This window comes from Pseudonocardia sp. OZ21 (assembly GCF_059359135.1).
In genome coordinates this window covers 1-56,343 of sequence record NZ_JCADBN010000018.1, presented here as the reverse complement: position 1 = coordinate 56,343, position 56,343 = coordinate 1, and the positions used below count along the sequence as shown (strand labels likewise).

The following is a 56,343-nucleotide window of genomic DNA, read 5'->3' as shown; positions in this document are numbered from 1 at the left end:
GTCCCAGCCCAGCCGGACGATGTCGGCGCCCCGGATCCGCACGCCGGCGTCGAACGCCCGCCGCTGGGGCAGGTAGCCGATCGCGGCGTTGCGGCGTCCGGGCCGGGAGCCCAGCACGGTCATCTCTCCCGAGCTGACCGGAACCAGCCCGAGCAGGGCCTTGACCAGCGTGGACTTACCCGCTCCGTTCGGTCCGAGCATCGCAACGAACTCACCTGCTCGTACCTGCAGGGTCACCCCCGACCAGAGGGTGCGCCCACCCACGGAGCAACCCGCCCGCCGCAGCGACACCACGGCCGGCGCGGCAGCGACCGCGCTCAGAACCGGGGCCGGGCCGACCTGGCTCGACGGGCGGATCATGTGCCGGCGCTCTGTGCGAGCGCGGTCTGGAGGGACTGGAGCTGCGCCGTCTGCCAGTCCTCGAAGGTCGCGTTCGCAGGCGAGAGGGTCTCGGTCACCTGGACGACCGGGATGCCGGCCTTCTTGGCCTCGTCGACCTGCGCGGTGACGTCCGGCGTGGAGTTCTGCGTGTTGTAGACGTACACCTTGATCTTCTTGCCGGCGATCTGCGCGTCGATGGTCGACTTGTCGGCGGCTGACGGGTCGGTGCCGTCGTTGATGTCGTTGAGGAACGCCGGGGGAGTGATCAGGTCGAGGCCCAGACCCTGCGCGAGTGGGGCGAAGATGCTCTCGCTGGCGCCGACCGGGGCGCCGGGGTACGTCGCCCTGATGTCGTTGATCAGCTGGTGGTACGTCGCCAGGCCGGTGTTCTCGAACGTCTGCCGCTGCGTGTCGTAGTAGGCGCTGTCGGCGGGGTCGAGCTCCTTCAGGTCCGCGGTGATGGCGTCGGCGACCTTCTCCACGTCGGGAGGGGAGTACCAGCGGTGCGGGTTGCCGCCATCGGGGATCCCGACGACCTGCCCGACGTCGAGGACGACGCGGCCGGGGTCCGGGTTCGCCGCCACGGACTGCTGCGCCCACGAGTCGTAACCGATGCCGTTCTCCACGAACAGCTTCGAGCCGGCGATGACCCGACTGTCGGCCGGCGTCGGCTCGTAGTCGTGCGGATCGGTGTTCGGGTTGCTGATCAGCGACGTTTCCTTCACGTGGGTGCCGCCGAGCTGCTCCAGGATCGAGCCCCACGCGTTGATGCTCGAGGCCACCGGGATCACCTCGCCGCTGCCGGCCGCGGACGGCGTCGCCGCTGCCGACGTGGATGCCGTGGGAGGAGAGGCGCACCCCGCGAGGCCCACTGCGAGCGCCACTGCGGTGAGGGGGACGACCAGGGAACAACGAGACGACATGCAGGCTCCAGCCGATCGGGACTCGGATTGACGGCCTGGCTCCCCAGTGGGCCGGGCGACATCGGCCACCCAACGGGAGATGAAAACGGTTGTCAATTGCAACAGTGGCGACATTTCTCGCGCAGCGCGAGAGATCGTGAGGTTCCGGACGCGGGCGTATCCCGGGCGTGTCCGCGCTCGCGAACGGGCTGAGCGGCGTCGGCGGTCTTGGATGGAGGAGAACATCCCCTCCTCGCGCGACCGGCGTTACCGTCGGGTCATGCCGATCGCCACGTACAGCCTCACCGCGCTCGACTGCCCGGACCCACTCGCGCTCGCCGGGTTCTACAGCCGGATCACCGGTTGGCCGATCGCACCGCAGAAGTACGCCGACTGGGCCCAGCTGGACGCGGGAGGCGCGGGCGCCACGCTCGCGTTCCAGAGGATCGCGGAGGGCGGGTACCGCCCGCCGGAGTGGCCCGGCCAGGATCACCCGCAGCGCGCCCATTTCGACTTCGACGTCCCCGACCTCGACGCCGGGGAGCGCGCCGTGCTGGAGATCGGCGCCCGCAAGCACGACGGGCAGCCGAAGCGGGACTCGTTCCGCGTGTTCCTGGACCCGGTCGGTCATCCGTTCTGCCTGGTCAAGGCCTGACGACAACGGGGAGTGCGCGGCACTCGCGGGCAGTGCAGCACACTCGACCCCCGCCGCTGCCCCGAACCGGGCACCTCGAGCGGCACATCCACCTGACCCGTTCACGATCGGGACGACCGAATTCCAACGACAACGGTTCTCATTATCTACGCGCATCGCCCCGCTGGGGCCTCAGGTCTCCTGCCGTCACGAACCCCGTTTCGGCGGTCGTCCGCAGCGGAGCGCCGAGGTCGGGAGGGGACCCAGGGGTGCCGCGGCTCTGCTCCACGGGCGGCGTCTACGGTTAACCGACAATGATTGTCAATGCAGATATGCGCGCTTGATGATGAGAAGGAGCGGAAGCCATGCCGTTGCTCGGGCTGAGACGCGGTGCCGCGTTCGCCGGCGCCGCCGCCATCGCTGTTGCCGTGGCTGGTTGCGGATCCGCCACCGACGCGTCGCCACCGGCGACGCCAGGTGGCGACACAGCGGCCACCGCGATTCCGGTGGTCGCCTCGACGAACGTCTACGGCAGTGTTGCCCGGGCCGTCGGCGGCGACAGGGTCGACGTCACATCCATCATCGACAGTCCGGACTCGGACCCGCACGAGTACGAGACCACACCTGCTGATGCGGTCAAGGTCGGCCAGGCCAAGGTCGTGATCATGAACGGCGGCGGCTACGACGACTTCGCGTCGAGGCTTGTCGACGCATCGGGCGCCAAGCCGGCTGTGATCAATGCAGTCGACGTGTCGGGGCTCCAGGCTCAGGTGCCTGCTGGCGAGGAGTTCAACGAGCACGTCTGGTACCACCTTCCGACGATCAAGAAGGTGGCCGACCAACTGGCGACGAACCTTGCGGCGGTCGACTCGACCGACGCGCCGACCTTCACGGCGAACGCTGCGGCGTTCAGTGCCAAGATCGATGAGCTGATCGCGAAGCTGGATGCGGTCAAGGCTCAGCACGCGGGGACGAAGGTTGCCATCACCGAGCCGGTGCCGCTGTACATGACCGAGGCTGCCGGCCTGCTGAACGCCACCCCGGAAGACTTCTCCGAGGCCATCGAGGAGGGCACCGACCCGTCTGCCGCCGTGCTGAACGAGACGCTCGGGCTGTTCACCGGTAAGACCGTGAAGGTGCTGCTGGCCAATTCGCAGACCGAGAGCCCGGCCACGCAGCAGGTCGAGCAGGCTGCCACCACGGCGGGGATTCCGGTCGAGGGGGTCACCGAGACGCTGCCGGTGGGTGTCGACGACTACGTGGCCTGGCAGTCGCAACAGATCGATGGGCTCGCCAAGGACCTGGGCGGCGCCTGAGACCAGGCTGTCACCGGGTCGTGGCTGCGTCGCCCTCGCGACTGCGGGTGACGACGGCGACGGCGAGCGCGGTGGTGAGGGGAACCGACGCGACGAGCCCGATGCTGCCCACCAGGGTGCGGACCACCTCCGTGGCGATCACCTGGGTCGTCAGCGTGTCGGTGAGTCCACGTTCAGCGACGCTGAACAGCAGCAGGAGGGGGAGCGCGGCCCCGGCGTAGGCGAGTACGAGGGTGTTCACCGCGGATGCGACGTGGTCACGACCGATGCGCATGGCAGCGCCGAAGAGTGCGATCGGGCGTAGGTGTGGGTCGGCGCGGCGTAGTTCCCAGACGGCGCTGGTCTGGGTGACGGTGACGTCGTCCAGCGCGCCGAGGGCGCCGATCATGAGGCCGGCGAGTACGAGACCGCGTCCGTCGAGGTCGCTACCGAGGGCGTTCGCGAGATTGGCGGTGTCCTCGTCTGCGCCGGTCAGTGACGTCGCGGCGGCGAACGCCGCTCCGAGCAGGCCGATGAGCAGGAGACTGAGCAGCGTCCCGAGCGCGGCGGTCGACGTGCGCGCGGAGAACCCGTGGGCGAGGTACAGGACGCCGAACATGATGGCGCAGCATCCGACAACGGCGACGGCGAGTGGATCGCGGCCGGCGAGGATCGCGGGAAGCATGAACGCGAGCAGCACCACGCCGGTCAGCCCCAGGCCGACGAGCGCCGCGAGGCCGCGCCAGCGTCCGAGCGCCAGCACTGCTGCGGCGAAGACGAGTGCGAGAACCAGCAGTGGCTGGTCGCGTTGGAAGTCGACGATCTGGAACGACTCGGGGTCGGCGGGGTTCTCGCCGGACCACAGCATGATCACGTCGTCGCCGACGCCGAACGCGGCCTCGCCCCGCACGATCGACACCAGGGTGACGATGCTCTGACCGGGCCGTGGCCCGTCGAACATCTCGGTGGTGAGCGCGAGGCAGCCCCGGCCGCCCGGTCTCCCGTCGGCACAGTCCACCTCGGCCGCGGCGGTGACGTGCGCGGACAGCCGTGTGGACTGATCGTTCGCCGAGTGCTGGCGGCCCTCGAAGGGGTAGAGCACGATCAGACCGACCAGAGTGGCGAGGAGGGCCGGCACCAGCAACGCTGTGATCGCGATCCGGACGCGTCGGCCCGCGGGTGCGGCAGGCCCGTGCCCGTGCCCGTGCCCGTGCTCCATCTCGGTCCCGGCGGGCCGGCGCCGGTGCCGGGCGCCTACATACTGCGGGGACGGATCCTCTAGATGCACCGGCCGATCCTCCCGTGCCGGAGCGCAGCCGACGACCATCCGAGGTCGACTGCTCCCGAAAGTGGCTACGGCAGCGGAACCGACGTCCCCAAACGTCCGCTGCTCACCGTTCTGCCCCGGTGGCGACGACGAGGCCGTCGTCAGTTCCGGCGATGATCATCCCGGCGGCGCTCAGCTCGGCAACAAGGATGGACGCCGGCACGATCCACCAGTCGTACTCGGCGGTGGCCTCGTTGAGCGGGGTGTCGCCGTCGAGGGTGCGGTAGGTCATGGTCCATCGGATCTGCTGCGGTCCCGTGGGGACCGCTCGCCCGGTTCCCTCGTAGCGAAGCGTCCCGATCTCGACGGAGAACGGTGGGAACTGCGGGACCTCGACGGCGGTGTCGGGCGGCTGGACGGTGAACGCGACCGGCGCCCCGGGTGCGAGTCGCGCGGCCAACGCCCGGAACAGTGCGGACCGCTCGGCGGGGCTCACGTGTCCGATCATGTGCATGCCGGAGACCGCGGCGATCCGGTCGGGCAGGGGCACCTCGGATGCCCCGCCCGGATACACGGTGACCCGGTCGCGGTCGTTCCTGTCGGCGAGGCGCGCGAGTAGTGCCGCTCGCAGCTGTGGCGACGGTTCGGCGAGGAGAACCGGGGCCCGCGGGATCGTGTCCAGGATGACGTCGGTGCCCAGGCCGGTGCCCGCACCCAGTTCCAGCACGGTTCCGGCGTCGGGATCGGTGCGGGCGAGCACGTCGGCGAGGCGGGTGCGTAGCCCGGTCCACGTCGGTTCGCTGAGGAGGTGCAGGTACTCCGCAGCCGCGTCGTACTCGTACCGGGTAGTCATGGTCACATTATTGCACTTGATATTCATTGTCGATTAGCGGTCGTGGTCGGCTCCGGATGCGGATACGGAATGTGATTCAGACCGGCCGCGACCAGAGTCGGGAGGCGAGGTCCGGTACAAGCAAACCGTCATCGTGACCGAGAGCGCGCTGTGCGACACAAGGAAAGGCCCTCCGAGCCGGTCTAGCAGCTCAGAGGGCCTATTCCTTGATCATTGTCAGTCCAGGTAGTCGCGCAGCACCTGCGACCGCGACGGGTGACGCAGCTTCGACATCGTCTTCGACTCGATCTGCCGGATCCGCTCGCGCGTGACCCCGTAGACCTGCCCGATCTCGTCGAGCGTGCGGGGCTGGCCGTCGGTGAGGCCGAAGCGCAGCCGCACGACACCCGCCTCGCGCTCGGAGAGCGTGGCGAGCACGGACTGGAGCTGGTCCTGCAGGAGCGTGAAACTCACCGCGTCGACCGCGACGACCGCCTCGGAGTCCTCGATGAAGTCGCCGAGCTGGCTGTCGCCCTCGTCGCCGATGGTCTGGTCGAGCGAGATGGGCTCCCGGGCGTACTGCTGGATCTCCAGCACCTTCTCCGGGGTGATGTCCATTTCCTTCGCCAGCTCCTCCGGGGTGGGCTCACGGCCCAGGTCCTGGAGCAGCTCGCGCTGGATGCGACCCAGCTTGTTGATGACCTCGACCATGTGCACCGGGATACGAATGGTGCGGGCCTGGTCGGCCATGGCCCTGGTGATGGCCTGGCGGATCCACCACGTGGCATAGGTGGAGAACTTGTAGCCCTTGGTGTAGTCGAACTTCTCGACCGCGCGGATCAGGCCGAGGTTGCCTTCCTGGATGAGGTCCAGGAATGCCATGCCGCGGCCGGTGTAGCGCTTTGCCAGGGACACCACGAGACGGAGGTTGGCCTCCAGCAGGTGGTTCTTGGCACGTTCGCCATCACGGACGATCCAGCGTAGATCACGGCGGAGCTGGGGGGAGACCTTCTCGCCGGCGTCGATCGACCGGCGCATCCGCTCGGCGGCGTAGAGGCCGGCCTCGATGCGCTTGGCGAGCTCGACCTCCTCCTCCGCGTTGAGCAGCGCGACCTTGCCGATCTGCTTCAGGTAGGCGCGGACCGAGTCGGCCGAGGCGGTGAGCTCGGCGTCCTTGCGGGCCTGCCGCAGTGCCTCCGACTCCTCCTCGTCCCACACGAAGTCGCCGGACTTCTGAGGTGTGGAGGAGCGCTCCCGCTGGGCCGGGCTACGACGGTTGGCACCGGTGTTGGCTACCTCGTCGTCGTCCTCCTCCTCGTCGTCCTCGTCGACGGCGACCTCCGTGCCCTCGGGCGCGTCGGTGACGAGATCGGCGTCGAGCTCGACGTCCACCTCCTCGAGATCCGTGGGCTCGCCATCGAGCTCGACGTCTGCGCCGTCGAGATCGGTGGGCTCACCATCGCCCGCAGGGGTGCCCCCTTTACGGGTGGAACCCCCGCTCTTCTTCGCCGGCGCACCCGTGCGCGACCGCGGCGACTTCGTCGCGGTCTTGGCGGACGCGCCCGTCCGTGAACGGGCACGTGCGGGTGCGGGACTCGTCGTCGTTTCGACGGTCGAGTCGATGCGGGTTGCGGAGTCTGCGGCTGCCACTAGGCCCTCTCGCTACGGTGCGCTCTGCGGTGCGCCGGGACGCGTATGAGATCCGGCTGCAGGTCGAGATGTTGTCGGATACCGCGCCGGATCGCCGTCCTGGTGCTCTCTGGAGGCCATCCCGCATCGGGGTACCGCGTCATTGTAACTGCGTGTGCTCCAGACGTCCGCGCCTCGCCACGGGAAGCGTGGACGATCTGTGTTCAGCCGGGTACACGGACGTCACTCTGTGGGGGTCATATGGTCGGATGATGTCCGTGGACGAGGCCCGTTCGACCGTACCGACCGATACCGGCACAGCATCCGCCGACGACCCGGAAGGGTTGCGGCGCATCGCGGAGCGCCTCGTCACGGAGGCGGCCGAGCACCTTCGGGGGCTCCCCCGTCCGTGGGACGACGACGCCGCAGGCGGGTCGCCCGAGAGCGTCTCCACGAAGAGCACACCCACCGATGTGGTCACCGCGTCCGACCAGGCGCTGGAGAACCTGATCAGGGAGCGGCTCGCGCAGCTGAGGCCCGGCGACGCCGTCGTGGGGGAGGAGTACGGGGGCACCGCCGAGGGCTCGCGCACGCTGTGGGTCGTCGACCCGATCGACGGCACCGTCAACTTCCTCTACGGACTGCCCTGGTACGCGGTGTCGGTGGCGGCCGTGCGCGACGGGGTGTCCGTGGCGGGCGCCGTGATCGAGCCGGCGTCGGGGCGGCTGTGGAGCGCGTCAGCCGGTGGCGGAGCCACCTGCGACGGCAGGCCCCTGCGGGTCTCGGCGGAGTCCGACGTGTCGCTGTCGTTGCTCGCCACGGGCTTCTCGTACCGCGCGGAGCGCAGGGTGCGGCAGGTGGCGATGGTCAGCGGTCTGCTGCCCCTCGTGCGCGACGTCCGGCGCACCGGCTCTGCGGCGCTGGACCTCTGCGCGGTGGCGGCGGGCTGGGCGGACGCCTACCTGGAGCACGGGTGCAGCTGGTGGGACTGGGCCGCGGGTGCGCTCATCGCCACCGAGGCGGGTGCCGTGGTGCGCACCCCCGGCCCCACCGGCAGCACCCCGCCCGACGACGGTCTCGGTGCCGACGCTCTGTTCGCCGCCACTCCCGGCATCGCCCACGAGCTCGCCGCGCTGGCGCGGGAGCACGGGGCCGCCTCGGTGTGACCCCGGCGGAGCGGGCCACCTCCTAGCAGCTCGCGGAGCGGGCCTCCTCCAGCAGCGACGGATCCACCGTCGGCGGGGCGGGGGCCGCATCGGCCGCGTTCGGGTCGGCGTTGGCGGAGCCGTCCGTGCCCCCGCTCGGGCCCTTCGACAGCTGGTCGAGCACGTCCTGGGCCGCCCGCTGGGGGTTGAGGTCGCCGAACGCGGTGCCCACCGCCACGTCCACCGTGTTCTCGGTACGCGCGTCACGCACCAGTTCGGCGCAGGGGATCACCAGCGCCACCGTGCTCGCCGCGGCCTCCCCGGCCGGGCCGAAGCGGACCTGGCCGATGCACTCCAGGTTCTCGTCCGGGTAGAAGGGGTCGTTGTCCGGGGGCGCCGCCTCGCCGAAGCCGAGGTCACCCAGCTGCGCGGCCACCAGGTTGGCCTGCCCGCGTTGCCCGCCCGCGTTCAGCACCCGCACCTGGACCGACGACGGCGCGACCGGCGGCACCGCGTTGATGACGTCGGCCGGCACCGGCTGGCCGGGGGGCGGCCCCGCGACCGGCGGCGGGCACTGTGCGGTGCCCGCCGGTCCGGAGGCGTTCACCAGCACCGTCGCCCACGTCGCCACCGCGGCCACCGCCAGCACCGTCACCAGGATCAGCACCGGGGTGCGCCTGCGGCGCTGGTAGGGCCGGGGACGTCGCATCGTTCCGTTCGCCATCACGCCGCCAGTCCCTCGGCGAGTACGTGATGTCCCAGCGCCACCAACGGGTCCACGCTGCCCTCCAGCCCTTCTGCCATCGACGCCGGCACCATCCCCGCGCGGACCCGCGCCAGGATGCCGGCGAGCACCACCGCCAGCTTGAACGCCCCGAACGCCACGTACCACGGCAGGGGGGACAGATCGAGGCCCGTGCCCGCGGCGTAGGCCCGCGCGATCTCGGGACGCCCGAGGAACCCGGGAAGCTGCGTGGGGCTCGGAATGTGCTGCGCCGCACGCCAGGCCGGATGGTCGTCGGCCTCGCGCCAGTAGACGAGGAGCAGCCCGAGGTCGGCGAGCGGGTCGCCGAGCGTCGACAGCTCCCAGTCGAGGACGGCCCGGATGCGCCCCGGGTCGCCGGCGTCGAACAGGCAGTTGTCGATGCGGTAGTCGCCGTGCACGATCGTGTGGCGCTGCGTGGTGGGCAGCGCCCCGGCCAGTGCCTCGGCGAGCCGGGTCAGTTCGGTGACCGTCTTCTCCTGCACCGGGATCCCGCCGTCGCGGGCCTTCTCCCACTGGGTGACCCAGCGCCGCACCTGACGCGCCAGGAACCCCTCCGGCCTCCCGAAGTCGCCGAGCCCCACCGCTGCGGGGTCGATCGCGTGCAGCGCGACCAGCACGTCGACCAGTGCCTGGCTCGCCCGCCTGCGCTCGTCCTCGGTGGTGGCCCAGCCCGGTGGCAGCTCGCCGAGGGGGACGACACCGTCCACGAGTTCCATCACGTAGCAGGGTGCGTCCACCGGGGGCCCGCCCGCCGACGACGCCAGCACGCGGGGGACGGGAACGGGGGTGCCCGCCAGCGCGGAGATCACCCGCTGCTCCCGTCCCATGTCGTGGGCGGTGGCCGCGACCTCGCCGACCGGCGGGCGGCGCAGGACGACGGCCCCGGCCGGGCTGTCCACCCGATAGGTCAGATTCGACCGGCCACCCCCGATCGGGCGGAGCGTGCTGTGGTGCCACGCGGGGTCATCGAGGCGCTCGGCCAACCAGGCGCCGACAACAGTCGCATCCGCCCCGGGATGGGTACCGGGGACGGCTCGCGAATCGTCGGTGACGTCGCGGTTGGAGGAGAGTGCCACGACGGGCACCCTAACGGCCGCACCAGAGCACGGCGGGGCACCGGGCGCGTGTCGAGGCCCTGAGCTACCCTCTGCGCCCCGGGGGCAGTCCGAGCACTTGACGGCGTTATATCCGATCCAGTCGCGGCCCGGGTTGAGCTGAGACGCGCGTCACACCAATGCGGGGCACAAAGCCCTGCGCTGCCGCGTTGACCAGCCGCACGATGACGACAGGTGTGTTAAGAGGGTGGGAACGATGGCGACCGACTATGACGCGCCGCGGCGCAACGAGACAGACGACCTGGCTGAGGACTCGCTCGACGAGCTGAAGGCCCGGCGGAACGAGGCACAGTCGTCCGTCGTCGATGTGGACGAGTCGGACACCGCGGAGAGCTTCGAGCTGCCCGGTGCCGACCTGTCCGGCGAGGAACTGACGGTCAAGGTGCTGCCGAAGCAGGCCGACGAGTTCACCTGTGCCAGCTGCTTCCTGGTTCACCACCGGAGCCGGCTGGCCGAGAGCAACGGCTCGCAGTACATCTGCCGTGACTGCGCCGCCTGACGCACGTGCACTGCTGTCGGGCGGCGCGGTGACAGCCGCCTGACCTGCGAGGCGCCGGGTTCCTGTCCGGCGTCCCGTGGTGGCGCTCCGGAGAGGACGTCACCCGATCGACACGGCCCCGAACCGGTTCTCCGGTCCGGGGCAGAGTCGTTTTCGGGGTCGTCCCCGGGACCGCCGTCGTCACCTCTGCAGGGCTGTGATCAGGGCTTCCGGGTCGCGAACGCTGAAGACCCAGTAGGGCGTGGGGTCGTCGGGGTCGGTGATCTCCACGCGAACGACGGGGCGCACCCACGCGCGGAGCATCAGAAACGCCGTCGGGTCCAGCTCCGGACCCAGCGCCTGCTGCTTGTTCTCCTTGGGCACGATCTCCGCGCGACCGACGTAGCGCAGTGGGATCCGGGCCTGGCCCACCTGCAGCTCCGTCGCCGTCACCTGGATGCGCATGCGGCCGAGCCAGAACAGGATGATCACCAGTAGCGGGACGAAGACCGCGTACCCGATCCACTCCCGGACTCCGGGGTAACCCATATGGATCTCTGCGCCGAGCAGCACCCCCACACCGATGGCCGGCAGGTACCACCACAGGGGTACGGACAACCGCTCGTCGAACCGGGGACTGCCGGACGTCGCAGGCGCGCCCGCCGACGGATGCTCGCTCACGGGAGCCGAGGGTAGCGTCGCCCGTCGTGCCCGGCCCTGTCGACGCTCCTCAGCATGAGCCGCTCATCGCATCGCCGGCAGCCGCGCTGCCCGGATCCCCGGTCGAGGTGCTCCTCACCCGGCTCGACCCGGAGCTGCCCGTTCCCTCCTATGCCCGTCCGGGTGACGCCGGGGTCGATCTGCGGTGCACGGCCGACGTCGTCCTCCCTCCCGGCGAGCGGGCAGTGGTCGGCACCGGCGTCGCGATCGCGCTGCCCGTGGGCTACGCGGGGTTCGTCCATCCCCGATCCGGCCTGGCCGCACGCACAGGGCTCTCGATCGTCAACGCACCGGGCACTGTCGACTCCGGATACCGGGGCGAGATCCTGGTGTGCGTGATCAACCACGATCCCCGCGAGGAGCTGCGGCTGCGCCGCGGCGACCGGATCGCGCAGCTCGTCGTGCAGAAGGTCGAGCAGGTGCGGTTCGTCGAGGTCACGGCACTGCCGGCGTCCGAACGCGGGGCAGGTGGCCACGGCTCCACGGGGGGACACGAGCGACTGGGTTCCGGAGAGGCGCTGTAGTGGCCCGGCGGAACCGCGCGGCCGTCGCCACCAAGGCGGCCGCTGACGAGCTACGCACGGGTGGTGCGCTCGCGCTCGAGCCGCGGGACGACGACGTGCCGTTGAGCGGCCCGTACGACGGGGACGACCTCGACCCGGAGATCACCGACGCCGCGGGGGTCGTCGACTTCGGCGCGGTGCGGGTGCCGGTGCCGAGCCAGGGCACCGTCGCCGTCGAACCCACCGCCAACGGGCGGATGCAGGCCGTGCACGTCGCGCTCCCCGAAGGCAGGCTCTCGGTCAGCGCGCTCGCGGCGCCCAAGTCGTCCAAGCTGTGGCCGGAGCTGGCGCGCGAGATCGACGCGTCGCTGCGCGAGGGCGGCGCCACGGTGCGGTCGTTCCAGGGGCAGTGGGGCCGCGAGCTGCACGCCACGTCCGGCGCCGCGAAGTCGGTGTTCGTCGGGGTGGACGGCGCACGGTGGATGCTCTACGGCGTGGCCACCGGGCCCGCCAACCACGCCGAGACGCTCGACGCGGAGCTGCGCCGGATGCTGCGCGCCACCGTCGTGGTCCGCGGGCGCTCGCCCTACCCGGTGCGCACCGTCCTGCCGCTGGTGGTGCCCGAGCACCTCGCCGAGGCCATGGCCGCGTCCGAGGCCGCGAAGGCCGCCGCAGCGGCCACGGACGCCGCGCCGTCCACGCCGCCCGCCGCCCCGACGGACCAGGCCGCCCCACCGGCTCCCGCAGCGGCCGCACCGCCCGCCGCGGCCGAGCCTCCGGTGGAGGAGTGGGCCGCCGCGGAGCCGGCCGCCCAGGAGGCCCCGCGCGCCTGGCCGTCCCCTGCTCCTCGCCTGCCTGCTCCTCGCCCGCCCGCTCCTCGCCGCCGGCCCACCGGAGTCCCGGCCGAGGAGGCCGCGCCCGCCGCCTGGCAGCGGAACCCGACCGCAGCTCCCTCGGATCAGGAGGCCGGCGCACCGCTGTGGGCCGACCCCGTCCAGCGCATCGCCGACGCCGAGGAGGCCGCCCCTGCTCGGCGGTCCGGCTTCGACGAAGCTCCCACCGAGATCTGGGGGCCCCTGCCGTCCGACCCGGCGGAGCACGGTGTCGCGGACGCCCGGTCCACCGGATCGTGGCCCACGGAGGCGTGGCGGTCCCCCGAGCCCGACCGCGTGCAGGAGTCGGGTGACCGCTGGGCGGCAGCCGAGCCGACCTCGTCGGGCACGGGGTTCCTGGAGGGCTTCCCCACCCAGCCGTGGGCGTTCGACCCTCGCCTGGAGGATGCGGCGGCCCCGGAGGCGTGGTCGCCCGCCCGCGAGGACCTGCCCGGGCCCGCCTTCTACGAGGAGGACGTGCCGACCGACCCGTGGCCGCTCGCCGACCGCTACCGCGTCGAGCCGACCCCCGTACCGGGGGAGCGGTCGTGGCCCGGCACCGCGGCCTCGAACGGGTACGCCCACCCGGACGACCGCGCTCCCGAGGGCGACGCCGTCACGGGCACGGGTGGCCGGCGTCGCCTCGTCGAGCCGGTCGAACCGCGGCCGGCCCGGCGCGCACCCGATCCTGCCGACGCCGTTCCGCCGGCTGCCCTGCGCCGTGACCCCGACGAGCCGTACCGCCCCGCGACCGGGGAGTACGCGGTGCCGATGGAGTACGGGACACCGACCGGGTACTTCGAGGCGCCGGCCGAGTACGCGGCGCCGGTTGACCATGGCAGGCGTCGGGCCGCGGAGCCGGAGCCGCTGACCCGGGTTTTCCCGGCGCTCGGCGCCGCATCCGCCGGAGGTGGCCCGCTTCCGGGTGAGACCTCCGATGCCCTGGCCCGGCCCGCTCGCGGCAGGCACGCGGCACCGGACCCGGGCGACGAGACGTCCGAGACGATGCCGCTGCAGGTCTTCGTCGCGCCCTCCGACACGGAGCGGCCCTCGGGACGGCACCGGCGGCCGGACGAGTAGGTCGTGCACGGGATCGCCCGGACGGGCCGCCGTACTACGGGACGGGCGTCCTGGCCGCATCCGCCCGGGCGCCGGCCCGCGCGGCGCGCAGCCATCCGAGCACGGCGGCGCGGCCGAGCACGGCCGGGTCCGCGCCGAACACCGCCAGCTCCGCGCTGAGCAGGACCGCGCGGGGAAGCAGCGCGCGCCAGTGCTCGGCCACCGCGAGCGGGTGCACGGGATCGTCGACGAGCGCCGCCAGCCCGACGGGCACGTCCAGCGACCGGAGGGCGCTCGCGTCCGGGGCCGGCTCGGCCGCCGCCGCATCGAGCGCGGCGGCCAGCCCGGTGCCGTACCGCTGCCACGCCCTGGCCAGCTCAGCGGCCAGCCACGGCGGCGAGCCCGCCTCCGCCGTCGCCACGGCCCCCGCCACTCCGCTGTCGCGCACGCACGCCGCGGTGGCCCGGGCGGCCAGTGCCGCAGGGGCGTCGCCGGGCTGTCCGGTCCACGCCGGCAGTGCCAGCAGCAGCCCGGCAGGCCCGGGTCCGCCTGCGGCCCGACGCTGCGCGGCCCACGCCGCGGCCACGTGGGCGCCGAGGGAGATGCCGCCCACCAGAACCGGGCCGGGGCGCTCCAGCGCCGCGTCGAGCGCGGCGCGGTACCCGTCGATCACATCACGTCCGTGCCGCGGGGCCACGGCCTGCAGTTCGACGCCGAGCGCGCCCAGCGGGCCGGCGAACACCGATCGGACGAACACCTCGTCCGAACCGGATCCGGGCAGCATCACAGCCCGCACCGTTCACCCCCGCCGCACGGCCCCGGACGAAGGGCTCGATACGCTCACATGGCGGCGTGCAGTCACACGTCGCCAACGTTTCCAACGCGTTACCCTGGTGACGTTAACGGCGCCCGACGGTGGGCGCTACCAAGCTGGGGGAGACATGGCCGGCACCGATGGCGGAGCGTTCCGCCGCATGTTGCGCAGGCTGACGAGCGACGTCGAGGTACTCGACGCCGTGGACCTGTCCGAGGACGCGGAGAAGTCCGGAGCGCAGCGCGCATCGGAGTGCGCGTGCGGTCAGGAAGTCACCGTGCTGGGTAGGTTGCGAAGCGTCGAGTTCTGCCCGCAGGATGCCGAGGCCTCTCTCCGGGCCGAACTGTTCGACGGCAGCGAGGGCATTACCCTCATCTGGCTCGGTCGCCGGCGGATCGCGGGTATCGAGCCAGGACGCACGATGCGGGTACGCGGGCGGCTCGCCGTGCGCGACGGCCGTAAAGTGCTCTACAACCCGTACTACGAGATCTGTCAGGCCCAGACACCGTAGGGCCCCGATCACCCTGGGAGCGCAGTGACCGCAGGTCCACCGCCCGACTCTCCGGACGGCACCGGCAGGCCGCCGCGCGAGTTCCCCACCCTGCTCGAGCAGATGGGGGGCGTGCAGGGCATCGTCGCGTCCACCATCCCGGTCGGCGTGTTCGTGGTCGTCAACCTGCTGTTCGCGCTGCAGGCCGCGCTGATCGCGGCCATCGTGGCGGGCGTCGCCATCGCGGCGTGGCGCATCTCGCGCAAGCAGGCGCTGCAGCCGGCCGTGTCGGGGCTGTTCGCCGTCGGCGTCGCCGCGTTCCTCGCGTACCGCACCGGGGAGGCACGCGCCTTCTACCTGCCGGGCCTGCTGTTCAGCGCCGCGCTCGGCCTCGCGTTCCTGGTGTCGGTGCTGGTGCGCTGGCCGCTGGCCGGCGTGGTGTGGCACGGCATCAACGGCGACGGCCAGGGCTGGCGCCAGGACCGCCGGATGCTGCGGGCCTACACGCTGGCGAGCCTGCTCTGGACCCTCGTCTTCGCCGCCCGCGTGGTGGTGCAGGGACTGCTCTACAACGCCGACGAGGAGACCTGGCTCGGTATCGCGCGGCTGGCGATGGGCTACCCGCTCGTCGGAGTGGCGCTGCTCGGCACCTTCTGGGCGGTGCGCCGCGCCCGCCGTGCCCCGGCGCCCTCCACGCCCTGACCGGCGCTCGCGCCGTGCGCTGGTGCGGTGGCCAGGAACTAGTAGCCCAGCGCCGCGCGGATCTCCTCCTCGACCGCGGTGGTGGCCACGAACAGCAGTTCGTCGCCCCCCTCCAGCGCGTCGTCGGACTGCGGCACGATCACCCGGCCCCCGCGCAGGATCACCACCAGGGCGGAGTCGGCAGGCAGCTTCAGCGCCCGGACCGGCTGCCCGGCCAGCGGGGTGTCCTGGGTGAGCGTGACCTCCACCAGGTTGGCCTGGCCCTGGCGGAACGTGAGCAACCGCACGAGGTCGCCGACGGCGACCGCCTCCTCCACCAGCGCGGCCAGCAGCCGCGGGGTGGACACCGCGACGTCGACGCCCCAGTTCTCGCTGAACAGCCACTCGTTGCGCGGGTCGTTCACCCTCGCGACGACGCGGCGCACCGCGAACTCGGTCTTCGCGAGGAGCGAGACCACCAGGTTGACCTTGTCGTCGCCGGTGGCGGCGATGACCACGTCGCAGCTCTCCATGCCCGCGTCCTCGAGCGAGGCGAGCTCGCAGGCGTCGGCGTGCACCCACTCGGCGCGTTCGACGGACTCGGGCTCGATGTTCGCGAGCTCACGCTCGATCAGCATCACCTGGTGCTTGTTCTCCACCAGTTCCAGGGCGATGGACCGCCCGACGGCTCCCGCCCCCGCGATCGCGACGCGCATCCTGCTCACCCTTCCTGCGGCGGGGCCGCAGCCGCCGCCGTGACGTCGCTGACGGTGCCCGACACCGCGGCGACGTAGATCGTGTCCTCGGCCTGCACCGCAGTGTCCCCCTTCGGGAGTACACCGGTGCCGAACCGCACGATGAAGGCCACCCGGCAGCCCGCTGTGGCCTCGAGCTCACGCACCGGCCTGCCCACCCAGTCCTCGTGGACGGGCAGCGGCAGGATCGCGACGGTGCCGGTGGGCTCGCGCCAGGCCGACGCCACGCCGTCGGGCAGCAGCATCCGCATCAGCCGATCGGTGCTCCACGGGACGGTGGCCACGGTCGGGATGCCCAGCCGCTCGTAGACGGCGGCCCGCTTGGCGTCGTAGATGCGGGCGACGACGCGCTCGATCCCGAACGTCTCCCGGGCCACGCGCGCGGAGATGATGTTGGAGTTGTCCCCGCTCGACACCGCGGCGAACGCGTGGGCCCGCTCCACGCCCGCCTCGATGAGCACCTCACGGTGGTAGCCCTCGCCGACGACCTGCTTCCCCCGGAAGTCCGGGCTGAGCCTGCGGAACGCCTGCCGGTCGCGGTCGATCACGGCGACCTCGTGCCCGAGTCGCTCCAGACCGCCCGAAAGCGACGAGCCGACCCGACCGCACCCCATGATCACGACGTACACCGAAAGCCTCCCCGGATCGCGGTGGGAACGCTATCGCGTCTCCACCCGGGACACCGCATAGGCTTTGGTGGTGTCCAAGCTCGGCGTCGCTGTCAAGCGCGTCCTCGTCGGAAGGCCGCAGCGTAGCGACCGACTTGCCCATACCCTGCTCCCCAAGCGCATCGCGCTGCCCGTCTTCGCATCCGATGCCATGTCGTCGGTCGCGTACGCCCCCGAGGAAATCTTCCTGACGCTCTCGGCCGGGGGCCTGGCGACGTACGCCTTCTCGCCGTGGGTCGGCCTCGCCGTCGTGGTCGTCCTGTTGACGGTCGTCACGTCCTACCGGCAGAACGTGCACGCGTACCCGTCCGGCGGCGGCGACTACGAGGTGGCCACGGTCAACCTCGGCCAGAAGGCCGGGCTGACGGTGGCGAGCGCGCTCCTCGTGGACTACACGCTCACGGTGGCGGTGTCGATCTCGTCGGCGGCGGCGAACATCGGGGCACTGGTGCCGTACGTGGCAGAGCACAAGGTGCAGTTCGCCGTGGTGGCGATCCTGGTGCTCACGGCCGTCAACCTGCGGGGAGTCCGCGAGTCCGGCGTCGCGTTCGCGATCCCGACCTACGCGTTCATCCTGGGCATCGGCACGATGATCGTCTGGGGACTGACGCGGATCCTGCTGCTCGGCCAGGACCTGGAGGCTCCGAGCGCCAACCTGCACCTGGTGTCGGAGGGCGACGCCTACACCGGCCTCGCTCTCGTGCTGCTCGTGCTGCGGTCGTTCACCCAGGGCGCCGCGGCGCTCACCGGTGTGGAGGCGATCAGCAACGGCGTGCCCGCCTTCCAGAAGCCGAAGTCCCGCAATGCCGCCTCCACGCTGCTCCTGCTCGGGAGCATCTCGGTGGTGATGTTCTCCGGGATCATCGCGCTCGCGCTGCTGACCCACGCCAAGGTCGCCGACTCCCCGGCCACCCAGATCGTCGACGCGCCCCCCGGCTACGTCCAGGAGACGTTGGTGGCCCAGCTCGCCGAGGTGGTGTTCAACAACTTCCGGCCGGGCTTCTTCTTCGTCGTCATCTTCACGGCCCTGATCCTCGTGCTGGCCGCCAACACCGCCTACAACGGCTTCCCCGTGCTGGGCTCGATCCTGTCCCAGGACCGCTACCTGCCGCGGCAGCTGCACACCCGCGGCGACCGGCTGGCCTACTCCAACGGCATCCTGGTGCTGGCGGGCGTGGCGATCGTCCTGGTGGTGGGGTTCCGGGCCGACGTCACCCGCCTCATCGCGCTCTACACCGTCGGCGTCTTCACGTCGTTCACGCTGAGCCAGACCGGCATGCTGCGGCACTGGAAGCGCCTGCTCGCCACCGAGACCGACCAGGCCGCCCGCCGCCGCATGCGCCGCTCCCAGGCCATCAACGGCTTCGGCGCCGCGATGACCGGCATCGTGCTGGTGATCGTGCTCATCACGAAGTTCACCCGCGGCGCCTGGATCGCGATCGCCGGCATGGTCGTCTTCTTCGTGCTGATGCAGGCCATCCGGCGGCACTACGACCGCGTGTCGGCCGAGCTGGTGGCGGGGGACACCGACGCCGTGCTCCCCTCGCGCAACCACGCGATCGTGCTGGTCTCCACGCTGCACAAGCCGACGCTGCGGGCCGTGGCCTACGCCAGGGCCACCCGACCCGATGTACTGGAGGCGGTCACCGTCAACGTCGACGACAGCGACACCAAGCGCCTGATGCGCGACTGGGAGAAGCGCAAGCTGCCGGTACCGCTCAAGGTCGTCGAGTCGCCCTACCGGGAGATCACCAAACCGGTGCTCGACTACGTCAAGCGGATCCGGAGCAACAACCCGCGCGACGTGGTCACCGTCTTCATCCCCGAGTACGTGGTGGGGCACTGGTGGGAACAGATCCTCCACAACCAGAGCGCGCTGCGGCTCAAGGGCAGGCTGCTGTTCCAGCCCGGGGTGATGGTCACGAGCGTCCCGTGGCAGCTGGAGTCGTCCGAGCGGGTCACGCGGCGTCCCGAGACACCGCCCGGTTCCTCGCGGCGGGGTTACGAGTCGGCGCCGCCGGCACGCGAGGACACCCAGGCGCCGACTCCCAGCCCGTCCAAACCGGCTGCCCCGGCCGCCCCGGCAGCACCGGGAACGCGCCGTGGGTGAGGTCGTGGGTGACGCCGTCGTGAGCAGTGCCGCGGCGACCAAGGCGGACTGGACCGACCGCATCCTGGAGCTCGAGGTGGGCCCGGTCGCCCACGGCGGCCACTGCGTCGCGCGTTCGGAAGGGCGCGTGGTGTTCGTCCGGCACGCCCTGCCCGGCGAGCACGTGCTGGCCGTGGTGAACGAGGACGGCGGCGGCTCCTTCTGCCGGGCCGACGCAGTGGAGGTGCTGGAGGCGTCGCCCTGGCGGGTGCCTGCCCCGTGCAGCTGGGCGCGGGCGGGTGGCTGCGGGGGGTGCGACTTCCAGCACGCCGACCCGGCCGCGCAGCGCTCCCTCAAGTCCGATGTGCTCGCCGAGCAGCTCAGCCGGCTCGCCGGGATCGAGCGGCGGGTGCCCGTCGAGGAGCTGCCCGGCGGGGCGCTGGGCTGGCGGCACCGGGTCCGCCTCGCCGTCGACGACGAGGGCCGGGCCGGGCTGCGCGCCCACCGCAGCCACGACGTACTGCCCATTGCGGACTGCCCACTCACCCCGTCCGGCATCCTGCCGCCGGTGCTCGAGCACGGCTTCGACCCCGGCACGGAGGTCGAGGTGGCGGTGGACGCCCATGGCCGCGTCCACGTCGGTGACGACGGGCCGGTCGTCCAGCGCGCCGCAGGGCGCGAGTGGCTGCTGTCGCCCGGCGTGTTCTGGCAGGTCCACCCGGCGCTCCCCGACACCCTCGCCGCCGTGGTGGGGGAGTGGGCCGACGCGCCGCGGGGCGGCACCGCGTGGGACCTCTACGGCGGCGTCGGGCTCTTCGCCGCCGTGCTCGCCGGACAGGTCGGGCCCGAGGGCGCGGTCACGGTGGTCGAGTCCTCGCGGCAGGCCGTCGCGGACGGGAAGGCAGCTCTCGCCGACCTGCCGCAGGTGGGATGGCGCGTCGGCCGCGTGGAGCGCGTACTGGGTGGCCTCGGGGCGCGCCCGGACGTGGTGGTCGCGGATCCGCCCCGCCGCGGGCTCGGCCGCGAACTGGTGGACGCGCTGTGCGGCCACGCTCCCGACCGCGTGGTGCACGTGGCCTGTGACCCGGCGGCCCTGGCCCGGGACGTGGCGCTGTTCGCCGAGCGAGGCTTCCGCCTGGCGGAGCTGCGGGCGTTCGACGCGTTCCCGATGACCCACCACTTCGAGTGCGTGGCGCTGCTGACGCGGGCCTGAGCGCCCGAAGTTCAGGAAAGCCACTTTGCCGCCCTCTCCGGGCAGGAAAGTGGCTTTCCGGAACCTGCGGAACCCGCGAGTGGGGGCGCGTCAGCGATGATCGGGGTGTGGAACTCGCCGACCATCTGACCGGATGGGCTCCCGAGCCCGTCGAGACCACGGCGCGCATCGACGCCCGGCCCTCCCACGCCTTCGCCGCCCTGCTGGACGAGCCGAGCCCGGTGCGGGGGGCGGGCGACCCCCTGCCGCCGATGTGGCACGGCTTCCACCTGCTCGACCATCCCGCCCAGGCCGACCTCGGCGACGACGGGCACCCCGCCCACGGCCGGTTCCTGCCGCCGCTGCCGCACCGCCGCCGCATGTTCGCCGGAGGCAGGCTGGAGGTGCGGGACCCGCTGTGCGTCGACGACGTGGTCACCCGGCGGTCGTCGCTGGTGGCGGCCACCCCGAAGAGCGGGCGCAGCGGTGCCATGGTGCTGGTGACGGTGCGCCACGAGTTCCTCCGGGACGGCGAGGCGGCGCTGGTGGAGGAGCAGGACTTCGCCTACCGGAGCCAGCCGCCCGGGACCGACCGGGGGTTGCAGGCCGCAGCACCGGCCGCGGGAGAGGACGAGCCCGGACGGTGGCACGTGCGGCTGCACCCGGACGAGGCGCTGCTGTTCCGCTTCAGCGCGCTCACCTACAACAGCCACCGCATCCACTACGACCACCCGTACGTCACGGGCGTGGAGGGCTACCCGGGGCTGGTGGTGCACGGGCCGCTGCTGGCGCTGCTGCTGCTGGAGCTGCCCCGGCGTTTCGCGCCGGAGCGGCGGGTCAGCGGCTTCTCCTACCGGCTGCTGCGCCCGGCGTTCGCCGGGACCGACGTGGTCGCCGACGGGGACGGCGAGGGGTCACTGGTGGCCGGCGTGCCGGGCCAGGCGCCGTCGGTGGAGGGCACGGTCCAGCTGGCGTGACCGCGGCAGCGGACCCCAGCCCCTGCCCCCCAGAAGTTCAGGAAAGCCACTTTCCTGCCCTCTTCGGACCTGAAAGTGGCTTTCCTGAACCGGACGCCGGTCAGCCTTCGCGGAGGAAGGAGCGGATGGCGTCGGCGACCGCCGCGGGGTCGGAGACGTGCGCGAAGTGCTCCTGGTCCGGGAACTCCACGAGCGTGGTGTCGGGCGTGTGCTTGGCGAGGAAGCCGGTGGCGTCGATCTGGTGCTGGGGGCTGCCGCCGCCCAGCAGCAGCAAGGTGCGGTTCCGGACGGTCGTGAACCGGTCGAGGTCGTCGACCAGCGCGTCGGTGACGCGCAGTTCGCGCAGCCAGACCGGGGCGAGGGCGGCCCACTCGGCCCACATCGGGGTCTGTCGAAGATCCGCGACGGCGGCGTCCGGCGCGTTGATGACGCCGGACAGGAAGATCGTCAGCGCCTCGTCGTTGTCCCCGCTGTCGACCGCGGCGGCGATGGCCGCCAGTGCAGTCGCGGGAAGACGGCCGGCCACCGGCAGGGGCGGTTCGTACAGCACGAGCGCGGAGATGTCGGCGCCCGCCGCGGCGGTGGCCGCCGACACGATCCCGCCGTAGGAGTGCCCGAACAGCGTCGCCCCGGGCCCGGCCACCGCGAGCACGGCCTCGATGTCGGCGATCTCGGTGGCGAGGTCGTGGTCCTCGGCATCACCGCTCAGTGGCCGCCCGCGGCGGTCGACGAGGAACAGCGTGTACTCGTCGGCGAGGGCGTGGGCGACGGGCAGAAACTGCTCGCCGGTGGCGAGGGCGCCGTGGACGACGACGATCGCCGGGCCGGTGCCGAGCCGGTGCCAGCCGATGGTGGTGCCGTCCGATGACGTCGTGCGCCCGGTCTCGATCGGTGCGGATGCCTCGGGAGCCATGGCGTGAAATTACGCGGTCGGTCGGCGCCGAACGTGACCTGCGTAGCAGAGGTCACCCACGAACCGCTTACATCGGCACGGAACGACCGGCGGCAGGTGCCGCGTTGACAGGCGCGTTTCCTGCTGGTCGGCTCGGTCCGGTGGAGATCACGTTCACCCCGGCCGTCCCGATCCTGCGCATGCACGACGTCGACGTCGCACGGCGCTTCTACGTCGACTACCTCGGCTGTTCCGTGGACTGGCAGTACGGCGAGGGAGACCGCCCTGTCTACCTGCAGGTGTCGCGGGGTGCGCTGGTGCTGCACCTGTCGTCACACCACGGCGACGGCACCCCGGGAGCCGCGGTGCTCGTCGAGACCCGCGGCCTCGACGACCTGCACGCCGAACTCGGCAGCACGGGCTACCCGTTCCTGAACCCGGGCATCGAGGACGGTCCCGCAGACGGCCGGACGATGGAGCTGATCGACCCGTCGTCCAACCGCCTGCGGTTCTTCGAGCGGCCGGCCACCGCCTGAGACCCGGTCAGCTGTGGCAGTGGGCCGTGGTCGGCGGGAGGTCCAGGGCCGGGTTGCCGTCGAAGAACCCGGTGGGCTTGAGCATGAAGCCCACCGTGCTCACCGGCATCACGGGCCAGTCCTCCGGCCGCACGATGTGGTGGGCGCCGAACGTGTACCAGACCACCACGTCGGCGCCTTCGAGCGGACGGTCACCCGCCCCGTACGCCGGCAGACCCTGGCCGCCGGGGTGCTGGGCGGGGTAGTCGCCCGCGGCGAAGCGCTGCGACTCGTCGTGGGCGGTGACCCACAGTTGGTGCTCCGTGAACCCGGACCGCGGCGCGTAGAGCGCGTCGGGGGAGTACATCGGAGGCACGGTCGAGCCCGGCATCAACGCGTACGCCGTGGGTGCGCCGAGGGCTGAGGTCTTCTCGGCGCTCTCGATCCGCCAGAACCGCGCCCGCGCCGCGTCGGTGTCGCGCTTGGCCGCCGCCTCGCTGGCGAGCACCGTGCGGTGCACCTCCCAGGCGTTGCCGTGCGGGTTGTCCGGGCCCGGAGGGCTCGGCGCGGAGTCGACCTCGACCACGGTGTTGGCGCGCCCGTCCACGCTCATGTCCAGCCGCACGCAGAAGAAGTGCTGGTGGTTGGGCCCGTACAGACCCGGAGCGACGAGCGTGCCGTGCTTGGGCGTCTCGCCGGGCGCGACGGCCCCGGTGGAGATGACGCCGCTGAGCTTGATCTCGTACTCGATCAGCCCGTCGTTGTAGAGGTACCAGAAGTACCCGTACTCGTAGTTCCCGACGGTGACGATCGTGGAGATCACCAGTCGCCGCCTGCGCCGCACCTGCACCGCGTTCGTGCGGAAGTCGGTGTGCTTCCAGGCGATGCCCGCGTCCTCCTCGTGCATGCAGACGGCGTTGCCGATCGTGACGGGGGCGCCGTCGTTGTCGTTGACGACCGCGTCGAAGTACCGGATGTGCCCCACGCAGTCGCAGCCCAGCGTCAGCTGGTTCGCCAGCCAGCCCACGCCGTACTCGCCCTGGTCGAACACGTTCTTGAACCGGTGCGTCGGCGCCGGGTCCCCGTAGGGCACGTACATCTCGGCGAGCGAGGCCCGGTAGACGATCGGCCGTCCGTCGTAGCCGACCTGGTGCAGCACCAGTCCCTCGCGTGGGGTGAAGCCGATCCGCAGCCGCCATTTCTGCCAGGCCACCGCGTGCCCGTCCACCGTGAAGCTCGGGCCGTCGGGCTGGGTGATCTCGATCGGCGTGACGTCGTCGCGGTAGGCCTCGACCGCGGGCACGTTGCCGGGCTCGAAGATCCACGGTTCCTCGTAGTTGCCCGGCGTCTCGGGGATCGGGACGACGCCGTGGTCGTTGACCTCGAGCACTTCGCCCGCGTGGAGGTCCACCACCACGACCAGACCCTCGACGGGCCGGGCGTAGCCGTGCTCGCCGGGTGCCGAGCGCACCCACGTCAAGGGACGCGCGATCCGGCGCACGGACGGGTGGTCCTCCGGGCCCGTCCAGCTCGAGGCCCACGGGTCGATCATGGTGAGCGAGAAGTCCTCGACACCGCGCAGGCGCATGGCGTCCTGCCAGCGCGGGTCGGCCTGCACGATCTTCTCGCAGGACTCGAACTCCTCCGCCATCATCGGCGCCTGCACGCCCTCGATGGCCTCGAACGACAAGACCGTCTCGTCGGTGAGCGAGACGACCGCCTCGTAGGTGACGCCTTCGCCGCGCTGGTAGAGCACGATGTGCGCCTCACGCGGCAGCGGCTCGTCGCCCGGCGACCAGTCGAACACCGCGGCCTTCGGCGGCTCGCGCAGCGAGACGAACACGAATCGCGCGGCCTCCGTCAGTCCTCTCGACGCGCGTAGGACCTCCGTGGCGGCGGCGATCTCCGCGCTGCTGAGCGGCTCCAGTGGATGGCCGGCAACTGCGCCCGGGGTGGTGACGGTGGGATCCTCGACGGCGGTCATGCGGTAGCTCCCTGAGGGGTGTCGGAGGGTTCGCTGATCTCGGCGACCTCGAACTGACCGATCCGGGCGTACCGCGTGGGGTAGCGGTTGCGCAAGACCAGGGCCACACCCATTCCCACCACGAGCACCGCGAGCACCACCCAGGGCAGCAGCCGGATGTAGGCGGCGTCGCCCGCTCCGGAGAGGTCGTAGCGGTTGACCACGAGGAGCACGCAGGCCCCGGTCATGGCCGCGAAACCGATCACCGGGGCGACGAACGTCGACCACCAGCGGAACTCGTCGCGGGCCGTGGTGAGGAAGTACCGGATGATCGCGATGGAGACGAGCGCCTGCACCGCGAGGATGCCGAGCACGCCGAGCAGCGGCGACCACGTGCCCAGCTTGAGCAGCGCGCCCTCGTTGCTGGGGCCGTAGATCACGACTCCCGTCGGCGCCCGAGATGGCGGGGTCCGGTGCGGATCTCCGGAATCGGGGTCTGTCGAGGGGCTCCGACATTCCGCGCTTGCGGCGCGGCGGGAACCGGATGCGGCGCATCGGGCAAGGACAGGTGTGACCGCACCACGGCTCGTAGGAAACGATCCGCCGGGGCCGCTCCCGCTCCGGCTCGTCCCGCCAGAGGAGGACATCTCGCCCGACCAGAGACAGGCCGTCGTCGACGACAGAGCGGTGCTCGCCGCGTCGTTGGGCCGGCCGGAGGAGTTCGCACTCATCTTCGACCGGCATGCCACCGCCATCCGGGCCTACTGCGCACGTCGGGTCGGAGGGAGCGCAGCGGAGGACCTGGTGGCCGAGGTCTTCCTGACGGCGTTCGAGCAGCGCGCCCGGTTCGATCCGGCCCGGGCCGTCGCGCCGTGGCTGTTCGGGATCGCCACCAACCTGCTGCACCGCTTCCACCGACAGGAGCAGCGCGGCCTGCGCGCCCTGGCCAGGACCGGCCGGGACCCCGTCGTCGAGGGGGTGGCCGAGCGGGCCGCCGAACGGGTGGACGCAGGCCGGTTCTCCCGTGAGCTGGCCGCGGCGCTCGGAGCCATGCCCGCCCCGGAGCGTGACGTCCTGCTGCTGTTCGCCTGGGCGAACCTCGGCTACGCCGAGATCGCCGACGCGCTGAACATCCCGGTCGGCACCGTCCGGTCCCGCCTGAGCAGGGGCCGGACCCGACTGCGCACCGCACTCCCGATGCACTCCGGGCAGAACCCGCTGACCGAGAAGGACACACCGTGAACGAGATGGATCTCCTCGCCCGCATGCGGGAGGACACGCCGGAGGACCCGGAGGCGTTGGCCCGGGCCCGGCAGCGACTGCTGCAGCGCGCAGCCGCCCCGGCGGCCGGACCTGCGCGTCCGTCCCAGGGCCGGACGCAGCGCGGGTGGACGCAGAGCAGATGGACGTGGCCCCTCGCCGGGGTCGGTGGCCTCGCCGCCGCCGGGCTCGTGGTCGCCGTGGTCCTCGGGGGCACCACGCCGGCCGTGCCCGCGCCGCCCGCCGGCTCGGCCGGTGCCGTCCAGCCGGCTGGGCAGAACATCCTGCTGGTCGCCGCGGAGCGGGCGGAGGATGCCCGGCCCGGCACCGGCCGGTACTGGGTGAGCCGCACCGAGTCGGGCGTGATCAGTGAGGTCGGGCCGGCCGGCAACCGGTACCGGGTGGTCAACCGCGGCCGGGCCGAGACCTGGATCGCGCAGGCACCCGACGGGACGAGCCGGTGGATCAGCGAGTCCCTCGGGGCAAAGCCCCTCACCTCGGAGGACACCGCGGCCTGGAAGCGCGACGGCGAGCCGGGCGGCTGGGAGGTTCCCGCCGGAGCACACGGCAAGGGCTACCTGGAGATCACGGCGTCCCCGCGTCCGCCCATCGGCAGCCCGATCGGCACGGGCGCGCAGTCGTTCGCGCTCGGGGACCGCAACGTCACCCAGCGGGAGATCGACGCTCTCCCCACCGAGTCCGCTCAGCTGCGTTCCACCCTGCTGGAGCGCTTCCACACCGGGGGTGGGGGCGACCTGCCCGCCGGCCAGGACCAGTGGCTGTTCGCGGTGGGCAGCAACATCGTCACCGACATGCCGGTCAGCCCCGGCGTGCGGGCCGCGGCGTTCCGGATGCTCGCCGATCTGTCGGGCGTGCGTGACCTCGGCAGCGTGCAGGACGCCGACGGCCGCGCAGGCCAGGCCGTGGCGATCACCGAGAAGAGCCCCAACGGCACGTTCGAGACCCGGCTGATCATCGACCCGGCATCCGGTGACCCGCTCTCCCGGGAGACGCGGGCCGTGCAGCCGGACGGCGCCACCGTGCTCACCAGCTACGGACTCGTGGTCGACACCGGGTACACCGACGACTCACCGCCGTCGGTGCCGGGCGACCGCTAGTCCGACCGGGATGCTGCAGGGCGACCCCCGCGCGCCTGGGCGTGGGGGTCGCCCGCGACCATGTTCCAGTGACAGGTACGCAGGCTCCGTCGACAACCCCGGTCCACTCGATCCAGCAGCGCATCGCCGACGAGCTCGGCGTGCGGCCCCACCAGGTCACCGCGGCCGTCGACCTGCTCGACGGCGGCGCGACCGTCCCGTTCGTCGCCCGGTACCGCAAGGAGGCCACGGGAGCCCTCGACGACACCCAGCTGCGCACGCTCGAGGAGCGCCTGCGCTACCTGCGTGAGCTGGAGGAACGCCGCACGGTCGTCCTGGACGAGATCCGCAAGCAGGGCAAGCTCGACGAGGCGCTCGAGGCGCGGATCATGGCGGCCGAGTCGAAGGCCCGCCTCGAGGACATCTACCTGCCCTACAAGCCCAAGCGCCGCACCAAGGCGATGATCGCGCGCGAGGCCGGGCTGGAGCCGCTGGCCGACACGTTGCTCGCCGACCCGACGCAGGACCCCGCCACGGTGGCCGCCGGTTACGTCAACGAGCAGGTCGCGGACGTCGCCGCCGCCCTGGAGGGCGCCCGATCCATCCTCGTAGAGCGGTTCGCCGAGGACGCCGACCTGATCGGCGGCCTGCGGGAGCGGATGTGGTCGCGGGGGCGGCTCGTCACGAAGGTCCGCGAGGGCAAGGAGACCGAGGGCGCGAAGTTCGCCGACTACTTCGACTTCTCCGAGCCCTTCACCAAGCTCCCCTCCCACCGCATCCTCGCCGCGTTCCGCGGGGAGAAGGAGGAGGTGCTCGACGTCGTCCTGGAGCCCGAGGACGGGTCGGAGGAGCCGGTGCCGGGCGCCGTCACCGACTACGAGCGCACGATCGCCGTCGCGTTCGGTGTCTCCGACCAGGGCAGGCCGGCCGACAAGTGGCTCGGTGACGCCGTGCGCTGGGCCTGGCGTACACGGATCCTGCTGCACCTGGGCATCGACATCCGGGTGCGGCTGCGCACCGTGGCGGAGGAGGGCGCGATCGGCGTCTTCGCCACCAACCTGCGTGACATCCTGCTCGCCGCCCCGGCAGGCAGCCGGGCCACGATGGGGCTGGACCCCGGCGTGCGCACCGGGGTGAAGGTCGCGGTCGTCGACGCCACGGGCAAGGTCGTGGCCACCGACGTCATCTACCCCCACGAGCCCCGCCGCGACTGGAACGGCGCGCTCGCCACCCTCACGAAGCTCGCCGCCGCGCACGACGTCGACCTCATCGCGATCGGCAACGGCACCGCCTCCCGGGAGACCGAACAGCTCGCCCGGGAGCTCGCGGCGAAGAACCCGGCGCTCAAGCTGACCCCCGTCGTGGTCAGCGAGGCGGGCGCGTCGGTGTACTCGGCGTCGGCGTTCGCCTCGGCCGAGCTCCCCGGGATGGACGTCTCGCTGCGCGGGGCGGTGTCCATCGCGCGGCGGTTGCAGGACCCGCTCGCCGAGCTGGTGAAGATCGACCCGAAGTCGATCGGCGTCGGCCAGTACCAGCACGACCTGCCGGAGTCGTCGCTCTCCCGCTCGCTCGACGCCGTGGTCGAGGACTGTGTGAACGCCGTCGGCGTCGACGTCAACACCGCGTCGGCGCCGCTGCTGCGCCGCGTCTCCGGCATCACGGAGGGGCTCGCGGCCCAGATCGTGCAGCACCGCGACACGAACGGCCCGTTCCGCACGCGGCGGGCACTCGCCGACGTGCCCCGGCTGGGTCCGAAGGCGTTCGAGCAGTGCGCGGGCTTCCTGCGGATCCGCGGCGGCGACGACCCGCTCGACGTCTCCGGCGTGCACCCGGAGTCCTACCCCGTGGTGCACCGGATCCTGCAGCGGGCGAAGACCGACATCTCCGCGCTGATCGGCAACGCGCCGAAGATCAAGTCGCTGCGGCCGCACGACTTCGTGGACGCCACGTTCGGGCTGCCCACCGTCACCGACATCCTCGCCGAGCTCGAGAAGCCGGGCCGGGACCCGCGCCCGGAGTTCCGCACCGCCACGTTCGCGGAGGGCATCCACAAGATCTCCGACCTGCGGCCGGGGATGCTGCTCGAGGGCCAGGTCACCAACGTCGCCGCGTTCGGCGCGTTCGTCGACGTGGGCGTCCACCAGGACGGCCTGGTGCACGTCTCGGCGATGTCCAAGCAGTTCGTGAGCGACCCGCGTGACGTCGTCAAGTCCGGTGACGTCGTGCGCGTCAAGGTGCTGGAGGTGGACGAGGCGCGCAAGCGCATCTCCCTGACGCTGCGGCTCGACGACGAGGTCGGCGCGAAGCCGCCGCGCACGGGCGACCAGCGGGGCGGCGACCAGCGCGGAGCGGACCGCGGGCCGCGCGACCAGAAGGGGCCCCGCGACCAGAAGGGCGGCCAGCGCGACCAGAGGGGCGGACCCCGCGACCAGAAGGGCGGGCCGCGTGGGGACCAGCGGGGCGGTGGCAGCGACCGCCGTGGCGGTGGCGGTGGCGGCGACCGGCGGGGCGGGAGCGGAGGCCGGCCGGGCGGATCGAGCGGCTCCGGTGGCGGTCTCGGCAACAGCGCGATGGCCGACGCCCTGCGTCGCGCCGGCCTCACGGGTGACGGGAAGAACTGATCGCAACCGCCCCGGACGCGACGCTCGCGTCCGGGGCGACTCACCCGCCGGAATCGGGCGACTCGCGGGATCGCCGGCCGGCTGGCGGGGTACCGGGACCGGACACGGCCCGAGGGGGACCTGAGCTGCTGCGGCCGGCCGGTTCAGCCGGCCAGGAGGGCCACCGCCTGCTCGACGTCCCCCAGGTCGTCCAGCACGTGATGGGCGCCGGCCGCGGCGAGCTCCGCGGCCGGGGTGGCGCCGGTGGCCACCCCCACCGCCACCACTCCCGCGGCGAGCGCGCCCGCCACGTCGTGCACGGTGTCACCGATCACCAGCACGTCCTGGTCGGCGAACGGGCCGTGTGCTGCCTCGGCCCGACGGCGGCAGCGCAGCACGATCTCCGACCGGACGGCGTGGTCGTCGCCGTAGCCGCCGATCGCGGTCTCGAAGTAGCGCTCCAGCCCGAACGCCGTCACCTTCGCGATGCCGATGGCGGTGATGTTGCCGGTGACCAGCGTCTGCACGACGCCGGGCCGGGAGTGCAGTGCGGCGAGGACCTCGGCGACACCGGGCAGCAGCCGCCCCTGCCCCCGCATGCGGTGGCTGCGGGCCCCGAACTCCACCGCGTAACGCGTGAAGAACTCCGCCAGGTGCGGGGCCGCGTCGGGGATGCCGTGCTGCGCGAACAGCTCCGGGGTGATCGAGAGGTCGGTGCGCCCCGCGGCCATCAAACTGCCTGCCCACGCCTGACCGGTGACGGCGGTGAACGCTGCCGCATAGGCCTCGACACCCACCCCGCCCCCGACGAGCAGGGTGCGGTCGACGTCCCACATCAACAACCGCCGGGTCACGTCCCGATCCTCGCACCCGCGGCGGGGCGCCGTCGCGGAGCGTGCGGACGGCGTCAGGGGGCGGTGCAGTTCGAGCCGTTGGCGATGTCCACACCCCACGAGTTGACGTGCGCGGAGTGGGCGTCGCCGCCCAGCAGCATCGTCCACGTGCCGTCGGCCTGGAATCCGTCGAACCGGGAGAGCGGCAGGCCGCTCGGACGGTGCGGACCCCGATAGGGCGGAACTCCGCTCTCCAGATCCGTCGTGGCCTCGTCGTCGAACACCGTGCCGGCGAGGACCTGGGTGTTCCCGCCGTCGTCGATCGCGAGGTACGTGCGGACACCCTGCGGGGAGCGCAGAGTCAGCTCGAGGTCCTCGAGGACGATCCACCCGTCCCCTCTCATGTCGAGGTCCACGAACACGTTCACGTCCCGGACCTGGCCGAGCCCGCTGAACGTCACGGAGGTGGAGGTGGTCCACCCCGGGCTCGACCGGTGCGACGCCACCGCGCACATCTCGGCGGGTGCCGCTGCCGCCGGGACCGTGCTCACGAGCAGGGCCGACACGGCGAGACCCGCCACCGCCCCGACCCGTCCGCCACGCCACATACGCCGGATCGTTGCAGTGCTGCACCGGTCCGGCCAGACCCCGACGCCCCGATCCACCGGACGGGTGCCTCACCTACCCCGCCCGCCCGCCCGCGAGTCGCCCATTTCGCGCCCGCGAGTCGCCCGTATCAGGTGCGCGAGTCGCCCGTATCAGGTGCGCGAGTCGCCCCGATCGCGTGCGCGAGTCGCCGATTCTGCGCCTATGAGTCGCCCGAGCTCAGTTTTGGATGATCAGGGGGATTCGTACGGCAGCGCCCTCGACAGGGCGATGGTGTGCGGTTCGTCGTGATCACCCCAGCGCCGGAACGGGGCGACTCGCAGACCGGAAACGGGCGACTCGCGTGCGGAAAACGGGCGACTCGCAGACCGGAAACGGGCGACTCGCGGGCGTGAAATGGGCGACTCGCGGACCGGGATCGGGCGACTCGCGGATCGTTCTCGAACGGTTCACCTGTGATCGCGAATCAGGTCGGGTGGCCCCGGGTACGCGCCGAACATGGCGAGCATCGGCTACTTCCTGTCCTGCGAGCAGTTCGGCCCCAAGGAGCTCATCGATCAGGCCCGGCGCGCCGAGGACGCGGGCTTCCAGCGGTTGTGGATCTCCGACCACTTCCATCCGTGGAACGACGAGCAAGGGCAGAGCCCGTTCGTCTGGGGGGTGATCGGAGCGCTGTCGGAGGCCACCTCACTGCCCGTCACGACGGCGGTGACGTGTCCGACCTTCCGGATCCACCCGGCGATCATCGCGCAGGCCGCGGCGACCGCATCCGTCCAGCTCGACGGCCGGTTCGTGCTCGGTGTGGGCAGTGGCGAAGCTCTCAACGAGCACGTACTGGCCGATCACTGGCCGTCGGTCGGGGTCCGGCTGGAGATGCTCGAGGAGGCGATCGAGATCATCCGGCTCCTCCACGAGGGTGAGGAGATCAGCCACCACGGCACGTACTACGAGGTGCAGGAGGCGAAGATCTACACGCTTCCGGAGCAGCCCGTGCCGATCTACGTGTCGGGTTTCGGGCCGCAGGCCGTGGAGCTGGCCGGTCGGATCGGGGACGGGCTGTGCACCACGATGCCCGACAGCGACCTGCTGCAGGTGTTCCGGGAGGCGGGCGGCGAGGGGAAGCCGACCCAGGCGGGCACGAAGGTCTGCTGGGACCGGGACGAGGAGCGGGCGCTGGAGACGGCGCACCGGATCTGGGGCAACGAGGCGCTGCCCGGGCAGCTCGCCCAGACCCTGCCGCGGCCCCGTGACTTCATGGACGCCCATTCGCTCGTCCTGCGCGAGGCGATCCGCGAGTCCATGACCTGCGGCGACGACCCCGAGATGCACGTGGCGCAGATCCAGGAGTACGTCGATGCGGGCCTCGACGAGGTCTACGTGCAGCAGATCGGGCCCGACCTCGACGGCTTCTTCGACGCCTGGAGCAAGGACGTGCTGCCGACGTTCCACTAGGCGTCGGTGGGGCGGCCGGCGGGGCCGGTGCGGCATGGGCTTCGAGCACCTGGGACTATGTGTGGCCGGTGGTGTGTTGACATCATCAGAGACCGCATCGGCCAGGTAGTTCACGTGCCGCAGGCCCCGCGGGCTCGCCCGCGGGAGTGCCGTTCGCGCTCCCGTTTCACTGCGACGGAAGACGATCTGTGACGCTGCCCCTCAACGGGACCCTGAACGACCACCAGTCCGACCTCCCCCGATTCTCCGACCTCCCGCTGCGGCCCGAGCTGCTGGCCGTGGTCGAGGAGCTGGGTTACACGCACCCGAGCCCGATCCAGGCCGAGTCGATCGCGCCCCTCGTCGAGGGACGTGACCTGCTGGGTCAGGCGGCCACGGGCACCGGCAAGACGGCGGCGTTCGCGCTGCCGATGCTGGAGCGCCTCGCCGAGCAGCGCCCCGAGCGCAGCCGTGGCGACGCGCCCTTCGGCTTGATCCTCGCCCCCACCCGTGAGCTGGCGCTGCAGGTGTCCGAGGCCGTCACCCGGTACGGGTCGCGGCTGGGCGCGCGCGTCCTCACGGTGTACGGCGGCGCGCCCGCCGGCCCCCAGTGGAAGGCGCTGCAGAACGGCGTCGACATCGTCGTGGCCACCCCCGGCCGCGCGATCGACCTGATGAACCGCGGTGCGCTGCACCTGCACGACCTCGAGATCGTCGTGCTCGACGAGGCCGACGAGATGCTCGACATGGGCTTCGTCGAGGACATCGAGACCCTGCTCGACGCCACCCCCGACACCCGGCAGGCCGTGCTGTTCTCGGCCACCATGCCGCGCCGCATCGAGACCCTCGCGCAGAAGTACCTGCGCGAGCCCGTCACGGTGCGGATCCGGCGCGAGTCGGTGCCGGACGGTGAGGCACCCAAGGTCCGTCAGACCGCATACCTGGTTCAGCGCACCCACACCACCGCCGCGCTGGGCCGCGTGCTCGAGGCCGAGCGGCCGACCGCGGCGATCGTGTTCTGCCGCACCCGGCTCGACGTCGACGCCGTCACCGAGACTCTCACCGCTCGCGGCCTGCGCGCCGAGGCACTGCACGGTGGGATGGACCAGGAGCACCGCACCCGGGTGGTCGAGCGCCTGCGCAGCGGCCGCACCGAGTTGCTGGTCGCCACCGACGTGGCCGCCCGTGGTCTCGACATCGACCTGCTCACGCACGTGGTCAACCACGACGTGCCGCAGTCGCCCGAGGCCTACGTCCACCGCATCGGGCGTGTCGGCCGCGCCGGGCGCGAGGGCGTGGCGATCACGCTGGTGCCGCCGTCGAAGGTGCACGCCCTGCGTGCCGTCGAGCGTCTCACCGGACAGCCGATCGCGTTCGCCCCGGTGCCCACGGCCGCCGACCTGCGGGCCGCCCGGCTGGAGCGCACCTCCGCCGCGCTGCGCGAGCGGCTGGTGGCCGACCTCGGTCTCACCACCGCGTCGGTCCCGGTCGACCCCGGCACGGTCGAGCCCGACGCCGACACGGTGGACGCGGGTGCCGTCGACGCCGGTGCCACCGTCTCCGCGGCCGTCCCGGCCGATCACGACGGTGTCCGCGCGATGCTCGCCGGCCTCGCCGCCGAGTTCGACGCGGTCGACGTCGCCGCCGCTGCGGTGCGCCTGATGCAGGAAGCCGCCGGCTCGCCCGACGACGGCGAGGACATCCCGGTCGTCACCGCACCGCGCTCCGGCGGATCCCGCGACCCGCGCGAGAGCCGTGGCCGTGGCGGCGCGGCGGGCATCCGGCCGCCGAAGGCGGGCACCACCAGGCTGTTCGTCAACGCAGGACGCGCCAGTGGCGTCCGGCCGCAGGACATCGTGGGCGCGCTCGCCAACGAGTCGAACCTGTCGGGCCGCGACATCGGCGCGATCCAGATCCACGAGCGGCACGCGCTGGTGGAGATCCCCGAGCACGCCGCGGACGACGTGCTGCGCAGTCTTCGGGGTAGCACCACGCTGAAGGGTCGCCGGGCCAACGTCCGTCGCGACCGCGGGTTCGCGTCGGCCGGCGCCGGCCGTCCCCGCCGCGACTGAGGGCTCAGCACGTCACAGAGAGCCGTACCGCTGCTCGCAGCGGTACGGCTCTCTGCGTGTCAGCGGCGCCGGCTCACGAAGGCCAGCGCCTCCCTGGCCACCGCAGGCCAGTCGTGGTCCGCGCCCACCGTCAGCCACTCCCGCATCGGGCGTCCCCGGCCGGCTTCGAACGGCTCGCCCGCCCCGACGTCGATCAGCTGGGTCACCCGGGCGGCGGGCAGCTTCACCACCAGCCGCTCGCGGGTGAGCATCGCGAAGATCGAGCCGTGGACCTTCAACGCCGCGGAGCCGAACCCGCGGCCGCGTTCCGCTCCGGGCGGGGTGACGCCGGGCTCGGCGGCGAGCTCGGCCACCAGCGCGGCGAACCGCTCGGCGGGCTGCACGCCTCCGATCCAAGCGCACCTCGCCGCGGCGGCACCAGGACCTGCACCGGCTCGAGCCACCACATCACCCGGCTGCGCCCCCGGTTGTCGTTTCCCGGGCTCCCCGGTAGGAGTTGACGCCCACGAGCTCGAGGGGGAGCCATGGCCGAGGCGGTCACCACCACGGACCCGGTGGTCGAGTCAGCGGTGCGTAAGGCCATGTGGCGGCTGTTGCCGTTCCTCGGCCTGTGCTACCTGCTGAACTACGTCGACCGCGTGAACGTCGGGTTCGCCGCGCTGACCATGAACCGCGATCTCGGACTCTCCGCAGCGGCGTACGGCCTCGGCGCCGGGCTGTTCTTCGTCGGCTACTTCTTCTTCGAGGTGCCGAGCAACGTCATCCTGCACCGCGTCGGTGCCCGCCTGTGGATCGCGCGCATCATGATCACCTGGGGCGTCGTGGCGTCCGCCACGGCGTTCGTGCAGGGCGAGATCAGCTTCTACGTCGTGCGGTTCCTGCTCGGCATCGCCGAGGCCGGCTTCTTCCCCGGCATCATCCTGTACCTGACGTACTGGTTCCCGCGGGCGCGGCGGGCGAAGGTCGTGGCGCTGTTCTTCCTGGCCGTCCCGCTGTCGTCGGTGGTCGGCGCGCCGCTGTCCACCCTCCTCATCCAGAACGGCGGCGGCCTGCTCGGCTTCGACGCGGGGTGGCGCTTCATGTTCTTCGTCGAGGGCATCCCGGCAGTGCTCGTCGGCGTGCTGGTGCTGGTGCTGCTGCCGGACCGACCGAGCCGGGCCCGCTGGCTCTCCGCCCCGGAGCAGCACGCACTGGAGCGCCGGATCGCGGACGAGGACGCTGCTCAGGTGCCGCAGGAGACAGGGATCCGGGCCGGGCTGCGCGACAGGCGCGTCGTGGCGCTGTCGATGGTGTACTTCGGGATCGTGTTCGGGCTCTACGTGCTCGCGTTCTTCCTCCCGCAGGTGGTGTCGGACCTGCAGGAACAGTTCGACATCACGTTCTCGCTGGTCGAGATCGGGCTCATCACCGCAGTGCCGTACGCCGTCGCGTCCGTCGCGATGGTGCTGAACGCGCGGCACTCCGACCGCACGGGGGAGCGGCGCCTGCACATCGCGGTGCCCGCGTTCCTCGGAGCCGCGGGCGTGGCGGTCGCGCTGTACCTGGACTCGCCCTACCTCGTGATGGCCGCGATGACGGTGTGCGCGGTGGGCGTCTACTCCGCGATCCCCGTGATCTGGCAACTGCCGAGCGCGTTCCTCACCGGCGTCGGGGCGGCAGCGGGCATCGCACTGATCAACTCGTTCGGCAACCTCAGCGGTTTCGCCGGCCCGTACCTCACCGGCTGGCTGCAGGACCTCACCGGCAGTTTCCGCACGGGCATGTTCGTCGTGGCCGCGTTCATGGTGCTGGCCGGGGTGATCGTCCTGCGGCTCGATCGGGCTCCCGCCCCGGCCGGGTACGGCCCGGCGGAGCGTCCCGACCCGGCGCGGCGAGGATGATCCGACGAGAGCCGTCACCACCACAGCAGTACGGAAGGACCACCCGATGACCCAGACGTCCGACCTCCAGCCGCGCAGCCGGGACGTCACGCAGGGGCTCGAGCGTGCGGCCGCCCGCGGGATGCTGCGGGCCGTCGGCATGCGCGACGAGGACTTCAGCAAGCCGCAGATCGGCATCGCGTCGAGCTGGAACGAGATCACGCCCTGCAACCTCTCGCTGCAGCGCCTCGGCATCGCCGCCAAGGAGGGGGTACACCGGGGCGGCGGCTTCCCGATGGAGTTCGGGACGATCTCGGTGTCCGACGGTATCTCGATGGGCCACATCGGCATGCACTGGTCGCTGGTCAGCCGCGAGATCATCGCCGACTCCGTGGAGACCGTGGTACAGGCCGAACGCCTCGACGGCACGGTGCTGCTCGCGGGGTGCGACAAGAGCCTGCCCGGGATGCTGATGGCGGCCGCGCGGCTCGACCTCGCCGCGGTGTTCGTCTACGCCGGCTCGATCCTGCCCGGCTACGTGAACGGGCGTGAGGTCAACATCGCCGACGCGTTCGAGGCGGTCGGGGCGTGCGCCCGCGGCCTGATCTCCCGCGAGGAGGTCGACGCGATCGAGCGGGCGATCTGCCCTGGCGAGGGCGCCTGCGGAGGCATGTACACGGCCAACACCATGGCCTCGGCCGCAGAGGCGCTCGGGATGGCGTTGCCCGGCTCGGCCAGCCCGCCCGCCGTCGACCGCCGCCGCGACGGGATCGCCCGCGCGTCCGGCGAGGCCGTCGTCGGGATGATCGAGAAGGGGATCACCGCATGCCAGATCCTCACCCGGGAGGCGTTCGAGAACGCGATCGCCGTCGTGATGGCGTTCGGCGGCTCCACGAACGCGGTGCTGCACCTGCTGGCCATCGCGTGGGAGGCCGGCGTCCCGCTGGAGCTCGACGACTTCAACCGCATCGGCGACCGCGTGCCGCACCTGGCCGACGTCAAGCCGTTCGGGGCGCACGTGATGTCCACGGTCGACCAGGTCGGCGGTGTGCCGGTGGTGATGAAGGCGCTGCTGGAGGCGGGTCTGCTGCACGGCGACGCGCTCACCGTCACGGGTAGCACCGTCGCGGAGAACCTCGCCGTGATCGATCCCCCGGACCTCGACGGCAGCATCCTGCGGGCCCTGGACAACCCGATCCACCCCACCGGCGGCATCACGATCCTGCGGGGCTCGCTCGCCCCGGAGGGGGCCGTGGTGAAGAGCGCGGGCTTCGACTCGTCGCGGTTCGAGGGCACGGCCCGGGTGTTCGACGGCGAGCAGGGCGCGATGACGGCCGTCGAGGACGGCACGCTGCAGCCCGGCGACGTCGTCGTGATCCGCTACGAGGGTCCGCGCGGTGGCCCGGGCATGCGGGAGATGCTGGCCGTCACCGGCGCGATCAAGGGTGCCGGGCTGGGCAAGGACGTCCTGCTGCTCACCGACGGCCGGTTCTCCGGTGCCACCACCGGGCTGTGCGTGGGGCATGTGGCACCGGAGGCCACCGACGGCGGCCCGATCGCGTTCGTGAAGGACGGCGACACGGTCGTGCTGGACATGCAGCGCCGCACCCTGGACCTGCTCGTGGACGACGCCGAGCTCGCCCGCCGCCGCGAGGCGTGGTCACCCCCCGAGCCCACCCTGCGCACCGGGGTGCTGGGCAAGTACGCGAAGCTCGTCGGCTCCGCGGCGCAGGGAGCCGTCTGCAGCTGACGCCGCCGGCGAAGAAACGGGCGACTCGCGCACACGAAACGGGCGACTCGCGGGCACGGAACGGGCGACTCGCGCACACGAAACGGGCGACTCGCGGGGGGCCCCGCGAGTCGCCCGTTTCTGGTACGCGAGTCGCCCGATCTCACCCCGCGAGTCGCCCCGATTCCGTGCGCGAGTCGCCCGTCTCGGTGCGCGAGTCGCCCGGTTCGGGTGTGAGCTGCCGTTCTCAGACGGAGCAGGAGCCGTCCGCGCACGCCTCACCGGTGGCGTCGCCCGCCGGCGTGAGCACCTGCAGGGGGTGGGTCTCCGCCCAGGCGGTGTCGAGCACGTCGAGCAGGGCCTCGGCCGGTTGGGCGCCGGAGACGCCGTACGTCCGGTCGATCACGAAGAACGGCACCCCGTTGATGCCGAACGCCTGCGCCTGCCGCTCGTCGGCGCGCACCTCGTCGGCGAAGCGATCGGACGCGAGCACCTCGCGGGCCTCGTCGGCGTCCAGACCGGCTTCGGCGCCGAGCCGCACCAGCGTCTCGGGGTCGCCGATGCGCTCGCCCTCGGTGAGATAGGCGGTGAACAGCCGTTCCTTCACCGCGTCCTGGATGCCGCGCTCAGCGCCGAGGTGGATCAACCGGTGTGCGTCGAAGGTGTTGCCGCCGCGGGCGCGCTCGAAGTGGAACTCGAGGCCGTCCGCCGCCGCGGTGTCGGTCATCTGGCGGTGCATGCCGTCGGCCTGCTCCCGCGAGACGCCGTACTTCCCGGCGAGGTGCTCGGCCAGGTCGCCCTCCCGCTCCCGGGGAGCGCTCGGGTCGAGCTCGAAGCTCCGCCAGGTCACCTCGACCTCGTCACGGTGCGCGAACTGCGCGAGTGCCTTCTCGAAACGACGCTTGCCGATCGCGCACCACGGGCACACCACGTCCGACCAGATCTCCACCTTCATGTCCGGGTCAACCTCCTGCTGCGGGGCCTTGTTCCAGGGTGCTGCGCGGGATCAGGATGACCGCCCGCCCGTCGACGAGCACCAGTACCGGTCCCTCGTCCACGAGCCGGCCACGGGCGGCCGCGAGGTTCTCCCCGGCCCCCACCGCGATGGGGGCGGGCCCGGCGTGGACGGCGACGTCGTCGTCGGCACGGCCGGGCTCGGCCGTCACCATCGCACGTAGAGCCGCGGTCTCGACCACCCCGAGCACCTCCGGCGCCGACCGCGTCGGGTCGTCGGACTGCCGTGCTGTGACGACGGCGACCAGCCCGTCGGGATGGGTGTCGAGCACCGCGGCGACCGTGTGCCCGGTGTGCGCCACAGCGAGGCCCCGTTCCGGCAGGACGTCGCGCACGAACGGGCCGTCAGCGGCGTCGAGGAAGCCGAGCCGGGTCATCCAGTCGTCGTCGAAGTACTTGGACAGGTAGCTGCGACCGGAGTCGGGCAGGATCGCGACCACGAGGTGCTCGGGGCCGAGTTCGGCCGCCACCCGCAGTGCCCCGGCCACCGCGGTGCCGGCCGAGCCGCCGACGAGCAGGCCCTCCTCACGCGCGAGCCTGCGCGTCGTCAGCAGCGACTCGCGGTCGGGGATGCGCTCGAACCGGTCGAGCACGCCCTGGTCGTACGACAGGGGCCAGGTGTCGGTGACGGTGGCGGGGTGCACGAAGTGCCCGATGCTCTCGACGAAGTACGGGCTGCCGTCGCCCCCGGAGTACACGGAGGTGGCCGGGTCGGCGCCGACGACGGTGACGCCGTGCTGCTTGAGGTAGCGCCCGGTGCCGCTGATGGTGCCACCGGTGCCGACGCCCGCCACCAGGTGCGTGATCCGGCCGCCGGTCTGCTCCCAGATCTCCGGGCCGGTGGTCAGCTCGTGGATGCGCGGGTTCGCCGGGTTGTCGTACTGGTTGGCGTGCCAGCCGCCGGGCGTCTCGTCGGCGATGCGGCGGGCGAGGTTGTTGACGTGCTCGGGGTGGTCGCGCGGCAGCTTTCCCGGGGTCTGGACCACCTGTGCCCCATAGGCCCGCAACAGGGCGACCTTCTCCCGCGCGACCGTGTCGGGCACCACCACGATGGTCCGGTACCCGTGCTGGGCGCCCACCATGGCGAGGCCGATACCGGTGTTCCCGGACGTCCCCTCGACGATCACGCCTCCGGGCTGTAGGTCGCCGAGCCGCTCGGCCTCGAGCACCATCGCCAGCGCCGCGCGGTCCTTGACGCTGCCACCCGGGTTGGCGTACTCGACCTTGACGTACACGGCGGCGGTGAGGCCCGTGGTGATCCGGTTGAGCCGGAAGAGCGGGGTGCCACCGACGGCGTCGAGCACGGATTCGTGAACAGTCACGGTGCCCCATTGTCGTCCATCCCACGGCGAGATCCGCAGTTTCCGCGATCCAGAAATGTCGGTGGCTCGTAGCCTGAAGCCATGACCGACCTCCCCGGTGACTGGAACCAGTGGCGTGAGCAGGTCGACCTCGACCGGTACGACGAGCGGTGGCGGCAGATGGCGGAGGCGGGGGAGAACCCGCACGGTGAGGCGGATCTCATCACGTCCTACCGGCCGGCCTCGGTGCTCGACGGCGGCTGCGGCACAGGGCGCGTCGGGATCGAGCTGGTCCGCCGGGGGATCGCGGTGCTGGGGGTGGACGTCGACCCGGACATGATCGCCGCAGCGCGGGTGAAGTCTCCCGACGTCGAGTGGGTGGCGGCCGACCTGGCGGAGCTGTCGCGTCCGGAGCGGTTCGACGTGGTGGCGCTCGCCGGCAACGTCATCCCGTACGTGCCGGACGGCAGCCGCCCCGCCGCGGTGGAGGCGTGTGCGCGGCACCTGAGGCCCGGCGGGCGGCTCGTCGCGGGCTTCCAGCTGCAGGAGGGGTGGCCGACGCTCGCCGACTACGACGGCTGGTGCGCGGTGGCTGGGCTGGAGCCGGAGGACCGGTTCGCGACGTGGGACCGGGCACCGTACGAGGGTGGGAACTACGCGGTGTCGGTGCACCGGCGCCCCTGAGGCGAGTTCGGCAGGCCGTCCCCCGCGGCTGGGGTCGGGCCGGTTCGGGCGACTCGCGCGCGGGAAAGGGGCGACTCGCGCGCCGGGATCGGGCGACTCGCGTGCCGGGATCGGGCGACTCGCGTGCCGGGATCGGGCGACTCGCGGGGGTGTGGGGCGGGGTCAGGCGCGCGCGGCCACTGCTTCGTCCAGTGCGCCGCGCATCTCCGCCACCGGGCCGGGGCGCCCGGTCATCAGCTCCACCTGGGCGACGGCCTGGTGCAGCAACATCTCCAGCCCGCTCACCACCTCCGCCCCGCCGGCCGCCGCGGTGGCGGCGAAGCGCGTGGGCCACGGCGCGTAGACCACGTCCAGGACCACCGTGCCCTGGCCGGCGCCGGCGAGGGCGTCGGCGGCTCCGGACGGCAGCGTGGAGATCACGACGTCGGCCCCGGTGATCGCGCCGGTCGCCGAGGCCGGGTCGGCCAGCGTGGCACTGACGGTGGGGGACACCCCGAGCCGGTCGGCCGCCGCCCGCAGCTCTCCACTCCGTTCGACGGACCGCACGAGCACGTCCACCTCGGGCACCCCGAGCTCGCGCAGCGCCGCCAGGGAGGCCTGGGCCGTGCCGCCGGCGCCGAGCACGACGGCGCGCTTGGTCGTCCCCGGCGCCCCGACGCCCGCCCCCCGCAGCGCGGCGACGAGACCGGCGACGTCGGTGTTGTGGGCGGACCAGCGCCCGTCGCGCTGGACGAGCGTGTTGGCGGCACCGGTGGCCGTGGCCAGGGGTGAGACGTCGTCGGCGACCTCGAGCGCCACCCGCTTGAGCGGCATCGTCAGGGAGAGTCCCGCCCACTCGCGATCCAGCCCGGCGACGAGACGGGGAAGGGCTGCCTCGTCGCACTCGCAGCGCTCGTAGCTCCAGTCGTGCAGCCCGAGCGCGGCGTAGGCGGCGGTGTGCAGCGCAGGCGAGAGCGAGTGGGCGACCGGGGAGCCGAGGACGGCGGCACGCATCTGGCCAGTATGTGCCAGGTGCCGGCCGTGACCTCAGCGGGCCGGGGACAGCAGCGGCCGCGGAGATCGGGCGACTCGCGCACGTTTTCCGGGCGACTCGCGGGGGTGTCAGCGGGTCAGGCGCTCCACGCGCACCGACCCGTCGGCGAAGCCGGCTGCGGTCTGCTCGATCGCCGCCAGTGAGGCCGCCGCCCGCGAGCAGAAGAAGCCGTACTTCTCGCGCACACGCTCGCCTGCGATCCCGAGCGCCTCCCGGCTGCGCCGCACGAACTCCTCGACGGGGTACGACTCCCCGGCGGTCAGGTACTCCTCCACGACGAGCGACGGCGAGTAGTAGGGCCGCGCCGAGCCGTCCGGCCAGCGGATCTCGAACGTCATCTCGGGCACTCCGCCACGCTAGAACTCCCGTGTTGCGGCGATATGTCAGGCTGCGCCGATGGGGGAGACGGTTCTCGTCCTTGGTGGACGGAGCGAGATAGGGCTGGAAGTGGCGCGCAGGCTCGCGCCGGGCTCGACGGTGGTGCTGGCGGCGCGCCGCAGCACGGACCTCGACGCCGAGGAGAAGGCGCTGTGTGACGCCGGGGCGGCCGCGGTGGACCGGGTCGAGTTCGACGCCGACGACCTCGGGTCGCACCGCGCGGTGCTGCTCGACGTGGTACGCCGCCACCGCAGGCTCGACGTCGTGGTGGTCGCGTTCGGCCTGCTGGGGGACCAAGTGCGGGCGGAGCGCGACCCGGACCACGCCGTGCAGATCGTGCACACCGACTACGTCGCGCACGTCGCGGTGCTCACGCAGCTCGCGGCCGTGATGCGCACCCAGGGCTGCGGGACGATCGTGGTGTTCTCGTCGGTCGCCGGGGTGCGGGTGCGCCGCGCGAACTACGTGTACGGCTCGGCGAAGGCCGGTCTCGACGGTTTCACCAGCGGCCTCGCGGACGCCATGCACGGCAGCGGCGCCCGGGTGCTGCTGGTGCGTCCGGGGTTCGTGATCGGCCGGATGACCGACGGGATGGCGCCTGCTCCCTTCTCGTCCACTCCGGACCAGGTGGCGGACGCGACCGTCCGGGCGCTGCGCAGCGGCCGGGGCGAGGTGTGGGTGCCGGCGGTGCTGCGGCCGGTGTTCGCCGTGCTCCGCCATGCGCCCCGCGCGGTGTGGCGGCGCATGCCGCGCTGAGCGGACATACCGCTGAGCGGACATACCGCTGAACGGACATACGGAGCAGGAAGCACTACTGGGAACGCTCCGGTAACGCTACGGTCATCCGCGCCTCGCAGTATCGCCTTCCACCACCCGGGAACCCGCGGGGTGTGGCCGAGCGTCAGGAGCCTGCGGATGGGAAGTCGGTCGCGCACAGTTGTCACAACTGTCGCGGCGTTCGTGCTGCTCATCGTCTTGTGGGAGCTCGCGAAGCTCGTTCTGCCCGCTGCCGGGGTCACGGTCGGCGGCACGCGCCTGCTGCCCCGTACCGACAACGCGGCGATGCCTCACGTCTGGACCGTGCTCGGGCGGCTGACCGAGCCCGAGGTCGCCGGGGCGGCCACCACGCGCACCGTCGGTGCCGCGGTGGCGTCCGGTGCGCTGTTCACCCTGGGGCTCGCCATGGGCGGCCTGCTGCTCGGTGGGGTGCTCGGTGTCCTGCTGGCGCTGGTCATGCAGCGCTTCCGGCTGGTGGAGCGGGCTGCCCTGCCCTACGTCGTGGCGTCGCAGACGGTGCCGCTCATCGCGATCGCCCCGCTGGTCGCCGGGTGGGGCGGCAACATCGCGATCCTGGGTTGGTCGTGGCAGCCGTGGGCGAGCGTCATGGTCATCGCCTCCTACCTGGCGTTCTTCCCGATCGCGGTGGGGATGTTGCGCGGGCTCACCTCTCCGGCGAGCGCCGACGTGGAGCTGTTCCGCGCCATGGCATCGGGCTGGTGGACCACGCTGGTGCGCCTGCGGCTGCCCGCCTCCGTCCCGCACGTCGTGCCTGCGGTGCGGCTGGCCGCGGCGGCCGCCGTGGTGGGCGCGATCGTCGCGGAGATCTCCACCGGCACCCGCGGGGGGATCGGCAGGCTGATCATCGAGTACGCGCAGTCCGCCACCGGTGATCCCTCGCGCATGTACACGGCGATCCTCGGCGCCGCGGTGCTGGGTCTCGTCGCGGCGGGCGCCGTCGGGCTGCTGGACGTAGGCCTGCGCCGCTACCGCGGGAGCGTCCGATGACCGCCGCTGTCGCCCTCACCGGCGTCGACAAGCGGTTCGGCGACGTCCACGCCCTCGACGGCATCGACCTCGAGGTGGGCGCGGCTGAGTTCGTGTCGCTGATCGGGCCGTCGGGCTGCGGGAAGTCGACGCTGCTGCGCGTCGTCGCCGACCTGGAGCAGCCGACCGGTGGTGAGGTGCTCGTCGGCGGGAAGTCGCCGCAGCAGGCGCGGCTGGACCAGGACTACGGCATCGCCTTCCAGCAGGCCGGCCTGCTCGAGTGGCGCACGGTCGCCGAGAACGTCGAGCTGCCGCTGCACGTCCACGGCGTCGGGAAGGTGGAACGCCGGGCGCGTGCCACGGAGCTGCTGACGCTCGTGGGGCTGCACGAGTTCGCCGGGTCACGCCCGAGCGAGCTGTCGGGCGGCATGCAGCAGCGGGTCGCGATCGCCAGGGCACTAGCGCCCAGCCCGCGGCTGCTGCTCATGGACGAGCCGTTCGGGGCGCTGGACGAGATGACCCGCGAGCGGATGCAGGCCGAGCTGCTGCGGATCATCGGGGAGACCGGGGCCGCCGTGCTGTTCGTGACGCACTCGATCCCGGAGGCGGTCGTGCTCTCGGACCGTGTGGTGGTCATGTCACCGCGGCCGGGCCGGATCACCGAGATCGTGCAGGGCTGCCGGCCGGCCGACGGGGTGGCCACCGACCTCGCGCCGGCCGACGTCGAGGACGTCCGCGAGTCGGGCGCCTTCTTCGCCGCGATCACCGCGGTGCGCGAGGCGCTGCGCAAGGGGCACGAATGACCAGGTCGGACGCGGTGCCCGGCGCGGCGGGCGTGAGCGCGGGCAGGCGCGTGCAACCCGGGACGGGACGCGGCGTGCGTCGGCTGCTCGGGGTCTGGCCCGCCGTCGTGTTCGGGATCGCGGGGCTCGTGGTGTGGGAGCTGGTGGTGGTGCTGGGCCGGGTGCCCTCCTTCCTGCTGCCCCCGCCGAGCGCGATCGTCACCCAGATCGGGGCGCAGGCCCCCGTCATCCTCGCCACCACCGCGGTCACCGGAGGCAACGCGCTGGTCGGGCTGGTGGCCGGGTTCGTGCTCGGGGTGGCGTTGGCACTCCTGGCGGCGGCGTCCCGGCTGGTGCAGGAGCTCGCCACGCCGGTGGTGCTGGCCGCGAGCGCCGTGCCGATCGTGGCGCTCGCCCCGGTGTTCACCACGATGTTCGGCTCCACCACCGAGGTTGCGCGCCGCCTCGTCGTGACGGTGGTGGTGATCGTGCCCGTGTTCGTGTCCACCATGCGCGGGCTGCGCCAGGTGCCGCCGGTGCACGCCGAGCTGATGACGTCGCTCGCCGCCACCCCCTGGCAGCACGCGCGGTTCGTCCGGCTGCCGGGTGCGGTGCCGTACATCATGACGGGGCTGCGGCTGGCCGCGCCCGCCGCGGTGATCGCGGCGATCGTCGCGGAGTACTTCGGGGGCCTGCAGAACGGCCTGGGCAGCCGGATCTCCTCGGCCGCCGCCAACACCGCCTACGCCCGCGCGTGGGCCTTCGTCGCCGCCTCCATCGCACTGGGGCTGCTGTTCCACCTCGCCGGGTTGCTCGTCGAGCGCCTGGTGACCCGCGGTCGCACCTGATCGACGAACTCCCGGAGGTCTCCATGCACCGACGCTCAGCGGCCGGTCGCCCGCCGTCCCGACGACTCCTGCGCTCGCTCGCCGTGGCGGCCGCGCTCGTGGTCTCCGTGGCCGCGTGCACGACGACGGGGCCGGGCACGGACAGCTCCGCATCCGGCGACGGCCCGCAGCGGGTGTCGTTGCAGCTGCAGTGGTCCACCCAGGGCCAGTTCGCCGGCTACCTCGCCGCAGTCGACCAGGGCTTCTACGCCAAGCGCGGGCTCGACGTGCAGATCAAGGAGGGCGGGGTCGACATCGTCCCGCAGACGGTGCTGGCCCAGGGTCAGGCCGACTACGCGATCGCCTGGGTGCCGAAGGCACTGGCCTCGCGGGAACAGGGCGCGGCCATCACGGACGTCGCCCAGATCTTCCAGCGTTCGGGCACCTACCAGGTGGCGTTCGCGAACAAGGGCATCACGTCCGCGGGCGACCTGCGGGGCAAGCGGGTGGGCAACTGGGGCTTCGGCAACGAGTTCGAGCTCTTCGCGGGCATGACGGCGGCCGGGCTCACCCCCGCCAACGACGTCACGCTGGTGCAGCAGCAGTTCGACATGGAGGCGCTGCTGTCCGGCGAGATCGACGCCGCGCAGGCCATGTCGTACAACGAGTACGCGCAGGTGCTCGAGGCACGGAACCCGGCGACGGGGCAGCTCTACACCCCGGCCGACTTCTCGGTGATCAACTGGAACGACACCGGCACCGCGATGCTGCAGGACGCGATCTGGGCCAGCACCGAGCGGCTGTCGGACCCCGCCTACCAGGACACCACCACGCGGTTCATCGCCGGCTCGATCGAGGGCTGGGCGTACTGCCGCGACAACGTCGAGTCCTGCCGCGACATCGTCGTCAAGGCCGGATCGACGCTCGGCGCCAGCCACCAGCTGTGGCAGGTCAACGAGGTCAACAAGCTGATCTGGCCGTCGCCGGCGGCGGGAGCCGGCACGATCGACCCCGCGGCGTGGGAGCAGACGGTGCGGGTGGCGCGCACGGCCGTGAACGCCGACGGGCAGACGGTGCTCACGCGTGACCCCGACCCGGAGGCCTTCACCAACACCTACGTCGAGCGGGCGATCGGGTTGCTGAAGGCCGACGGTGTCGACGTGGAGGGTGCCGGCTACGCGCCGACCACCGTCACCCTCAACCCCGGGGGGTCGTGACCGCGGGCGAGGGGTCGTCGACGAGCCGCTCGTACCACGCGCCGTCGTCGAGCCTGCGGCTCTCGCCGTAGCCGATCACGCCGTCCTGGCGGTAGCGCGCGGCGAGGGTGAACCCGGCCCGCTCGGCCACGTGCCGGCTCGCGGTGTTCGACCACGCGGCGCCGATCTGCAGCCGGTGCCGGCCGAGGCCGCCGTCCGGCACCGGGGTGAACGCGTGCGCCACCGCCAGGTCCACCGCCTCGCTCACGAGTCCACGGCCGCGCGCGTCCGGGTGGGCCCAGTAGCCGATCTCGCCACCGGTGGGGTTGAGGGTGTCGTCGAGCCCGAAGACGGCCAGGTTGGCGAGCATCCGGTCGTCGTCCCGGTCGGCCACCGCCCAGGTGACCGACTGCCCGAGCGACTCGCCGAGCCGCCGGCTCCGCACGAACTCGCGCGCGGTCTGCTCGGTGTAGGGGTGGGGCAGCCCGGCCAACCAGTGCCGGGACCGTTCGTCGGAGCAGGCCTCGGCGATGCGCGGCAGATCGGCCTCGGTGTGCGCCCGCAGCCGGACGCGCTCGCCTTCCAGGACGGGCACGGGCCACCACGTCGTGCGCGGTGACTGCTCGTCGCCGGGGCGCAGCGAGGCGTACCAGCCGTCGTGCAGCACGCCGCGGTGCGCCATGGCCAGGGGCCGGTCCCCGTGGAAGGTGAAGCCGCAGGCGTGGGCCACCCGCCAGGACGCGAGGTGGCCCGCGATCGAGGACCAGTGCACGATCGGCAGCCCGCAGGTGTCGAACGCCCACCGGGTGGCCAGCCGCACGGCGCGCGTCACCAGCCCACGGCCCCTGGCCCACGGCGCCGCCGCGTAGCCGAGGTCGGGCGGTGGGCCGGTGCGGATGTCGAGGTTGCCGGCGAACCTGGGCGTGCCGGCGTCGGCCGCCTCGATCGCCCAGCGGAAGGCCGTGCCGTCACGCCACCCGGCCGGTGCTTCCTCGTGTACCCAGTGCTCGGCGTGCCGGCGCCCGTAGGGCGCGGGCACGGTCGTCCAGCGGGCCGACTCCGCATCGGACCCCATCAGGAGGAGTTCATCGACGTCGGCGGCGACGTGCGCGCGGAGGGTGACGACGCCGTCGGTCAGCACCGGTGTGATGGTCACGGGGCATGATCTCCGGACCGGCCGGCCGCTGGCGAGCGGGTTTAGGTCGTGCCGGCCCGCAGGCGCGGGCTCAGGTCGTGCGCGGTGAGGTCGGCCGCGCCGTCGCGCTCGATCCGGCGGGCCAGCGCGTCGGCGTGGGCCAGCAGGCCCGGGACGTCGAGCCCGGCGGGCACCGGGCCGAGATAGCGGGCGAGGTGCCCCGCGCCGCGGTCGAGCAGCGCGACGGCGCCGCGGGCGTTGCCGCGCTGCCCGTGGGTCAGCCCGACGGCGAGCTGGGCCAGCGCGCGCCACAGCTCCCGGTCCGGCTCCGCTGCTGCCTTCCACGCCCCCTCCAGCACCTCGTGCGCGGAGAACGGGCGGCCGGCGTCGAGCAACCGCTGGGCCTCCGTCACGGCCTCGTCGGGGGTGAGCTCCAGGTCATCGGGCACCTGGTCGACGCCCTCGGTACCGCGGGGGAGCGGGCGTCCGTACGCATCGCGGGGGCGGGCGTTGCGGGCCCGCCCCGCGGCGTCACGGTCGCGCGGGGTGGTCATGACATGCACCGTGCCACGATCGGTGCGGCGACGGGCCTCGGGGGGCGATACTCGGACAGTGGATCACCGGGCGCTCGACCTGCTCTCCCGCACCCCGCTCGTCGACGGGCACAACGACCTGCCGTGGGCGTTGCGTCGCCTCGCCGGGCCCGACCCCGCCGACGCCGTGGCGGGCACGGACCTCGCGGCGGGGCTCCCCATGCTGCAGACCGACCTGCCCCGGCTGCGGGCCGGCCGGGTCGGCGTCCAGTTCTGGTCGGTGTTCGTGCCGTGCTCGTTCGCGGGGGCCGACGCCGTCACGGCCGTGCTGGAGCAGGTGGAACTGGTGCACCGGCTCACCGAGCGGTACCCGTCGGATCTCGGCGCGGCCACCACCGCCGACGAGGCGGAGGCCGCATTCGGGGCAGGCCGGGTGGCCTCGCTGATGGGCGCGGAGGGCGGGCACTGCATCGGGGGGTCGCTCGGGGTGCTGAGGGCGCTGCGCCGCCTCGGCGTCCGTTACCTGACCCTCACCCACAACCTCAACACCGACTGGGCCGACTCGGCCACCGACGAGCCCGTGCACGGTGGTCTCAGCGACTTCGGCCACGAGGTGGTGCGTGAGATGAACCGGATCGGCATGGTCGTCGACCTCTCCCACGTGGCCGCCACCACCATGCGCGACGCGCTGGCCACCACCACCGCGCCTGTGCTGTTCACCCACTCGTCCTGCCGCACGGTCACCGACCATCCCCGCAACGTGCCGGACGACGTGCTGGGCGCGCTCGCCGCGAACGGCGGGGTCTGCATGGTGACCTTCGTCCCGCGCTTCGTCTCGGCTGCCGCCGTCGAGTGGGACCGGCGGCTGCAGACCGCCATGACCGACGCCGGGATCGACCATCGCGACCTGCGGGCCCGCGACGCCTTCACCGCGTCGTGGGACGGCCCGCCCTGCCCGGACGCCACCCTGGCCGACGTCGTGGCCCACGTGGAGCACGCGCGCGAGGTGGCGGGCATCGACCACATCGGCATCGGTGGGGACTTCGACGGGACCACGGACCTCCCCGTCGGGCTCGAGGACGTGTCGCGGTACCCGGCGCTGTTCACGGCCCTGCTGGAGCGCGGCTGGAGCGAGGACGACTGCGCGAAGCTCGCCGGGCGCAACGCCCTGCGGGTGCTGCGGGCCACGGAGGAGGCGGCTGGCTGATCGCGGAGGCCCGCAGTGGCAGGATCCGCCGGGCCACCCGCACAATCGGACTGGCCCTATCGCATGTGGAGGATCTGGTGCCGTTGCCGTCGGAACCGTTGCGGAAGCTGGGCTTCCTGACCATAGGGCTGTTCGACGAGGCCGACCCTCGTCGCGGCCACGAGTCCACACTCGAGATCATCGAGCTGGGTGAGCGGTTGGGGTTCGACAGTGCCTGGGTGCGCCACCGGCACCTCCAGTACGGCATCTCGTCACCGGTCGCCGTGCTGGCCGCTGCCTCGCAACGCACCAGCCGGATCGAGCTGGGCACCGCGGTCATCCCGTTGGGCTGGGAGAACCCGCTGCGGCTGGCCGAGGACCTCGCCACGGTCGACATCCTCTCCGGTGGGCGACTCAACCCCGGGGTCAGCGTCGGCCCTCCGATGCACTACGACCGCGTCAAGAACGCGCTGTACCCCGACACCGCCGACAGCGAGGACTTCAGCTACGAGCGGGTGCGGCGGCTGCTGGACCTCGTGCGCGGCAAGCCCGCCACCGACTTCAGCGGGGTCGAGGGCTTCGAGGTGTTCTCCGACCGCGTGCAGCCGCATTCCGAGGGCCTGGCCGCCCGCATGTGGTACGGCGGCGCCAGTCTGCGGTCGGCCCAGTGGGCCGGTGAGCACGGGATGGCGTTCCTGATGAGCAGTGTGGTGAAGGCCGAGGAGTCCGAGGACTTCGCCGAGATCCAGCTGTCGCACATCCGCACGTTCCGCGCCCACCACCCCGACGGCGACCGCGCGCGCATCTCGCAGGGGCTCGTCGTGATCCCCACCGACTCGGCCTCGCCCGAGCAGCGCGCGAAGTACGTGGCCTTCGCCGAGAAGCGCACGCCGCGGACCGCCACCCCGCAGGGTCCGGCGCGCATGATGTTCGCGCCGGACCTCGTCGGCACGTCGGCCGAGATTGCCGAGCGGCTCCATGCCGACATCGCGTTCCGGGAGATCGACGAGGTGGCCTTCGCGCTGCCGTTCACCCTCGAGCACGAGGACTACGTCCAGATCCTCACCGACATCGCCACCCACCTCGGACCGGCGCTCGGCTGGCGGCGTGACGGGACCGGCGGCGAATAGCGCCGGTCGAACCGGGAATGAAAGCTGCCAGTGCCCCCGGTGCGACTCGAACGCACACTGAACGGGACTTGAATCCGTCGCCTCTGCCAATTGGGCTACGGGGGCAAGTTGCAGGTAGTGATCCTAGCGGGGACGTCTCGCGCGACGACCTCACCCCCCACTTCGCCCTCACTTCGGGTCCGGCGAGATCACAGCCGGGTCCTCGGTGTCGCCCGGTACCCTGAAGGCTTCCGGTACGACCCTCCGGCGAAGGAGAGAAGCCTCGTGACGCAGCAGGTTTCGGAGCAGGACACGACTGCAGGCGAGGCCGGACAGGGCCTTGGTCTGCGGGTGCTCGTGGTGGAGGACGAGGCGCTGATCCGTCTCGACCTCGCCGAGATGCTCACCGAAGAGGGCTACGTGGTCGCGGGCGAGGCAGGCGACGGTGAGCAGGCCGTCGCACTGGCCCGTGAGCTGAACCCCGACCTCGTGATCATGGACGTGAAGATGCCGAAGGTCGACGGCATCACCGCTGCGGCGTCGATCGTCGAGGAGCGCATCGCGCCCGTCGTCATGCTCACGGCGTTCAGCCAGCGCGACCTCATCGAGCAGGCACGCGACGCCGGCGCGATGGCCTACCTGGTGAAGCCGTTCGCGCGTCACGAACTGGTGCCCGCCATCGAGTTGGCCGTGTCCCGGTTCGCGGAGAAGCGCGCGCTCGAGGACGAGGTGGCCACCCTCACCGAGCGGCTGGAGACCCGCAAGGTCGTCGACCGCGCGAAGGGCCTGCTGATGACGCGGCAGAGCATGTCGGAGCCGGAGGCGTTCCGCTGGATCCAGCGCACCGCCATGGACCGCCGCACCACCATGAAGGCCGTCGCCGAGGCTGTGGTCGACGGTCTCGCCGCGCCGAAGTCCTGATCCACCGTCCGCTGAGCGATCGTCACAATCCGCGATGGCAGATTGCGGTCCGGTAAAGGACCCGCCCCGGATGGTGACTCGGTCGAGTGCTTTCCTTTACCGTCCGCGAGTCTCCCCGGCAACCGGGGGCAACGGACGTCGGGGCCTCGCCCGGAGCAGATCGCGCAGTACGGAAGGAATAACAGGATGATTCGGAGGCGGACGATCGTCACCGCCGCGATCCTTGCCGGAGCTCTCGGGCTCACGGCATGCGGAACCAACCGTGAGGAGGCCACCGGCACGGGAGGCGGCGCTGCCTGCGACACCAGCAAGGGCACGCTGATCATCGGCATGATCGCGCCCCTGTCAGGTGGGCTCTCCGCTCTCGGACTCGGTATGCGCAACTCGGCCGACCTCGCGGTGGACCAGGCCAACCAGAAGTGCGCGGTGCCCGGCTACCAGCTGGCGTTCCAGCCGGAGGACGACCAGGCCACGCCGCAGGTCGCCAACCAGGCTGCCACCAAGCTGGCCTCCGACCCCAACGTCGTGGGGGTCGTCGGCACGCTGAACTCCTCCACCGCTCAGGTGGTGCAGCCGATCCTCCAGGAACGCAACATCGTGGTGGTCTCGCCGGCCAACACCGGGCCGGCACTGACCCTGGGTGCAGACGCCACCACCGCCCCGGCGCGGCCGTTCGACAACTACTTCCGGGTGGCCACCACCGACCTCGTGCAGGGTCCGTACGCGGCGAACTACCTGGTTCAGACCGCGGGCAAGAAGAACATCGCCGTGATCGACGACGGCAAGACCTACGGCTCGGGGCTCGCGGAGCAGTTCTCGCAGCAGGCCACCAAGCTCGGGGCCAAGGTCGTCGCACGGGAGAAGGTCGGAGAGCGTGACACCGACTTCTCGGGCGTGATCACGCGGATCCGTGCGCTCAACCCGGACGCCGTCTACTACGGCGGCGAGTACCCGGTGGCGGGCCCGCTGTCGGCCCAGCTCGCGGCGGCAGGTCTGAACATCCCGCTGATGGGTGGCGACGGCATCGTCGACGCTCAGTTCGTCGCTCTCGGTGGGAAGGCGGGTGACCTCGCCACCAACGTCGGTGCGCCGGCCGCCTCGCTGCCCAGCGCGCAGCAGTTCATCAACGACTACGCGGCGGCGAACTACGCCGAGGAGTTCAGCGCCTACGGTGCGTTCACCTACGACTCCACCAACGTGATCATCGCCGGGGTGGCCAAGGCCCTGGCCGGCGGTGACTACAGCGAGGCCAAGCGGGCCGACATCGTGAAGGCCGTGCAGGACACCAAGCTCGACGGTGCGGGCGGTCCGATCGCGTTCGACCAGTACGGCGACACCACCAACAAGGTGCTCACCGTCTACACGGTCGAGGGTGACAACTTCGCGCCGGTCGAGGGGTCCACGGGCAGCTTCGCAGGCTGATCTGTAGACCACATAACGGCATCACAGGCCGGGGGCGGGGCAACACTCCGCCCCCGGCGCTCGTGGAGGGACCACCCGCTTGCTGTCCACGCTGCTGTCCCAGATCGTCAACGGACTGGTGCTCGGTTCCCTGATCGGACTGATCGCACTCGGCTACACGATGGTCTACGGCATCATCCAACTGATCAACTTCGCTCACGGCGAGATCTTCATGGTCGGCGCCTATGGCGGGTTGGCGATGTTCACCTACCTGCTCCCCACATTCGTCCAGCAACAGTGGTATCTGGCGTTGCCGCTGTTGCTGATCGCCGGTGCCGCTGTTGCGGTCGGCGTGGCGGTGGCGATGGAACGTTTCGCCTACCGGCCCTTGCGTAACGCGCCGCGGCTGGCCCCGCTGATCACCGCACTCGGTGTCTCGGTGGCGCTGCAGGAGGCGGTCCGCGTCTTCTATCCCGGTGCCACCGCGGCCATCCCGTTCCCCAACATCTTCGTGCCGGGCACCTGGATGATCCCGATCGGTGACGGTGTGCCGATCAAGTACTCCGGGATGCTGCTGATCGTCGTGTCCCTGGGGCTGGCCATCGGGTTGCAACTGTTCATCGATCGCTCGCGGATGGGGCGCGCGATGCGTGCCACCTCGCAGGATCGTGACGTGGCTCGGCTCATGGGTATCGACCCCGACCGCGTCATCGTGCTGACGTTCGTCCTCGGTGGCGCGCTGGCCGGCATCGGCGGCGTGCTCTACGGCGGATATCTGAACAACATCAACATCGACATGGGGTTCCAGAACGGCATCTTCGCGTTCACCGCGGCGGTGCTGGGCGGAATCGGGAGCATCCGAGGAGCGGTCGTCGGCGGCCTCGCGATCGGGCTGATCAAGTCGCTCGGTGGGCAGTACCTCCCCGGCGGCTCGGCGTACGACTACGTGTGGATCTTCGTGGTGCTCATCGCGGTGCTGGTGTTCCGGCCGCAGGGATTCTTCGGTGAGACGGAACGGGTGCGGGCATGACCACTCTCGAGAAGCCTCCGCCGGCCCCCGCCATGCCTCCACCATCACCGAACTCCCGGCTCGCCCCACTCGCGCGTTACACCACCGTGCTGCGGATCGCCGGTGGGCTGCTCACCCTTGTCGGCGCGCTGCTGCCGTGGGCCACGTTCGTGCTGAACGAGGGTCCGTATCCGGAGAAGTCGACCCTCGAGTTCTTCTCCGCCCCGTTCGCCGTCAGCGGGTTCCGGCTGCACCTGGCCGTGTTCGGGATCGCCGCGATCGTGATTGCACTGGTGTCGGTGCCCGGGCGGGAGCGCATCCTGCGCGCCGTCGGCTGGGGTGTGATCGCGGTCGCCGTGGTCAACGGCCTCTACATCGCAGTGGAGGGCGGCGGCCTCGGCGCGATCACCGTCGCCGACGGGGTGGCGTTCGGTGCGGTCGTGGCGCTGGTCGGCGGCGTGCTGCTCGTCCTCGGCGCCACCGCGGGCGGGCTGACGCCCGTACCGGTGTGGAACTGGCGGTTCAACCGGTATCTCGAGTGGCTGATCCTCGTGGTCACCTACGCGCTGCTGCTCCTGCTCGTGTCGGCGGTGCTCACCAGTGGTGGCCAGGGAAGCGCCGCGAACGTCTACTCCGGGGCGGTGTTCCTGTCCTTCCTCGGGGCAGTGGGTGGGCTGCTGGGGGCGCTGCATGCCTCCGGGCTGCTTGCCTGGATCGGAGCGGTGTCCGAGCGGCACCGCCTGTTCAGCGTGATCGTGCTGCTCGTCGCCGCGCTGCTCCTTCCCCTGACCGGGGCGGGCAACGAGTACTGGATGACCGTGGCGGCGAACATCGGCGTCTACGCGGCGACAGCCATCGGGCTCAACATCGTGGTCGGCCTGGCCGGCCTGCTGGACCTGGGGTACGTCGCGTTCCTCGGGATCGGCGCGTTCGTCGCGGCGAACTTCTCGGGTGCCGCCGCGTCCCGGATCGGGATCGAGCTGCCGTTCCCGCTGGTGATGGTGATCGCGGCGGTGATCGCCGGCATCTTCGGCGCGATCGTCGGTTCGCCGACGTTGCGGGTGCGTGGGGACTACCTGGCGATCGTGACGTTGGCGTTCGGTGAGATCTTCGTGCGGTCGGCGCAGAACAACATCGGTGGGTTGACCGGCGGGTCGAACGCGATCCCGGGCATTCCGCCGGTGTCGCTGTTCGGCAATGATTTCAATGATGCGGTGGTCATCGGCGGGCTGCGGTTGGCGCCGGGTGTCCTGTACTACGTGTTGATCGTGTTGATCGTGGCCGCGGTCATGCTGGTGTTCGCGAACTTGAAGAACTCGCGGCTGGGCCGGGCGTGGATCGCGATCCGGGAGGATGAGGACGCGGCCCGGGCGATGGGCATCCGCACCGGGCCGATCAAGATCCTGGCGTTCCTCATCGGAGCGACGCTCGCCGGCTTCGCGGGCGCGTTCTTCGCGCACAAGACCGCCACCGTCTCCTACGAGAGCTTCCGGTTCCTGGAGTCGGTCACGCTGCTGGCCGCGGTTATCCTCGGAGGCATGGGCACGATCCCCGGCGCGGTGCTCGGGGCGTCGATCCTGTTCGTCCTGCCGGAGAAGCTGCGCGAGTTCTCCGACTACCGGCTGCTGCTGTTCGGCATCGCGTTGATTCTGATCATGCGGTTCCGGCCGCAGGGGTTGGTGCCCGACCGGCACCGCCGTGCCGAGTTGGCGCCGGATGCCGAACCCGTGACGACCCCGATATCCGGTACCGACGGCGGGAAGGCGAGCGCGTCATGAGCCAGCCGACCACGAACATGACGCCCCGGCACGCGAAGGCCCAGCCGGCCATGCTGCAGGCGTCCGGCGTCACGATGCAGTTCGGTGGGCTGCGGGCGCTGAACGAGGTGTCGTTCGGTCTCGCCGAGGGTGAGATCATCGGCCTGATCGGGCCGAACGGGGCGGGTAAGA

General features: G+C 72.0%; 54 protein-coding genes and 1 tRNA gene (1 of these 55 only partly in view). 31 read left to right on the top strand and 24 right to left on the bottom strand.

The genetic code is table 11. The features are described 5' to 3' along the window. A protein-coding gene (locus AC5L35_RS31150; protein ID WP_495063304.1) for a metal ABC transporter ATP-binding protein crosses the window boundary here: on the bottom strand, window positions 1–360 show its start. Its footprint begins 516 nt before the window's first position; 360 of the gene's 876 nt are visible here — the first part of the coding sequence; its start codon is at window positions 358–360; its stop codon lies beyond the left edge, outside the window. Further along, window positions 357–1,304: a metal ABC transporter solute-binding protein, Zn/Mn family gene (locus AC5L35_RS31145; RefSeq protein WP_495063303.1), complete on the bottom strand. Its 948-nt coding sequence runs from the start codon at window positions 1,302–1,304 to the stop codon at window positions 357–359. The genes AC5L35_RS31150 and AC5L35_RS31145 overlap by 4 nt, the downstream gene beginning before the upstream one ends. Window positions 1,305–1,563: 259 nt before the next feature. Between AC5L35_RS31145 and AC5L35_RS31140 the strand changes: the two genes are divergently transcribed. Both AC5L35_RS31140 and AC5L35_RS31135 read left to right on the top strand, forming a co-directional pair. Continuing rightward, a complete protein-coding gene (locus AC5L35_RS31140; RefSeq protein ID WP_495063302.1) occupies window positions 1,564–1,938 on the top strand; it encodes a VOC family protein in 375 nt (124 codons plus the stop codon). A gap of 344 nt (window positions 1,939–2,282) precedes the next feature. Beyond that, window positions 2,283–3,233, top strand: a complete 951-nt coding sequence (locus AC5L35_RS31135) for a metal ABC transporter solute-binding protein, Zn/Mn family (protein WP_495063301.1) — start codon at window positions 2,283–2,285, stop codon at window positions 3,231–3,233. Between the two features lie 10 nt (window positions 3,234–3,243). On the opposite strand, the gene AC5L35_RS31130 is transcribed toward AC5L35_RS31135, so the two are convergent. The 3 genes from AC5L35_RS31130 to AC5L35_RS31120 form a co-directional block, all read right to left on the bottom strand. Then, complete coding sequence (locus AC5L35_RS31130) at window positions 3,244–4,500, bottom strand: YibE/F family protein (RefSeq protein ID WP_495063300.1); 1,257 nt, start codon at window positions 4,498–4,500, stop codon at window positions 3,244–3,246. 103 nt (window positions 4,501–4,603) lie between these two features. Further along, window positions 4,604–5,332 carry a class I SAM-dependent methyltransferase gene (locus AC5L35_RS31125; RefSeq protein WP_495063299.1) on the bottom strand — a complete coding sequence of 243 codons (729 nt, stop codon included), beginning with the start codon at window positions 5,330–5,332 and terminating at the stop codon, window positions 4,604–4,606. 216 nt (window positions 5,333–5,548) lie between these two features. After that, window positions 5,549–6,961 (bottom strand): RNA polymerase sigma factor, encoded by a 1,413-nt coding sequence (locus AC5L35_RS31120; protein WP_495063298.1) that lies wholly within the window; start codon window positions 6,959–6,961, stop codon window positions 5,549–5,551. A gap of 251 nt (window positions 6,962–7,212) precedes the next feature. Between AC5L35_RS31120 and AC5L35_RS31115 the strand changes: the two genes are divergently transcribed. Beyond that, complete coding sequence (locus tag AC5L35_RS31115; RefSeq protein ID WP_495063297.1) at window positions 7,213–8,106, top strand: inositol monophosphatase family protein; 894 nt, start codon at window positions 7,213–7,215, stop codon at window positions 8,104–8,106. Window positions 8,107–8,128: 22 nt separating this feature from the next. Here the strand turns inward: AC5L35_RS31115 and cei are convergent, their stop codons facing one another. Both cei and AC5L35_RS31105 read right to left on the bottom strand, forming a co-directional pair. Then, window positions 8,129–8,809, bottom strand: coding sequence for an envelope integrity protein Cei (gene cei / locus AC5L35_RS31110; protein ID WP_495063296.1), 681 nt, complete (start codon window positions 8,807–8,809; stop codon window positions 8,129–8,131). Next, window positions 8,809–9,927 (bottom strand): phosphotransferase family protein, encoded by a 1,119-nt coding sequence (locus AC5L35_RS31105; RefSeq protein ID WP_495063295.1) that lies wholly within the window; start codon window positions 9,925–9,927, stop codon window positions 8,809–8,811. The genes cei and AC5L35_RS31105 overlap by 1 nt, the downstream gene beginning before the upstream one ends. 235 nt (window positions 9,928–10,162) lie before the next feature. Here AC5L35_RS31105 and AC5L35_RS31100 point away from each other — a divergent pair, with 235 nt between their 5' ends. After that, window positions 10,163–10,465, top strand: a complete 303-nt coding sequence (locus AC5L35_RS31100) for a DUF4193 domain-containing protein (protein WP_169396904.1) — start codon at window positions 10,163–10,165, stop codon at window positions 10,463–10,465. A gap of 180 nt (window positions 10,466–10,645) precedes the next feature. Here the strand turns inward: AC5L35_RS31100 and AC5L35_RS31095 are convergent, their stop codons facing one another. Next, window positions 10,646–11,125, bottom strand: coding sequence for a DUF3093 domain-containing protein (locus AC5L35_RS31095; protein ID WP_495063294.1), 480 nt, complete (start codon window positions 11,123–11,125; stop codon window positions 10,646–10,648). An 86-nt stretch (window positions 11,126–11,211) separates the two neighbouring features. Here AC5L35_RS31095 and dut point away from each other — a divergent pair, with 86 nt between their 5' ends. Both dut and AC5L35_RS31085 read left to right on the top strand, forming a co-directional pair. Beyond that, on the top strand, window positions 11,212–11,688 hold the full coding sequence (dut, locus tag AC5L35_RS31090; protein ID WP_495063373.1) for a dUTP diphosphatase: 477 nt from the start codon (window positions 11,212–11,214) through the stop codon (window positions 11,686–11,688). Continuing rightward, window positions 11,688–13,619, top strand: a complete 1,932-nt coding sequence (locus tag AC5L35_RS31085; RefSeq protein ID WP_495063293.1) for a DUF3710 domain-containing protein — start codon at window positions 11,688–11,690, stop codon at window positions 13,617–13,619. The genes dut and AC5L35_RS31085 overlap by 1 nt, the downstream gene beginning before the upstream one ends. Window positions 13,620–13,653: 34 nt before the next feature. On the opposite strand, the gene AC5L35_RS31080 is transcribed toward AC5L35_RS31085, so the two are convergent. Then, window positions 13,654–14,382, bottom strand: a complete 729-nt coding sequence (locus tag AC5L35_RS31080; RefSeq protein ID WP_495063372.1) for an alpha/beta hydrolase — start codon at window positions 14,380–14,382, stop codon at window positions 13,654–13,656. 157 nt (window positions 14,383–14,539) lie between these two features. Between AC5L35_RS31080 and AC5L35_RS31075 the strand changes: the two genes are divergently transcribed. Next, window positions 14,540–14,923, top strand: coding sequence for an OB-fold nucleic acid binding domain-containing protein (locus AC5L35_RS31075; protein WP_169399542.1), 384 nt, complete (start codon window positions 14,540–14,542; stop codon window positions 14,921–14,923). A 24-nt stretch (window positions 14,924–14,947) separates the two neighbouring features. Then, entirely contained in the window at window positions 14,948–15,604 is a 657-nt protein-coding gene (locus tag AC5L35_RS31070; protein WP_495063292.1) for a DUF3159 domain-containing protein, read from the top strand. A 38-nt stretch (window positions 15,605–15,642) separates the two neighbouring features. On the opposite strand, the gene AC5L35_RS31065 is transcribed toward AC5L35_RS31070, so the two are convergent. Together AC5L35_RS31065 and AC5L35_RS31060 are read right to left on the bottom strand one after the other, a co-directional pair. Beyond that, a complete protein-coding gene (locus tag AC5L35_RS31065) occupies window positions 15,643–16,299 on the bottom strand; it encodes a potassium channel family protein (RefSeq protein ID WP_495063291.1) in 657 nt (218 codons plus the stop codon). A 5-nt stretch (window positions 16,300–16,304) separates the two neighbouring features. Then, window positions 16,305–16,967, bottom strand: coding sequence for a potassium channel family protein (locus tag AC5L35_RS31060; protein ID WP_495063290.1), 663 nt, complete (start codon window positions 16,965–16,967; stop codon window positions 16,305–16,307). 70 nt (window positions 16,968–17,037) lie between these two features. On the opposite strand from AC5L35_RS31060, the gene AC5L35_RS31055 reads away from it, so the two are divergent. The 3 genes from AC5L35_RS31055 (at window position 17,038) to AC5L35_RS31045 (ending at window position 21,264) form a co-directional block, all read left to right on the top strand. Then, window positions 17,038–19,116 (top strand): APC family permease, encoded by a 2,079-nt coding sequence (locus AC5L35_RS31055; RefSeq protein ID WP_495063289.1) that lies wholly within the window; start codon window positions 17,038–17,040, stop codon window positions 19,114–19,116. Beyond that, a complete protein-coding gene (locus AC5L35_RS31050) occupies window positions 19,109–20,308 on the top strand; it encodes a class I SAM-dependent RNA methyltransferase (RefSeq protein WP_495063288.1) in 1,200 nt (399 codons plus the stop codon). The genes AC5L35_RS31055 and AC5L35_RS31050 overlap by 8 nt, the downstream gene beginning before the upstream one ends. 107 nt (window positions 20,309–20,415) lie before the next feature. Beyond that, window positions 20,416–21,264: an HTD2 family dehydratase gene (locus tag AC5L35_RS31045; protein WP_495063287.1), complete on the top strand. Its 849-nt coding sequence runs from the start codon at window positions 20,416–20,418 to the stop codon at window positions 21,262–21,264. A 100-nt stretch (window positions 21,265–21,364) separates the two neighbouring features. On the opposite strand, the gene AC5L35_RS31040 is transcribed toward AC5L35_RS31045, so the two are convergent. Continuing rightward, a complete protein-coding gene (locus tag AC5L35_RS31040; RefSeq protein WP_495063286.1) occupies window positions 21,365–22,177 on the bottom strand; it encodes an alpha/beta fold hydrolase in 813 nt (270 codons plus the stop codon). Window positions 22,178–22,317: 140 nt separating this feature from the next. Here AC5L35_RS31040 and AC5L35_RS31035 point away from each other — a divergent pair, with 140 nt between their 5' ends. Continuing rightward, entirely contained in the window at window positions 22,318–22,692 is a 375-nt protein-coding gene (locus AC5L35_RS31035; protein ID WP_495063285.1) for a glyoxalase superfamily protein, read from the top strand. A 7-nt stretch (window positions 22,693–22,699) separates the two neighbouring features. On the opposite strand, the gene AC5L35_RS31030 is transcribed toward AC5L35_RS31035, so the two are convergent. Both AC5L35_RS31030 and AC5L35_RS31025 read right to left on the bottom strand, forming a co-directional pair. Further along, entirely contained in the window at window positions 22,700–24,655 is a 1,956-nt protein-coding gene (locus AC5L35_RS31030; RefSeq protein WP_495063284.1) for a primary-amine oxidase, read from the bottom strand. Then, a complete protein-coding gene (locus AC5L35_RS31025) occupies window positions 24,652–25,074 on the bottom strand; it encodes a hypothetical protein (protein WP_495063283.1) in 423 nt (140 codons plus the stop codon). The genes AC5L35_RS31030 and AC5L35_RS31025 overlap by 4 nt, the downstream gene beginning before the upstream one ends. 130 nt (window positions 25,075–25,204) lie before the next feature. On the opposite strand from AC5L35_RS31025, the gene AC5L35_RS31020 reads away from it, so the two are divergent. From AC5L35_RS31020 to AC5L35_RS31010, 3 genes are all read left to right on the top strand, one after another. Next, window positions 25,205–25,876 (top strand): RNA polymerase sigma factor, encoded by a 672-nt coding sequence (locus AC5L35_RS31020; protein WP_495063282.1) that lies wholly within the window; start codon window positions 25,205–25,207, stop codon window positions 25,874–25,876. Window positions 25,877–25,881: 5 nt separating this feature from the next. Further along, a complete protein-coding gene (locus AC5L35_RS31015; RefSeq protein ID WP_495063371.1) occupies window positions 25,882–27,012 on the top strand; it encodes a CU044_5270 family protein in 1,131 nt (376 codons plus the stop codon). A gap of 68 nt (window positions 27,013–27,080) precedes the next feature. Continuing rightward, the gene (locus AC5L35_RS31010) at window positions 27,081–29,612 is read left to right on the top strand and encodes a Tex family protein (protein ID WP_495063281.1); all 2,532 of its coding nucleotides are present in this window, start codon (window positions 27,081–27,083) and stop codon (window positions 29,610–29,612) included. 143 nt (window positions 29,613–29,755) lie between these two features. Here AC5L35_RS31010 and AC5L35_RS31005 read toward each other — a convergent pair whose 3' ends face one another. Both AC5L35_RS31005 and AC5L35_RS31000 read right to left on the bottom strand, forming a co-directional pair. Continuing rightward, a complete protein-coding gene (locus AC5L35_RS31005; protein WP_495063280.1) occupies window positions 29,756–30,445 on the bottom strand; it encodes an HAD hydrolase-like protein in 690 nt (229 codons plus the stop codon). A 53-nt stretch (window positions 30,446–30,498) separates the two neighbouring features. Further along, window positions 30,499–31,032 (bottom strand): hypothetical protein, encoded by a 534-nt coding sequence (locus tag AC5L35_RS31000; protein ID WP_495063279.1) that lies wholly within the window; start codon window positions 31,030–31,032, stop codon window positions 30,499–30,501. Between the two features lie 496 nt (window positions 31,033–31,528). Between AC5L35_RS31000 and AC5L35_RS30995 the strand changes: the two genes are divergently transcribed. Together AC5L35_RS30995 and AC5L35_RS30990 are read left to right on the top strand one after the other, a co-directional pair. Next, complete coding sequence (locus tag AC5L35_RS30995) at window positions 31,529–32,482, top strand: LLM class F420-dependent oxidoreductase (protein ID WP_495063278.1); 954 nt, start codon at window positions 31,529–31,531, stop codon at window positions 32,480–32,482. A 188-nt stretch (window positions 32,483–32,670) separates the two neighbouring features. Further along, on the top strand, window positions 32,671–34,533 hold the full coding sequence (locus AC5L35_RS30990) for a DEAD/DEAH box helicase (protein WP_495063277.1): 1,863 nt from the start codon (window positions 32,671–32,673) through the stop codon (window positions 34,531–34,533). Between the two features lie 59 nt (window positions 34,534–34,592). On the opposite strand, the gene AC5L35_RS30985 is transcribed toward AC5L35_RS30990, so the two are convergent. Next, a complete protein-coding gene (locus AC5L35_RS30985; RefSeq protein WP_495063276.1) occupies window positions 34,593–34,916 on the bottom strand; it encodes a hypothetical protein in 324 nt (107 codons plus the stop codon). 141 nt (window positions 34,917–35,057) lie between these two features. Between AC5L35_RS30985 and AC5L35_RS30980 the strand changes: the two genes are divergently transcribed. Together AC5L35_RS30980 and ilvD are read left to right on the top strand one after the other, a co-directional pair. Further along, a complete protein-coding gene (locus AC5L35_RS30980) occupies window positions 35,058–36,413 on the top strand; it encodes an MFS transporter (protein ID WP_495063275.1) in 1,356 nt (451 codons plus the stop codon). Window positions 36,414–36,459: 46 nt separating this feature from the next. After that, window positions 36,460–38,142, top strand: a complete 1,683-nt coding sequence (gene ilvD / locus AC5L35_RS30975) for a dihydroxy-acid dehydratase (protein WP_495063274.1) — start codon at window positions 36,460–36,462, stop codon at window positions 38,140–38,142. 226 nt (window positions 38,143–38,368) lie between these two features. Here ilvD and AC5L35_RS30970 read toward each other — a convergent pair whose 3' ends face one another. Together AC5L35_RS30970 and AC5L35_RS30965 are read right to left on the bottom strand one after the other, a co-directional pair. Next, a complete protein-coding gene (locus tag AC5L35_RS30970) occupies window positions 38,369–39,076 on the bottom strand; it encodes a DsbA family oxidoreductase (RefSeq protein ID WP_495063273.1) in 708 nt (235 codons plus the stop codon). Between the two features lie 7 nt (window positions 39,077–39,083). Beyond that, on the bottom strand, window positions 39,084–40,457 hold the full coding sequence (locus AC5L35_RS30965; protein WP_495063272.1) for a PLP-dependent cysteine synthase family protein: 1,374 nt from the start codon (window positions 40,455–40,457) through the stop codon (window positions 39,084–39,086). A gap of 81 nt (window positions 40,458–40,538) precedes the next feature. On the opposite strand from AC5L35_RS30965, the gene AC5L35_RS30960 reads away from it, so the two are divergent. Further along, window positions 40,539–41,120 carry a class I SAM-dependent methyltransferase gene (locus tag AC5L35_RS30960; protein WP_495063271.1) on the top strand — a complete coding sequence of 194 codons (582 nt, stop codon included), beginning with the start codon at window positions 40,539–40,541 and terminating at the stop codon, window positions 41,118–41,120. 162 nt (window positions 41,121–41,282) lie between these two features. On the opposite strand, the gene AC5L35_RS30955 is transcribed toward AC5L35_RS30960, so the two are convergent. Further along, entirely contained in the window at window positions 41,283–42,113 is an 831-nt protein-coding gene (locus AC5L35_RS30955) for a shikimate dehydrogenase (RefSeq protein ID WP_495063270.1), read from the bottom strand. A 108-nt stretch (window positions 42,114–42,221) separates the two neighbouring features. Beyond that, the gene (locus AC5L35_RS30950; RefSeq protein ID WP_495063370.1) at window positions 42,222–42,491 is read right to left on the bottom strand and encodes an MSMEG_0570 family nitrogen starvation response protein; all 270 of its coding nucleotides are present in this window, start codon (window positions 42,489–42,491) and stop codon (window positions 42,222–42,224) included. A gap of 58 nt (window positions 42,492–42,549) precedes the next feature. Here AC5L35_RS30950 and dprE2 point away from each other — a divergent pair, with 58 nt between their 5' ends. The 5 genes from dprE2 to AC5L35_RS30925 all read left to right on the top strand — a co-directional run bounded on the left by dprE2 (window position 42,550) and on the right by AC5L35_RS30925 (window position 47,121). Next, complete coding sequence (gene dprE2, locus AC5L35_RS30945) at window positions 42,550–43,287, top strand: decaprenylphospho-beta-D-erythro-pentofuranosid-2-ulose 2-reductase (RefSeq protein ID WP_495063269.1); 738 nt, start codon at window positions 42,550–42,552, stop codon at window positions 43,285–43,287. A 159-nt stretch (window positions 43,288–43,446) separates the two neighbouring features. Beyond that, window positions 43,447–44,316 (top strand): ABC transporter permease, encoded by an 870-nt coding sequence (locus tag AC5L35_RS30940; RefSeq protein WP_495063268.1) that lies wholly within the window; start codon window positions 43,447–43,449, stop codon window positions 44,314–44,316. Further along, window positions 44,313–45,098 carry an ABC transporter ATP-binding protein gene (locus tag AC5L35_RS30935; RefSeq protein ID WP_495063267.1) on the top strand — a complete coding sequence of 262 codons (786 nt, stop codon included), beginning with the start codon at window positions 44,313–44,315 and terminating at the stop codon, window positions 45,096–45,098. Before AC5L35_RS30940 ends, AC5L35_RS30935 begins: the two co-directional genes overlap by 4 nt. Then, window positions 45,095–45,925 (top strand): ABC transporter permease, encoded by an 831-nt coding sequence (locus AC5L35_RS30930; protein WP_495063266.1) that lies wholly within the window; start codon window positions 45,095–45,097, stop codon window positions 45,923–45,925. Before AC5L35_RS30935 ends, AC5L35_RS30930 begins: the two co-directional genes overlap by 4 nt. Window positions 45,926–45,948: 23 nt before the next feature. Beyond that, window positions 45,949–47,121, top strand: a complete 1,173-nt coding sequence (locus AC5L35_RS30925; protein WP_495063265.1) for an ABC transporter substrate-binding protein — start codon at window positions 45,949–45,951, stop codon at window positions 47,119–47,121. On the opposite strand, the gene AC5L35_RS30920 is transcribed toward AC5L35_RS30925, so the two are convergent. Together AC5L35_RS30920 and AC5L35_RS30915 are read right to left on the bottom strand one after the other, a co-directional pair. Further along, window positions 47,102–48,256, bottom strand: coding sequence for a GNAT family N-acetyltransferase (locus tag AC5L35_RS30920; protein WP_495063264.1), 1,155 nt, complete (start codon window positions 48,254–48,256; stop codon window positions 47,102–47,104). The genes AC5L35_RS30925 and AC5L35_RS30920 overlap by 20 nt on opposite strands. Before the next feature lie 41 nt (window positions 48,257–48,297). Then, complete coding sequence (locus AC5L35_RS30915) at window positions 48,298–48,789, bottom strand: DUF309 domain-containing protein (RefSeq protein ID WP_495063263.1); 492 nt, start codon at window positions 48,787–48,789, stop codon at window positions 48,298–48,300. A 58-nt stretch (window positions 48,790–48,847) separates the two neighbouring features. Here AC5L35_RS30915 and AC5L35_RS30910 point away from each other — a divergent pair, with 58 nt between their 5' ends. Together AC5L35_RS30910 and AC5L35_RS30905 are read left to right on the top strand one after the other, a co-directional pair. Then, window positions 48,848–49,975 carry a dipeptidase gene (locus tag AC5L35_RS30910; protein WP_495063262.1) on the top strand — a complete coding sequence of 376 codons (1,128 nt, stop codon included), beginning with the start codon at window positions 48,848–48,850 and terminating at the stop codon, window positions 49,973–49,975. Between the two features lie 77 nt (window positions 49,976–50,052). Continuing rightward, the gene (locus AC5L35_RS30905; protein WP_495063261.1) at window positions 50,053–51,084 is read left to right on the top strand and encodes an LLM class flavin-dependent oxidoreductase; all 1,032 of its coding nucleotides are present in this window, start codon (window positions 50,053–50,055) and stop codon (window positions 51,082–51,084) included. A gap of 31 nt (window positions 51,085–51,115) precedes the next feature. Here the strand turns inward: AC5L35_RS30905 and AC5L35_RS30900 are convergent. Continuing rightward, window positions 51,116–51,189 (bottom strand) — tRNA-Leu (locus tag AC5L35_RS30900). A gap of 159 nt (window positions 51,190–51,348) precedes the next feature. Here AC5L35_RS30900 and AC5L35_RS30895 point away from each other — a divergent pair. The 4 genes from AC5L35_RS30895 (at window position 51,349) to AC5L35_RS30880 (ending at window position 56,172) form a co-directional block, all read left to right on the top strand. Then, window positions 51,349–51,984 carry an ANTAR domain-containing response regulator gene (locus AC5L35_RS30895; RefSeq protein ID WP_495063260.1) on the top strand — a complete coding sequence of 212 codons (636 nt, stop codon included), beginning with the start codon at window positions 51,349–51,351 and terminating at the stop codon, window positions 51,982–51,984. Between the two features lie 186 nt (window positions 51,985–52,170). Further along, window positions 52,171–53,406 (top strand): branched-chain amino acid ABC transporter substrate-binding protein, encoded by a 1,236-nt coding sequence (locus tag AC5L35_RS30890; RefSeq protein WP_495063259.1) that lies wholly within the window; start codon window positions 52,171–52,173, stop codon window positions 53,404–53,406. Between the two features lie 79 nt (window positions 53,407–53,485). Beyond that, complete coding sequence (locus AC5L35_RS30885) at window positions 53,486–54,415, top strand: branched-chain amino acid ABC transporter permease (protein ID WP_495063258.1); 930 nt, start codon at window positions 53,486–53,488, stop codon at window positions 54,413–54,415. Next, window positions 54,412–56,172 (top strand): branched-chain amino acid ABC transporter permease, encoded by a 1,761-nt coding sequence (locus tag AC5L35_RS30880; protein WP_495063257.1) that lies wholly within the window; start codon window positions 54,412–54,414, stop codon window positions 56,170–56,172. The genes AC5L35_RS30885 and AC5L35_RS30880 overlap by 4 nt, the downstream gene beginning before the upstream one ends. Window positions 56,173–56,343: the final 171 nt, after the last annotated feature.

Coding starts and splice junctions, on each gene's coding strand:
- AC5L35_RS31145 (WP_495063303.1), bottom strand. CDS start 1,304: ATGTCGTCTCGTTGTTCCCTGGTCGTCCCCCTCACCGCAGTGGCGCTC.
- AC5L35_RS31140 (WP_495063302.1), top strand. CDS start 1,564: ATGCCGATCGCCACGTACAGCCTCACCGCGCTCGACTGCCCGGACCCA.
- AC5L35_RS31135 (WP_495063301.1), top strand. CDS start 2,283: ATGCCGTTGCTCGGGCTGAGACGCGGTGCCGCGTTCGCCGGCGCCGCC.
- AC5L35_RS31125 (WP_495063299.1), bottom strand. CDS start 5,332: ATGACTACCCGGTACGAGTACGACGCGGCTGCGGAGTACCTGCACCTC.
- AC5L35_RS31115 (WP_495063297.1), top strand. CDS start 7,213: ATGTCCGTGGACGAGGCCCGTTCGACCGTACCGACCGATACCGGCACA.
- cei (WP_495063296.1), bottom strand. CDS start 8,809: ATGGCGAACGGAACGATGCGACGTCCCCGGCCCTACCAGCGCCGCAGG.
- AC5L35_RS31100 (WP_169396904.1), top strand. CDS start 10,163: ATGGCGACCGACTATGACGCGCCGCGGCGCAACGAGACAGACGACCTG.
- AC5L35_RS31080 (WP_495063372.1), bottom strand. CDS start 14,382: ATGCTGCCCGGATCCGGTTCGGACGAGGTGTTCGTCCGATCGGTGTTC.
- AC5L35_RS31075 (WP_169399542.1), top strand. CDS start 14,540: ATGGCCGGCACCGATGGCGGAGCGTTCCGCCGCATGTTGCGCAGGCTG.
- AC5L35_RS31065 (WP_495063291.1), bottom strand. CDS start 16,299: ATGCGCGTCGCGATCGCGGGGGCGGGAGCCGTCGGGCGGTCCATCGCC.
- AC5L35_RS31040 (WP_495063286.1), bottom strand. CDS start 22,177: ATGGCTCCCGAGGCATCCGCACCGATCGAGACCGGGCGCACGACGTCA.
- AC5L35_RS31030 (WP_495063284.1), bottom strand. CDS start 24,655: ATGACCGCCGTCGAGGATCCCACCGTCACCACCCCGGGCGCAGTTGCC.
- AC5L35_RS31015 (WP_495063371.1), top strand. CDS start 25,882: ATGGATCTCCTCGCCCGCATGCGGGAGGACACGCCGGAGGACCCGGAG.
- AC5L35_RS31000 (WP_495063279.1), bottom strand. CDS start 31,032: ATGTGGCGTGGCGGACGGGTCGGGGCGGTGGCGGGTCTCGCCGTGTCG.
- AC5L35_RS30995 (WP_495063278.1), top strand. CDS start 31,529: ATGGCGAGCATCGGCTACTTCCTGTCCTGCGAGCAGTTCGGCCCCAAG.
- AC5L35_RS30980 (WP_495063275.1), top strand. CDS start 35,058: ATGGCCGAGGCGGTCACCACCACGGACCCGGTGGTCGAGTCAGCGGTG.
- ilvD (WP_495063274.1), top strand. CDS start 36,460: ATGACCCAGACGTCCGACCTCCAGCCGCGCAGCCGGGACGTCACGCAG.
- AC5L35_RS30970 (WP_495063273.1), bottom strand. CDS start 39,076: ATGAAGGTGGAGATCTGGTCGGACGTGGTGTGCCCGTGGTGCGCGATC.
- AC5L35_RS30960 (WP_495063271.1), top strand. CDS start 40,539: ATGACCGACCTCCCCGGTGACTGGAACCAGTGGCGTGAGCAGGTCGAC.
- AC5L35_RS30955 (WP_495063270.1), bottom strand. CDS start 42,113: ATGCGTGCCGCCGTCCTCGGCTCCCCGGTCGCCCACTCGCTCTCGCCT.
- AC5L35_RS30950 (WP_495063370.1), bottom strand. CDS start 42,491: ATGACGTTCGAGATCCGCTGGCCGGACGGCTCGGCGCGGCCCTACTAC.
- dprE2 (WP_495063269.1), top strand. CDS start 42,550: ATGGGGGAGACGGTTCTCGTCCTTGGTGGACGGAGCGAGATAGGGCTG.
- AC5L35_RS30940 (WP_495063268.1), top strand. CDS start 43,447: ATGGGAAGTCGGTCGCGCACAGTTGTCACAACTGTCGCGGCGTTCGTG.
- AC5L35_RS30935 (WP_495063267.1), top strand. CDS start 44,313: ATGACCGCCGCTGTCGCCCTCACCGGCGTCGACAAGCGGTTCGGCGAC.
- AC5L35_RS30930 (WP_495063266.1), top strand. CDS start 45,095: ATGACCAGGTCGGACGCGGTGCCCGGCGCGGCGGGCGTGAGCGCGGGC.
- AC5L35_RS30925 (WP_495063265.1), top strand. CDS start 45,949: ATGCACCGACGCTCAGCGGCCGGTCGCCCGCCGTCCCGACGACTCCTG.
- AC5L35_RS30915 (WP_495063263.1), bottom strand. CDS start 48,789: ATGACCACCCCGCGCGACCGTGACGCCGCGGGGCGGGCCCGCAACGCC.
- AC5L35_RS30890 (WP_495063259.1), top strand. CDS start 52,171: ATGATTCGGAGGCGGACGATCGTCACCGCCGCGATCCTTGCCGGAGCT.
- AC5L35_RS30880 (WP_495063257.1), top strand. CDS start 54,412: ATGACCACTCTCGAGAAGCCTCCGCCGGCCCCCGCCATGCCTCCACCA.